This window comes from Serinicoccus sp. CUA-874 (assembly GCF_001942225.1).
GTDB classification, from domain to species: Bacteria; Actinomycetota; Actinomycetes; order Actinomycetales; family Dermatophilaceae; genus Ornithinicoccus; species Ornithinicoccus marinus.
This window is the reverse complement of sequence record NZ_MKJZ01000009.1, coordinates 1-41,531: the sequence shown is the minus strand read 5'-3', so window position 1 is coordinate 41,531 and position 41,531 is coordinate 1. Positions and strand designations below refer to the sequence as shown.

Annotated in this window: 37 protein-coding genes and 3 pseudogenes; 17 read left to right on the top strand and 23 right to left on the bottom strand. The window is 69.2% G+C overall.

Translation table 11 applies throughout. The annotated features are described in order from the left end of the window. Window positions 1-100: 100 nt before the first annotated feature. Window positions 101-355 (top strand): annotated as a pseudogene (locus tag BJF80_RS03445) (carbohydrate ABC transporter permease); the annotation flags it as partial. 7 nt (window positions 356-362) lie between these two features. On the opposite strand, the gene BJF80_RS03440 reads toward BJF80_RS03445, so the two are convergent. Then, window positions 363-809 (bottom strand): hypothetical protein, encoded by a 447-nt coding sequence (locus BJF80_RS03440; RefSeq protein ID WP_075811355.1) that lies wholly within the window; start codon window positions 807-809, stop codon window positions 363-365. Window positions 810-1,282: 473 nt separating this feature from the next. Beyond that, window positions 1,283-1,894 (bottom strand): DUF6318 family protein, encoded by a 612-nt coding sequence (locus BJF80_RS03435; protein ID WP_075811353.1) that lies wholly within the window; start codon window positions 1,892-1,894, stop codon window positions 1,283-1,285. 409 nt (window positions 1,895-2,303) lie between these two features. On the opposite strand from BJF80_RS03435, the gene nrdR reads away from it, so the two are divergent. From nrdR to BJF80_RS18120, 6 genes are all read left to right on the top strand, one after another. Then, window positions 2,304-2,786 carry a transcriptional regulator NrdR gene (gene nrdR, locus BJF80_RS03430; protein ID WP_075811351.1) on the top strand — a complete coding sequence of 161 codons (483 nt, stop codon included), beginning with the start codon at window positions 2,304-2,306 and terminating at the stop codon, window positions 2,784-2,786. An 83-nt stretch (window positions 2,787-2,869) separates the two neighbouring features. Continuing rightward, window positions 2,870-5,758 carry a vitamin B12-dependent ribonucleotide reductase gene (locus tag BJF80_RS03425; RefSeq protein ID WP_075811349.1) on the top strand — a complete coding sequence of 963 codons (2,889 nt, stop codon included), beginning with the start codon at window positions 2,870-2,872 and terminating at the stop codon, window positions 5,756-5,758. An 86-nt stretch (window positions 5,759-5,844) separates the two neighbouring features. Further along, on the top strand, window positions 5,845-7,767 hold the full coding sequence (locus BJF80_RS03420; protein ID WP_075811347.1) for an AAA family ATPase: 1,923 nt from the start codon (window positions 5,845-5,847) through the stop codon (window positions 7,765-7,767). Next, window positions 7,754-8,368, top strand: a complete 615-nt coding sequence (locus BJF80_RS18130; protein ID WP_158068459.1) for a hypothetical protein — start codon at window positions 7,754-7,756, stop codon at window positions 8,366-8,368. Before BJF80_RS03420 ends, BJF80_RS18130 begins: the two co-directional genes overlap by 14 nt. Window positions 8,369-8,499: 131 nt before the next feature. Further along, on the top strand, window positions 8,500-9,426 hold the full coding sequence (locus BJF80_RS18125; protein ID WP_143456622.1) for a hypothetical protein: 927 nt from the start codon (window positions 8,500-8,502) through the stop codon (window positions 9,424-9,426). After that, entirely contained in the window at window positions 9,420-10,766 is a 1,347-nt protein-coding gene (locus tag BJF80_RS18120; protein ID WP_143553952.1) for a class I SAM-dependent methyltransferase, read from the top strand. The genes BJF80_RS18125 and BJF80_RS18120 overlap by 7 nt, the downstream gene beginning before the upstream one ends. A 205-nt stretch (window positions 10,767-10,971) precedes the next feature. Here the strand turns inward: BJF80_RS18120 and BJF80_RS03415 are convergent, their stop codons facing one another. After that, entirely contained in the window at window positions 10,972-12,180 is a 1,209-nt protein-coding gene (locus BJF80_RS03415) for an ROK family transcriptional regulator (RefSeq protein WP_083673428.1), read from the bottom strand. A gap of 29 nt (window positions 12,181-12,209) precedes the next feature. Here BJF80_RS03415 and BJF80_RS21425 point away from each other — a divergent pair. Both BJF80_RS21425 and BJF80_RS18115 read left to right on the top strand, forming a co-directional pair. Beyond that, window positions 12,210-13,255 (top strand): annotated as a pseudogene (locus BJF80_RS21425) (sugar ABC transporter ATP-binding protein). Between the two features lie 936 nt (window positions 13,256-14,191). Continuing rightward, window positions 14,192-14,398 (top strand): hypothetical protein, encoded by a 207-nt coding sequence (locus BJF80_RS18115; protein ID WP_143553951.1) that lies wholly within the window; start codon window positions 14,192-14,194, stop codon window positions 14,396-14,398. 438 nt (window positions 14,399-14,836) lie between these two features. Here BJF80_RS18115 and BJF80_RS03400 read toward each other — a convergent pair whose 3' ends face one another. Next, entirely contained in the window at window positions 14,837-15,226 is a 390-nt protein-coding gene (locus BJF80_RS03400; RefSeq protein ID WP_075811343.1) for a type II toxin-antitoxin system VapC family toxin, read from the bottom strand. Next, a complete protein-coding gene (locus tag BJF80_RS03395) occupies window positions 15,223-15,462 on the bottom strand; it encodes a type II toxin-antitoxin system Phd/YefM family antitoxin (RefSeq protein ID WP_022926177.1) in 240 nt (79 codons plus the stop codon). The genes BJF80_RS03400 and BJF80_RS03395 overlap by 4 nt, the downstream gene beginning before the upstream one ends. A gap of 418 nt (window positions 15,463-15,880) precedes the next feature. Between BJF80_RS03395 and BJF80_RS18110 the strand changes: the two genes are divergently transcribed. Together BJF80_RS18110 and BJF80_RS03385 are read left to right on the top strand one after the other, a co-directional pair. Then, a complete protein-coding gene (locus tag BJF80_RS18110; protein ID WP_143456668.1) occupies window positions 15,881-16,393 on the top strand; it encodes a hypothetical protein in 513 nt (170 codons plus the stop codon). Continuing rightward, window positions 16,390-16,923, top strand: coding sequence for a hypothetical protein (locus tag BJF80_RS03385; RefSeq protein ID WP_075811339.1), 534 nt, complete (start codon window positions 16,390-16,392; stop codon window positions 16,921-16,923). Before BJF80_RS18110 ends, BJF80_RS03385 begins: the two co-directional genes overlap by 4 nt. Window positions 16,924-16,953: 30 nt before the next feature. On the opposite strand, the gene BJF80_RS03380 is transcribed toward BJF80_RS03385, so the two are convergent. Beyond that, window positions 16,954-17,214 carry a hypothetical protein gene (locus BJF80_RS03380; protein ID WP_075811337.1) on the bottom strand — a complete coding sequence of 87 codons (261 nt, stop codon included), beginning with the start codon at window positions 17,212-17,214 and terminating at the stop codon, window positions 16,954-16,956. Window positions 17,215-17,259: 45 nt separating this feature from the next. Between BJF80_RS03380 and BJF80_RS03375 the strand changes: the two genes are divergently transcribed. Continuing rightward, complete coding sequence (locus tag BJF80_RS03375; RefSeq protein WP_075811335.1) at window positions 17,260-18,036, top strand: alcohol dehydrogenase catalytic domain-containing protein; 777 nt, start codon at window positions 17,260-17,262, stop codon at window positions 18,034-18,036. Window positions 18,037-18,180: 144 nt separating this feature from the next. Here BJF80_RS03375 and BJF80_RS03370 read toward each other — a convergent pair whose 3' ends face one another. Next, entirely contained in the window at window positions 18,181-19,680 is a 1,500-nt protein-coding gene (locus tag BJF80_RS03370; protein ID WP_075811333.1) for a DUF5129 domain-containing protein, read from the bottom strand. A gap of 652 nt (window positions 19,681-20,332) precedes the next feature. Here BJF80_RS03370 and BJF80_RS18685 point away from each other — a divergent pair. The 3 genes from BJF80_RS18685 (at window position 20,333) to BJF80_RS03355 (ending at window position 22,003) form a co-directional block, all read left to right on the top strand. Beyond that, window positions 20,333-20,482, top strand: coding sequence for a hypothetical protein (locus BJF80_RS18685; protein WP_022926272.1), 150 nt, complete (start codon window positions 20,333-20,335; stop codon window positions 20,480-20,482). Between the two features lie 66 nt (window positions 20,483-20,548). Beyond that, on the top strand, window positions 20,549-21,022 hold the full coding sequence (locus BJF80_RS03360) for a cupin domain-containing protein (protein WP_022926271.1): 474 nt from the start codon (window positions 20,549-20,551) through the stop codon (window positions 21,020-21,022). 78 nt (window positions 21,023-21,100) lie between these two features. Continuing rightward, window positions 21,101-22,003, top strand: a complete 903-nt coding sequence (locus BJF80_RS03355; protein ID WP_075811329.1) for an SDR family oxidoreductase — start codon at window positions 21,101-21,103, stop codon at window positions 22,001-22,003. Window positions 22,004-22,084: 81 nt separating this feature from the next. Here the strand turns inward: BJF80_RS03355 and BJF80_RS03350 are convergent, their stop codons facing one another. Next, on the bottom strand, window positions 22,085-22,876 hold the full coding sequence (locus tag BJF80_RS03350; RefSeq protein WP_075811327.1) for a hypothetical protein: 792 nt from the start codon (window positions 22,874-22,876) through the stop codon (window positions 22,085-22,087). A 90-nt stretch (window positions 22,877-22,966) separates the two neighbouring features. On the opposite strand from BJF80_RS03350, the gene BJF80_RS03345 reads away from it, so the two are divergent. Beyond that, window positions 22,967-23,974, top strand: coding sequence for a serine/threonine-protein kinase (locus BJF80_RS03345; RefSeq protein WP_414899276.1), 1,008 nt, complete (start codon window positions 22,967-22,969; stop codon window positions 23,972-23,974). Between the two features lie 60 nt (window positions 23,975-24,034). On the opposite strand, the gene BJF80_RS03340 is transcribed toward BJF80_RS03345, so the two are convergent. Then, on the bottom strand, window positions 24,035-25,609 hold the full coding sequence (locus BJF80_RS03340; RefSeq protein WP_158068458.1) for a vWA domain-containing protein: 1,575 nt from the start codon (window positions 25,607-25,609) through the stop codon (window positions 24,035-24,037). Window positions 25,610-26,117: 508 nt separating this feature from the next. Here BJF80_RS03340 and BJF80_RS03330 point away from each other — a divergent pair. Further along, window positions 26,118-26,660 (top strand): helix-turn-helix domain-containing protein, encoded by a 543-nt coding sequence (locus BJF80_RS03330; protein ID WP_075811319.1) that lies wholly within the window; start codon window positions 26,118-26,120, stop codon window positions 26,658-26,660. Here the strand turns inward: BJF80_RS03330 and BJF80_RS03325 are convergent. From BJF80_RS03325 to BJF80_RS03270, 14 genes and pseudogenes are all read right to left on the bottom strand, one after another. Beyond that, the gene (locus BJF80_RS03325; protein WP_075811317.1) at window positions 26,588-27,478 is read right to left on the bottom strand and encodes a hypothetical protein; all 891 of its coding nucleotides are present in this window, start codon (window positions 27,476-27,478) and stop codon (window positions 26,588-26,590) included. The genes BJF80_RS03330 and BJF80_RS03325 overlap by 73 nt on opposite strands. A 61-nt stretch (window positions 27,479-27,539) precedes the next feature. Continuing rightward, window positions 27,540-27,668: a hypothetical protein gene (locus tag BJF80_RS20645; protein WP_269087366.1), complete on the bottom strand. Its 129-nt coding sequence runs from the start codon at window positions 27,666-27,668 to the stop codon at window positions 27,540-27,542. Beyond that, window positions 27,650-28,486 carry an FHA domain-containing protein gene (locus BJF80_RS03320; RefSeq protein WP_237767404.1) on the bottom strand — a complete coding sequence of 279 codons (837 nt, stop codon included), beginning with the start codon at window positions 28,484-28,486 and terminating at the stop codon, window positions 27,650-27,652. The genes BJF80_RS20645 and BJF80_RS03320 overlap by 19 nt, the downstream gene beginning before the upstream one ends. After that, the gene (locus tag BJF80_RS03315) at window positions 28,486-29,778 is read right to left on the bottom strand and encodes a vWA domain-containing protein (protein ID WP_028131256.1); all 1,293 of its coding nucleotides are present in this window, start codon (window positions 29,776-29,778) and stop codon (window positions 28,486-28,488) included. Before BJF80_RS03315 ends, BJF80_RS03320 begins: the two co-directional genes overlap by 1 nt. Further along, window positions 29,771-31,045, bottom strand: a complete 1,275-nt coding sequence (locus tag BJF80_RS03310) for a PP2C family protein-serine/threonine phosphatase (protein WP_075811315.1) — start codon at window positions 31,043-31,045, stop codon at window positions 29,771-29,773. Before BJF80_RS03310 ends, BJF80_RS03315 begins: the two co-directional genes overlap by 8 nt. Continuing rightward, entirely contained in the window at window positions 31,042-32,271 is a 1,230-nt protein-coding gene (locus BJF80_RS19630; RefSeq protein WP_237767403.1) for a tetratricopeptide repeat protein, read from the bottom strand. Before BJF80_RS19630 ends, BJF80_RS03310 begins: the two co-directional genes overlap by 4 nt. A gap of 68 nt (window positions 32,272-32,339) precedes the next feature. Continuing rightward, window positions 32,340-33,119: pseudogene (locus BJF80_RS19625) on the bottom strand (serine/threonine protein kinase); the annotation flags it as partial. A 191-nt stretch (window positions 33,120-33,310) separates the two neighbouring features. After that, window positions 33,311-34,132, bottom strand: a complete 822-nt coding sequence (locus BJF80_RS03300) for a hypothetical protein (RefSeq protein ID WP_237767402.1) — start codon at window positions 34,130-34,132, stop codon at window positions 33,311-33,313. Between the two features lie 304 nt (window positions 34,133-34,436). Beyond that, window positions 34,437-35,912: a hypothetical protein gene (locus BJF80_RS03295; protein ID WP_075811313.1), complete on the bottom strand. Its 1,476-nt coding sequence runs from the start codon at window positions 35,910-35,912 to the stop codon at window positions 34,437-34,439. Further along, the gene (locus tag BJF80_RS03290; RefSeq protein ID WP_143553950.1) at window positions 35,909-36,484 is read right to left on the bottom strand and encodes a hypothetical protein; all 576 of its coding nucleotides are present in this window, start codon (window positions 36,482-36,484) and stop codon (window positions 35,909-35,911) included. The genes BJF80_RS03295 and BJF80_RS03290 overlap by 4 nt, the downstream gene beginning before the upstream one ends. Beyond that, window positions 36,468-37,751, bottom strand: a complete 1,284-nt coding sequence (locus tag BJF80_RS17485) for a hypothetical protein (RefSeq protein ID WP_083673426.1) — start codon at window positions 37,749-37,751, stop codon at window positions 36,468-36,470. Before BJF80_RS17485 ends, BJF80_RS03290 begins: the two co-directional genes overlap by 17 nt. Continuing rightward, complete coding sequence (locus tag BJF80_RS03280) at window positions 37,748-39,454, bottom strand: AAA family ATPase (RefSeq protein WP_083673429.1); 1,707 nt, start codon at window positions 39,452-39,454, stop codon at window positions 37,748-37,750. The genes BJF80_RS17485 and BJF80_RS03280 overlap by 4 nt, the downstream gene beginning before the upstream one ends. A 5-nt stretch (window positions 39,455-39,459) precedes the next feature. After that, window positions 39,460-40,047, bottom strand: a complete 588-nt coding sequence (locus tag BJF80_RS03275) for a hypothetical protein (protein ID WP_143553949.1) — start codon at window positions 40,045-40,047, stop codon at window positions 39,460-39,462. A 1-nt stretch (window position 40,048) separates the two neighbouring features. Beyond that, a complete protein-coding gene (locus BJF80_RS03270; RefSeq protein WP_075811309.1) occupies window positions 40,049-41,287 on the bottom strand; it encodes a toxic anion resistance protein in 1,239 nt (412 codons plus the stop codon). Window positions 41,288-41,531: the final 244 nt, after the last annotated feature.

Below are 41,531 nucleotides of genomic sequence, written 5' to 3'. Positions count from 1 at the left end.
GCGCCGCCACCACCGGCACCCGCCGACCGCTACACTGAACCCCGCCCAAGGTGGGGAAAATCAGTGAGCATCACTGAGGAACTTCGACGAGCCTCGTCACCCGAGCTTCGTGGTCGTGCTGCTGTGGCAGTTCACCTCGGCGTGGAACGACTTCCTCTTCGCGGTCTTCTTCTCCACGGCGAACAACGGGCCGGTGACGATGGCACTCAACAACCTGGCCAACGGCGCCATGCTGTCGAACTACGGGGTGTCGATGGCCGGTGCACTCATCGCCAGCCTGCCCACGCTGCTCGTGTATATCCTGCTCGGCCGCTACTTCGTCGGCGGGTTGATGGCCGGTTCCGTCAAGGGCTGAGCGTCTTTCAGTTCGAGTAGAGGCGGTTCTTCGAGGTGAGGACCTCGAGCGGGTTCGTCGGGCCATCGATGACGACCGTGCTCGGGATCTCGCTCCAGTCACCGCCGTCGACGCTGACCTCGCCGCCGTACTCGACCGAGATGTAGGGCGCGACCTGGGCCGCGTCGGTGTACTCGTGGGTGATGTCGCCGTCGGGATAGGGACCGCCCGTGCTCTCGGTCGGTCCGATGCTGCCGCCGTCGCCGGTGAGATAGGTGATGCCGACCAAGGTCGGCCGGATCCGCACCTCGTGCCCGATGAGCGTTGTGGTGTCGATCTCCTGAGGCTCGAAGCCGGCCTCGGGCCAGGCGAGCTGGAAGTACACCGGCAGGTTGACCAGCGTCCGACCGTCGGGAGGTTGGATGACGGCTCCTGGAAGAGCGAAGTCGGTCTGGTGGAACTGCTCGATGATCATGGCCTCTGTGAGTTCTTGGACTAGTTCTCCCGAGCGAGGCGGAACCGAGTTGCTGAAGCAGGTGGAATCTCCAGGAGCCCAGTCGTCGAGCACGTCGCCATCGGCTGCCACAGTGCGGCGATAGATGATCGCCAGTGCGAACGCTGGATCCGCCACTCCGTCACACGCATCTATCGCTGACTGACAGATCTCAAGGCGGGGTTGGCTAACGCTGTTGGGCGGTCGACAGTCGATCACCGCTCTGTATTCGTACCAGGACGTTGGGTCAGCGGGGTTGGAACCGGGCGGATACTGAGTTGAGACGGCTCTCACCTCTTCGTGCGTAAGCCCTACTTCCGAGCCGTCACCCTCGTTACCGCATTCGTCTAAGCCCCCACAGGGCGGATCGGCAGGATCTCCCGGCTCCTCTGCAGCGCCTGGATGCAGCAGGGCGAGCCCCAGTAGGGGCGTGACCAAGGCGGTTATGCCTCTCATTAGTCGACAGTTATGGTGCTAACGCGCCAGGCGTCTTCCCATTGCAGGCGCACGATCAGCGAAAGCTCCTGCTCTTCCAGAGCGCGGTCGACCGCTTGCCCGTCCCTGAGGAAGGGCTGGGCGTTCTGTGTGACTGGTATTGCCACGCGGGCGCTGTCGTCAGTGAAGATGGAGGTCACCTCACCGACCTCGGCCATGGGCTCCGCGAGAACTTCCTCCTGGTTCGCTCCATACTCAACGAGCTCCTCGAAGTTGTCGCAAGTCTCACAACCATCGAGGGCTAGGGGCTCGAGCAACCCCACTTCTGGGTTGCTCATGGCGTAGTTGAGGACCTCGACATAGTGGAGTGCGAAGGCGACGGCCCCCGCCTCCGTCTGCTCGGTAGCCTCCTCCGGCATCTCGGGTGCCCCGTCGGCGTCCGGCTCCTCGGTGGTCGCCTCCTCGGGCGTCTCGGCCGGCTCCGAGGTGGCCTCGGTGTCCTCCGACGGCTCCTCGGTCGGCGTGGTGAGCGCGTCCTGCGAGGTCGGGGGAGCGGAGGGCTCGGTCGAGCTGTCGCAGCCGGCCAGCAGCACCAGCCCAGCCAAGGCGGCGACGACGGTGGTGCGGGTCACGGCATACCCCTCCTCGATCTCCCGGCCGCGGGTCCACCCGCAGCCGTTCCGTCCACCCCCAGTGTGCCCCAGCGTGGGGCTGCTGAGCGCTCGTCCACAGTATTGACTCCGCCCCGATCTGACCACCCCCACGATGTGGACGACACGCCCCACGAAGCCTCGATCCGCGTCGTTCCGGGCCTCGCGCAGCGCCGACACGCAACACGCCACGCACCCCTTGCATCTAGTAGCGGGGTCGCCTACGATCACCATATCTAGTAGTTACAGGGGTGTGGTTCGTCCACATCTTGTTCACAACCGGACCGGCTGTCCCCACAGCCCGTCCACAGATCGTCCCCAGATCCACCCACAGAGCGCCTGCCTCGGCAGGTGCTCGCGCCGCGCTGCCGCGACCGAGAAGGAGAGTGACATGCACTGCCCGTTCTGCCGTCACACCGACTCCAAGGTCGTCGACAGCCGCGTCCAGGAGGAGGGGACGGTCATCCGTCGCCGCCGCCAGTGCCCCGAGTGCGGGCGCCGCTTCGGCACGGTGGAGTCCGCCACGCTCTCGGTCATCAAGCGCTCCGGCGCGACCGAGCCGTTCAGCCGCGACAAGGTGATCACCGGCGCCCGCAAGGCCTGCCAGGGTCGCCCGGTCACGGACGCCCAGCTCCAGCTGCTCGCGCAGCAGGTCGAGGAGTCGATCCGCTCGCTCGGGCAGGCCGAGGTCGACGCGCACGAGGTCGGCCTAGCCATCCTCGAGCCGCTCAAGGCCCTGGACGAGGTGGCCTACCTCCGGTTTGCATCGGTCTACCAGGCCTTCGACAACCTCGACGACTTCGAGTCGGCGATCGTGCTGCTGCGCACCGAGCGCGACGCCGCCTCCGACACCGAACCCACCCCGACCACCTGAGCACGACAGGTATGTCGGTGCCCTCTGGTGCACTGGCATACACGGACGACACGCACGCACATCCCCACCAAGGAGAGCTAGTCATGACCGAGACCACCGGGTCGAAGACGCGCACGCGCCGCAACGGCAAGGGCCTGACGATCGAGCGCATCTTCACCACGCCTGGCGTGCACCCCTACGACCAGGTCACCTGGGAGAGCCGGGACGTCGTCCAGACCAACTGGAAGACCGGCGACACGATCTTCGAGCAGCGCGGCGTGGAGTTCCCGGACTTCTGGTCGGCCAACGCCTCGACCATCGTCACGACGAAGTACTTCCGCGGCGCCGTCGGCACCGACGCGCGCGAGACCGGCCTCAAGCAGCTCGTCGACCGCGTCGTCCTCACCTACGTCAAGGCGGGTAAGGAGCACGGCTACTTCGCGACCGAGGAGGACGCGGAGATCTTCGAGCACGAGCTGACGTATGCCCTCGTGCACCAGATCTTCTCGTTCAACTCTCCCGTGTGGTTCAACGTCGGTACCCAGAGCCCGCAGCAGGTCAGCGCGTGCTTCATCCTCTCGGTGGACGACTCGATGGACTCGATCCTCAACTGGTACAAGGAGGAGGGCTTCATCTTCAAGGGCGGCTCGGGCGCCGGCCTCAACCTCTCCCGCATCCGCTCCTCCAAGGAGCTGCTGTCCTCCGGCGGCACCGCCTCGGGCCCGGTCTCCTTCATGCGCGGTGCCGACGCCTCCGCGGGCACCATCAAGTCCGGTGGCGCCACCCGCCGCGCGGCCAAGATGGTCGTCCTTGACGTCGACCACCCCGACATCGAGGAGTTCATCGACACCAAGGCGCGCGAGGAGGACAAGATCCGGGCGCTGCGCGACGCCGGCTTCGACATGGACCTCGGCGGCGACGACATCGTGTCGGTGCAGTACCAGAACGCCAACAACTCGGTGCGCGTCTCCGACGAGTTCATGAAGGCCGTCGAGGATGAGACCGACTTCGGCCTCACCTCGCGCAAGGACGGCTCGGTCGTCACCACCGTCGACGCGAAGCACCTCTTCACCAAGATGGCGCAGGCCGCGTGGGAGTGTGCCGACCCGGGCATCCAGTACGACGGCACGATCAACGACTGGCACACCAACCCCGAGACCGGTCGCATCACCGCGTCCAACCCCTGCTCGGAATACATGTCGCTCGACAACTCCAGCTGCAACCTTGCCTCGCTCAACCTGCTGAAGTTCCTGCGCGATGACGACACCTTCGACGTGGAGACCTACCAGAAGGTCGCCGAGCTGGTCATCACCGCGATGGACATCTCCATCTGCTTCGCGGACTTCCCGACCGACCCGATCGGTGAGACCACCCGCAACTACCGCCAGCTCGGCATCGGCTATGCCAACCTCGGCGCGCTGCTCATGGCGACCGGCCACGGCTACGACTCCGAAGGCGGCCGCGCGCTCGCCGCGTCGCTCACCTCGCTGCTCACCGGCGCCGCCTACAAGCGTTCCGCCGAGCTCGCCGGCGTGGTCGGCCCCTACAACGGGTATGCCCGCAACGCCGACGCGCACAAGCGCGTCATGCGCAAGCACCAGGCGGCGAACGACGAGATCCGCACGCTGCACGCCATGGACGCCTCGGTCCACAAGGCCGCGACCAAGGCCTGGGACGCCGTCGTCAAGACGGGGGAGAAGCACGGCTACCGCAACGCGCAGGCCTCCGTGCTCGCCCCCACCGGCACCATCGGCTTCATGATGGACTGCGACACCACCGGCATCGAGCCCGACTTCTCGCTGGTGAAGTTCAAGAAGCTCGTCGGCGGCGGGTCGATGCAGATCGTCAACCAGACCATCCCGCGGGCGCTCAACCGCCTGGGGTATGCCGACGAGACCATCGAGGCGATCGTCGAGTTCATCGCCGAGAACGGCCACGTCATCGACGCCCCCGGCCTTAAGCCCGAGCACTACGAGGTCTTCGACTGCGCCATGGGCGCCCGGGCGATCCGTCCGATGGGCCACGTGCGGATGATGGCCGCGGTGCAGCCGTTCCTGTCCGGCGCCATCTCCAAGACGGTCAACCTGCCGGAGTCGGCCACCGTCGAGGACATCGCCGAGGTCTACCTCCAGGGCTGGAAGATGGGTCTCAAGGCGCTCGCGGTCTACCGCGACAACTGCAAGGTCGGCCAGCCGCTGTCCGACGGCAAGGCGGACAAGGAGAAGAAGGCCGACGAGGTCGAGGCACCCGTCGAGAAGGTCGTCGAGTACCGCCCGGTCCGCAAGCGGCTCCCCAAGCGCCGGTCCAGCCAGACCACGAGCTTCGCCGTGGGCGGCGCCGAGGGCTACCTGACCGCCGGCACCTACGAGAGCGGTGACCTGGGCGAGCTGTTCCTCAAGTTCGGCAAGCAGGGCTCGACCCTGGCCGGCGTCATGGACGCTTTCTCCATCGCCGTGTCGATCGGTCTGCAGTACGGCGTGCCGCTGGAGACCTTCGTCGAGAAGTTCACCAACCTGCGCTTCGAGCCGGCCGGTATGACGGACGACCCGGACGTGCGCATGGCGCAGTCGATCATGGACTACGTCTTCCGCCGCCTGGCGCTGGACTACCTGGACTTCGAGACCCGGTCGTTCATGGGCATCCACACCGCGGAGGAGCGGGCCCGCCAGCTGGAGACCGGGTCGTATGCCCCGCTCGAGCCGTCGAATGACGACGAGGACTACGAGGACGAGCTGGAGAACTACAGCCAGAGTGCGGCCACCACTCCGGCCAAGAGGGCGGAGAAGAAGGAGGAGATCGCCGACCAGTCCGGTGCCGGTGCCGCTGACGCCCGCAAGGTCGACGCGGAGATCCACTCCTCGGCGGAGCTGCTCGAGCAGTTCCAGGGCAAGGTCGCCGACGCGCCGATCTGCATGACCTGTGGGACGAAGATGCGCCCGGCTGGCTCGTGCTACGTCTGCGAGGGTTGCGGCAGCACAAGCGGCTGCAGCTGAGCGGCAATTTAGTGCTTAGACCCTAAAGTCCCGCTTGCCGTCGATCAAGCCGCAAGCTTCTGATCCGACAGAAGGATCCTTCTTACATGATTCGCTTTCCAATACTTGAAGCCATCCAAATCAAGGGATTTGATATGTTTCCGGGACCGCGGGATCGCGGACTGGAGGTCCGCTTCGGACACGACATCGAGTTGGTAGTGGGCGCAAATGGAATTGGCAAGACGACCCTACTCAACCTGATCTACAGGATGCTCACTGGCCCATTCAAGCTTGCTGGACGTGAGACTCCGCGACTAGGAGGAGGGCAAATCCGGTCTGTTCCACTAACTGCCAGGGAACTCCGCTATTTCCCGCAGCGCACGAATAATGGCGCTGTCGACAGTGTGGCCTACATAGAGTTCTCTATTGGCAACCAGCGATTTCGCGTGGCGCGCAGGCTGGATAGCCTAAAGCTACTGAGCGCTCGAATTTCGAGCCAAGAAACGGGAGAAGCCGAACTAGGATCAGAAGACGAACTCATTAACGCCATTTGCCAATCCGGAAACTACTCCGGAAGGGACGACTGGCTCTTTCTGCTTCGGTATGCCGTCTTCTGGTTCGACGACAGGCCGACGTTCCTTTGGGATGAAGATGCCCAGCGCTACATGCTGAACTTGATCGCGGTGAGTTCGAGTCGACGCAAAGAAATTTCCGCTTTGCAGAACGAAGTGCTTTCGATGGACAGCGAATATCGAAATAGGCGTGTTGGGCTCAATGCAAAGAAGCGCGAGCTCGCAGAAATTGCGGAACGAATGTCGGTGGAGACGCCCCGTCAACAGGACGAAGAACTCCAGCAGCTGCTCTCGCAGCAAGACGCGGCGACTGCGGCGCTCGACCAGTCGCGCATCACTCGCAAGAGGGCACGTTTGCAATTGCATGAGGCCGAAGCGGCGTTGACAAGCGCCGCAGAATTATATCTAGACAGTCGTGCGGAAGCGGCGCGTAGTGCAATAAAAACGACACAGACTAATAGTTTGACCACGCGCTTTCTTTCTCGCGAAGGACTTCGGCTGGGACTGTGTCCCTGCTGCGGGCAGGAACTGCCGGCTAAAGGTAATAGTGATCTGGCATTGGTCGTCAAAGAACCGGACGACCAACCGCAAGAGCACTTGGATGAAGCGGCAAAGCGCTACGAGGACGCAAGACAACTCGTCGACGCCCAACGGGCGTACTTCGCCGAGGCTGAAGAGCGCCATCTCGAGGCCGCCAAGACCCTGGCCGAGATTCGGGAGGCGTTGAACGAGGCAGAAGCAGAAGAGACTGACCTACCCCCGGACGAAGACGCGGTCAGGGCCCTTCGTCTTGTTTACAGCCGTGAGCGAGCTGCGCACGACGAGTTGGGCAGGCGTCTGGCGGCGTCCAGGGAGCAATTGGAGCAAGCCTTCGCCGAGATCGATCGACAGACTGAGAAAATCATGGACGAGGTTCAAGATCGCTTCAAGTCCTTGATTGATCTATTTATGGTTGAGGACGTAAAGCTTGTTTGGGATACCTTTGCCCGACGCATCGGCCAGGAAGGTTCCCAGATTCAGCTTGGAATCTTCAGGATAGTCATGAGCTCGAGCGAAGGGTTTCAGTCGCGCAGATCAGACACGGACGAGGTATCGGAGTCTCAAAGGGAATACCTTGACGTCGCATTCAGAATGGCCTTGCAGGAAGCCTTGGCCAGCACTGGGAAGTCATGCTTTGTTCTGGACGATCCAGAAATGTCGCTCGACGCAGTCTTTGCCAAGCGCGCAGCAGACCTGCTATTTCACTACACACACAGTGGCAATCAGTTGATTGTGGCTTCGAATCTCACTGGCGCGCCTCTGGTGCGGACCCTCGCGGACCTTCACGGCATGGACTCCCAAGCTTCAGACAAAGTAACGAATCTACTCAGCGGGGCAAGAAAGACACCGGCCCTGAAGCAGCTTGGTGCGGAGTATGACGCTGTACTTCGAGAGACTTTCGCCGATGCCAGCCAATGACTCCTTGATTCGCGCTGACCGGATTCTGCTGTTGGTCCTAGGAGCACGTCGGGCTGGCAAGCAGCCGCTGAGCCTTGAGGAAATTCAGGCAGGGTATTACCTTTGGGATGTCCTTGTGTATTTGCAGCGCGGGTACTCTCTGGACCCTTCGCACCTCATTTCAAGTACAGGAACGCTCGATGACACAGACGTTGCCAAGAGTGTCTTCCGTCTTGTCCATTCAGGACTTTTGGACGTCACGGGTGACGATGTGGAAGTCTTCGCGGCTAATGAACACTCTTTCCACTACGAAAAGGCAATGCGCCCGTCAGCAGAGTGGCGCAACGATCTGGACTGGGCAACGGCTTTCGTCGACGTTCTGGGGAGCGGCAACCGCCGTCTGAGTGATCACGTCCACTTTGAGCCACAGTGGAGGTTCTGGTCGAAGAAGCCCGGATCTCTTATGGAGGCCGACGTCGAGGGCGGCTTGGAAGGATCCTCCGACTGGCTCAACAATCTGCGGGACCGAGGCGGAACAATGCTAGCTGACGACGAGAGAGCCTTACGGTTGGCGTTTGCCAAATTGCTAACAGGCGTAGCGAGATTCGAGGCTGACCAGTGACAATACCGGATTCGCTGTTCGAGTCGGCTCTCGACTTCGCTTCGGGAGCCTCAGTCAACGGGGATGCGCAATTAACAGCCGAAGCTAGGTTCGGCAGACGAGTATTTGAACTGTTTCGTCGAAGAGTCGTCGTGGAAGAGGTCAGTCCTGGAGAGAAAGTAGTCATAATACTACATTCAGGCCCAGAAGAGCCGCATGAGTTCGACGAGAAAATGATTGAGTACACTTCCCTTGCCGACGGCACGGAGCCGCTAGCTGGGAGCCTTTGGCTGTCGTCCGAGACGCTCCTCACGGCCGGAGCCCTCCCCGTGCCGCTTGGCCGGCGAACCCTGTCGGGGGTCAAGACCCTCGCAAGTGAGCTTGGGCTTTATGATAAGCCTGCGGCCATTCTTGATTTTCAGCGCCGTACGATGTATGTGGCGTCTGAGGGTCTGCGTAAGCTCAGTAAAGCAGAAGAGATTCGCTATGATGGCCAAGATGCTGTTCCAAGTCTAGAATCGGTACGGCAGCAAATAAGTCGGGTTGTAGAGCGGCAATTGTTGGCACCCTCCGGTATGCCTGATCATGAGTCTTTGTGGCGCACGTTAAACTCCAAAAAGACGCTAATCAGCAATGCCGAGGCGAAGATTCAAGGGCTCTTGAAAACAGGCCTGAACTCGTGGGACAAGAGGGTTTGGGCCGAGATAGAAACACGCGGAATATCTGGTCGATTTGATTTGGGCGTTCAGTGGCGGCCGAAAGTTGGAGTTTCCATAAAATTGTGTGTACTTGAGTTGAAAGTTGTGCGTGAGGCTACTAACGAGGCGGAGAAGGCAGTGGACCAAGTATCGGCGTACTGCGCAGAACATGAGTATCATCGTGGAGTTGTCTCGTTGTTCGACACTCGCAAGGACATATCTGGTACGCCAGGAGCCGACGACCCCGCGGTCATCGCGGCGAAGCGTGAACGAGTCTCCCTTTGGACTTGGCATCTCTTCTCCACGGCCGCCGAGTTTCAGGCGAATCGCAATTTCGTGGATGGCGGGGGTAGCATCAACTCGGGCTTTGTAGCATGCTGACGAAGATTATCGATCATTACAAGTCTCTTGAGTCCTCGTACAGTTTGACTCGGAACGTTGGTTCGGCGAGTTTGGTCACGGCTAAAGACAATAGTTCCGGAGTCGACTCGTGGTTCTATTTCAAAGAGTCATTCTCAAGAAATTTGTTTGACTATGTTGTGGAGACTACGCAACTGAGCATAAACGGTCCCCTTAGGTTTGTAGATCCTTTTGCTGGATCTGGTACTTCACTGGTGAGTGCTTTGCGTGCTGCTGGTGAAGGCGGTAGTTTGCACCAGCCTGACGGGACGGGCAATTTCGTTATGGGTCTCGAAGTGAATCCCGTTATGGTTGAAGTGTGCCGCGCCAAAACTGTCTGCATACTACATCCTGAACATGTGTTGGGTGAGTTGGACGAAATGCGGAACGTGGTCGTGAGGCAGTTTGAGGCGGGGCCGGGTGACGAAGTACGAGTGCCCGGGGCAACTCTGAATGAGGAGAGGTACTACAGCGCGGACGCGGCGCGTGATTTGGTTTTTCTTGGTGCTTTGATCGGGGCCCTGCCGGACTCTGGGGGACGCTCCGTTTTAAGAGTGGCTCTTGCTTCGGCAGTAGGTGCTACAGGCAAGTTGCGAAAGGATGGTAGGGCTCTAAGGTATGTGAAGTCGAAGCGCGTGGCAGAGCCGCTATCTAGTTTCCTTTCGTTCACTGAGTCCATGATCCATGACATCAAGGTTCTGGCAGCCGGTGAGCGCTGCGGCGGCGAGGCGATGGTGGTGCACGGAGACGCTCGTGCAGCGGAGTTGCGTGATGGGTATCAGCTGTCAATATTCTCGCCTCCTTACCCCAACAATATTGACTATACAGAGGTGTACAAGGTTGAAGCCTATGCGCTTGGCTTCCTCTCTGATGAGGCTGAGTTGCGACAGCAGCGTGTGAGGACTCTCAGGAGCCATCCGAGTAGCCGCGCAGCGCTATCGATGGACGGTCTTGACGAGCCGGTCCTGCGGGATTCGGAAAAGGAACTTCTCGAAGTGGTGGTTGAGTCTATTCCCTCCGGGAGGTATTGGCAGCAGAGGACGGGCATGATAGTTGGGTATTTCCGGGACATGAGGTTGGTGTTCCGGAGAATGTTTGACGCGATGGCACCTGGGGGTGTGGCTTGTTTTGTTGTTGGAAACTCGACGCATGGGGTGTTGGGTGAGGGCGGGTTTGTTGTGGCGGCGGACGTTTTATTGGCTCATTGCGCGGCGGAAGAAGGCTGGGAAGTCGAGGGAATTCACGTGCTGCGGGACCTTATCCGCAGAGGGAAGTCTGAATTCGCAAGGGAGAGTCTTGTTATTCTTCGAAAGAAATCCTAGCGTCTACTTGGATAGGTGGTTTGCCTATGGGTGTGACGTGCTGGGCGTGCGAGGCACGGAAAGGACCATTGGCGCTAGGACGGTGCTTCGAGTTGGTGTGACGTGTTTGGGTCGGTGACCACTGTATCGCTGTATTTTCCCTTGGGGATCCGTCGCTGTGGAGTAGGCGGTTGAGCGCTCAGGTCTCTTGTCGTGAAAACGGTCTTTAAGTGGGACGGATAGGGGCCCCAGGGTCTTTCGCTGCGACTGGTGCTTCGGACTGAGCGACACTCACTGCGGCCTCTATCGCCTCGGGGGAAAGCACGTGCTCAGCCGCCATCGTGGCTGCCCCCAGCACGCCCGCCTGAGCGCCAGCCTTCGACGCTGCGATCCGCAGGTGCTCGGTGGCCAGCGGGGGCGACCGCTGGTAGACCACTTCCCGGATCCCCGCCAAGAGGTGCTCGCCGGCATCCGCCAGTCTCCCACCGATCACGACAGCCGAGGGGTTCATCAGGTTCACCAGCGTGGCGAGCACCTCGCCGATGTCGCGGCCGGCCCGGCGCACCTCCTGCACCGCCGCGGCGTTCCCTGCGCGCACCAGCTCGACCACTCCCACGTTCGAGTCGATGGCCACACCGCCCGAAGCCAGAGACGCGGCGAGCGCCGGCCCGGCGGCGATGGCCTCGAGGCACCCCTCGTTGCCGCACCGGCACATGACGCCCTCGCCGCTGCTGACCCGCACGTGCCCGAGGTCGCCGGCCGTGCCCTGTGCACCCCGCTGCAGCCGTGAGCCCGAGATGATCCCGGCACCGATGCCCGTGGCCACCTTGACGAAGATGAGGTCGTCCACGTCCGGCAGGTAGGCGCCGCGCTCGCCCAGCGCCATGATGTTGACGTCGTTGTCGACGAGCACGGGCACGGCATACGTCCGCTGCAGGTGAGCGGGCACGTCATACCGGTCCCACCCGGGCATGATCGGCGGGTTGATCGGCCGGCCGGTCGAGTGCTCGACCGGCCCCGGCAACCCCAGCCCGATGGCCGCCAGGTCACGGACAGGTCGCCGCGCCTCGGCCAGCAGCTCACCGACCACCGACGTCACCCACCCCAGCACCGCCTCCGGACCCTCGGCCACGTCGAGCTCGGCCCGAAGCTCACCGAGCACCGTCCCGCCGAGGTCCGTCAGCGCCGCCACGGCGTGCGTCGCGCCGACGTCCACCCCCGCCACGACCCGCGCCGCCGGGTTCATCGCGATGAGCGCCGGGGGCCGCCCTCCCGTCGACCGGGCCCCGCCCACCGGCTCCACCAGACCCATCCGCAGCAGTACGTCGACGCGCGTCGCCACGGTCGACCGGGCCATCCCGGTCTCCTCCGCGAGCTGGGCGCGGGTCCGGGGTCGCCCGTCCCGCAGCAGCTCGAAGACGTCGCTGGTCCGCACGACTGGAAGTAGACCATGGCCCCTTCTGCATGAGCAAGAGACAACTTTTGCCGAACTCTCGACAAAAGCGGCGAAGACGTGCCATAGTCGCTCCCGTGACGTCCAACGACGCCGTCGCGCCGACGGACAGCACCCCGCCGCGCCAGCCCGTGCTGCGCGCCACCGGGGTGACCAAGCGCTTCTTCGGCAACGCCGTCCTCGAGGACGTGACCCTCGAGCTGCACCCCGGCCACGTCCACGGCCTGGTGGGGGAGAACGGCGCCGGCAAGTCCACCCTCATGAAGGTCCTCGCCGGGGTCCACCAGCCCGACGAGGGCACCGTCGAGATCGGTGGCGAGGCCCAGCACTTCACCCACCCCATCCAGGCCCAGCAGGCCGGCCTGTCCACCGTCTTCCAGGAGTTCAACCTCCTGCCCGACCCACCGTGGCGGAGAACATCTACCTCGGCCGCGAGCCGCGCAAAGGTCCGCTCGTCGACACCGCGGCCATGACCCGGCATACCGCCGAGCTGCTCGACGGGCTCGGCGTCACCGGCCTGGGCCCCACCCGCACCGTCCGCTCGCTCTCGGTCGCCGAGCAGCAGATCGTCGAGATCGCCAAGGCGGTGAGCTACGACGCGCGCATCATCTCCATGGACGAGCCGACCGCGGCGCTCGCCGACCACGAGGTCGAGCTCCTCTACGCCATCATCGCCCGCCTCCTCGAGCGCGACGTCGCGATCCTCTACGTCTCCCACCGCCTCAAGGAGATCTTCGACCTCTGCCACACCATCACCGTCCTCAAGGACGGCCGCCAGGTCACCACCCAGCCCGCCGCCGAGCTCGACGAGGCCGGCCTCGTGCGCCTCATGATCGGCCGCGAGATGTCCGCCTTCTTCCCCGACCGCGCCGAGGGCACCGAGCTCGGCGACCCCGTCCTCACTTTCTCCGGCGCGGGCAACGGGTATGTCGACGGCATCGATCTCACGCTGCGCGCCGGGGAGATCGTCGGCCTGGCCGGCCTCCAGGGCTCGGGCCGCACCGAGCTCGTCGAGTCGATCTTCGGTGTCACTCCGCTCACCCGCGGCACGCTGTAGATCGAGGGTGCCAGCACCACCGTCACGAGCCCGCGCCAGGCGATCCGCCGCGGCCTCGCGCTCATCACCGACGCCGCAAGGCCAAGGGCCTCGCGCTCGGCCAGTCGATCGTCGACAACGCCCTCGGCGTCGTCCGCTCCGTCTTCCCCTCCCGCACCTCCAACGCCCGCGCCGGTATGCCCGGCGTCTTCTCCTCGCTCGAGGTCTCCGCCCGCGCGGTGGATCAGGAGGTGCAGTTCCTCTCCGGGGCAACCAGCAGAAGGTCGTCCTCGGCTACGCCGTCCTGGACAGTTATGTGCCGGGCGAGCAGATCGTCCCGCGCGACTTGAACCAACTGAACGATGTGGACCCGTCAACGACGCGGTCCTACATTCGCGAACTGGCACAGAAGTACCCTGAGGAGGCCATGATCCGGAACACACCCGGCAATGTGCTAGCGGCCAGGCGGGTCACCGCTACGTGGTGATCTTGTTCTCCAGGTGCCGCCACAGCGAGGAGGGAGTATCCCGGCGGACCTGATCGAGTATGCCAAGGTCCGAGAAATTCGGATAGTCGACATCAACGGCTTCGATTACACTGTTTAGTGCACCAAGGTGGAGGGAATGGGTCGTTCATGTATTTTCGTTTTGGGCGTCGATGGAACGTTCGCATGATGCAGCCAGTTGAGGAGATCACTGAGCAGACAGCAAGGGAGCGGTTCGATCACGAGCACGTCTCCGTGACGCGTCTACAGGATGAGAGCAGCGTGCCCGACTATACCGTTGTTACGGCTCCCGCGGGAAGGCATGTTCGGGTCTACCTCTACAACGTTGATGGCTCGACGACAGAGCAGTTCGATTGGGCCGAAGTTGACGGTGAGACGCGACTTTTTCTCACGGGCTACGGGACCTGGGTTTATCCAGAGGGTCGGGTTGGGCCCCAAGGATCTCCGAAAGTGTGGGCAACAAAGGATGGGTTTTCCGGCAGGACGGTACTGCGGATTGCCGGGAAGCGATCAAGGGGCTGCCGGAGGTGAAAATCACGCGGTACAGCGATCTCGACATGTCGGGTCACTGGCGCGAGCGCCCGGTCTGGGGCGATTGGAACCGGTTCGGCGAGCACCCTGAGCCGGACATCCCGTCGGGACCGGCCGAGCCGGCCTAAAGTCGATCGACTCGTCTACCACGCCGAGATCATCAACCTCCGAGGCGACTTCTACCGACTCAAGGCTCGAACCTCGGCTGAGTCCCACCGCCACCACCGAGGACTCGCGACCATGACCAACCAAGCAGAGTCACATCTTTCGGCCGCTGTAGACAGCGACAGCGATCGCGTGAGGCAGGAGGCAGGGTGGCGCGTTTTCCGTGTCTGGAGCACGTCGGGTCGATGGAAACCGCGGATATCGTCGAGAACGCGATGGAGCATCAGCGCAGGCGTGACGGTGCCCGACTCCCCCGCTGCCGCCAGGACCCCGAGATGATCCCCGCACCGCTGCCGGTGGCGACCTTGACGAGGATAAGGTCGTCCATGTCGGGCAGGTAGGCGCCCCGTCCACCGAGGGCCGTGATGTCGACGCCGGTGTCGACGATGACGAGGTCCGGCTCATTGGTGGGCGTCGATCACCCAGGGCAGACCCAGTCCGAGGAGCGTGCCATCTGACGTGAGCAGGCTCAGCTGCTCCACGTGTGCCTGCGCCAGGAGCATTTGATCGAACGGGTCGTGGCGGGCCAGCTCGGCAAACTCGGTCAGGGCACCGGCATGCCGGGATGTCAGGGGGATCTCGGTGAGACCGCTGGCGGTGAGTGCCGTCGGCAGATCACCGGGGAGCGAGAGCTTGCCGAGCATCGTCTTGATGGTGATCTCGAGGACAGAGACCGCCGAGAACCTCACGACGCCTGCCCCGGTGATGCTCTTCCGTGCTTCCGGTCCCAGGCGTGAGTCACCCGTCAGGGTCCAGAGCAACGCGTTGGTGTCGAGAAGGAGGCCGCTCACTCGTCCGCACCGGCGAACAGGGCGTCGATCTGCGGATCAGGCGCGTCCAGCGCATCAGTGTCGACGTCAGCGCCGGCCCAGCCTGGGACGCCGATGACGACCGGCGGAGAGGAGTGGACGACCAGGTCGACGACGGGCCGACCGGAGCGCGCGATGGTCACCTTTTCACCGGCGAGCGTGGCCTCGATGAGGCGGGACAGCTGCGACTTCGCCTCATGCACGTTGACCTGGATCATGTAGTCAACGATATCTCCGCTTGGCTAAGTCTGGCTAGGTTGACGACGGCGGTGACGGTGACGCCCTGGTGACATGCCTCGCCAAGCCACCTACGCACCCTCCGGCCAGTGCACCAGAGGACATCGTTTCTCGAAAACTGACGCAACCAAACGACATCGATCTCAGCACAGCGAAGAGCTACGGGCGGGAACTTGCGACAAAGTACCCTCCCAATGCAAGAATCTCGTGAACGCCACGTGACGTCGAGGAAGGTCTAGCTGGTCAGAGGTTGGACGGTCAGCTCGTACTCCAGGTACCGCCCCAGCGTGGCGGCGTGATACCAACCGAACTTGTGACCTACGCGAAGACTCGCGATATTCGCATTGTTGACATGAATGGGTTCGATTGCAAGACATAAGTTTGAGACATGGGAGAGGCATGACCTTCAGGTACGGAAGCAAGTGGAACAACCGGCTCCAGTGCCCCATCGACGAGATTGGCGAGGCCGCTGCTCGCGAGCGGGGCTTCGCGGGCTGGACATCTGTGACACGAATGTCCGACACGGGCAGAAACCCAACGTATACGATACTCGTTGGTCCCGATGCCAGCCATGTTCGGGTTCACCGCTACGACGCCGCTGGATCGGTCATCGAATCCTACGATTGGGGCGAGGTTCCAGGGCGACCAGAATTGTTTCTTGACAATCACAAGGTCTGGGTTTACGGAGACGATGTCTCGGAACCGCAGGGCTTCAAGGACTCGGTGGCGCACAAGGCCTGGGTTTTCTTCCAGGACGGCACAGCGACCTGCCGCGAGACGATCAAGGGCATGCCCGAGGTGAAGATCACGCGGTATCGCGATCTGCATATGTCGGGCCACTGGCGTGAGCGACCCGCATGGGGCGACTGGGACCGTTACGGCGAACACCCCGAGCCCGTGCTGACGACGTGAGCTACCGCTACGGCCGCGATTGGAACATACGGCTGCTGCAGCCCATCGCGGAGATCGATCAGCAGGAGGCAGAGCGTTGTTTCGAGACGTCGCCTCAGCTCTCCGTCAGCCGCCTTCGCGCTGACCGTGCGGTCCCGGACTACACGCTGGTCATGGGTGCTGGCGGTGACCATGTACGCGTCCGTGTCTACGACGACAACGGTTCCATCGTGGAGTCCTTCGACTGGGGCCAGGTCAGCGAGAGTGACAAGCTGTTCTTGATGAACTACAAGGTGTGGGTCTACGCGGAGGATTCCTCGGGGCCTCGGACCTTCTCCCAGAGTGCCGCCCACAAGGCATGGGTGTTCCGGCAGGACGGCACAGCGACTTGCCGCGAGACGATCAAAGGCATGCCGGAGGTGAAGATCACCCATTATCGCGACCTCGACATGTCGGGTCATTGGCGGGAGCGGCCCGTATGGGGGGACTGGGACCGCTTCGGCGAGCACCCTGAGCCTGACCCGCCGACAGGACTGCCGGGTCCGGGCTGAGGCCTGCCCACGCGGTCCCGCTGCGCGCGGTCACTCCTGGCTGACCACGCCCGTGAAGGCGCTCACCCATGGCCCGGTCCCGCCCGTCCACTCTCGCCGCGCGCGCTGCAGCAGGAGCATGGCCTCGTCCCACCCGATCAACGGTTTGATCAGGGTGTAGGCGCGCTCGGTCGTGACAGGGGAGCGGACCCAGCCCGGCGGCCACGGGTCGACCTCGATCTGCACCGGGCGGCGCCGACCGAGGAAACCGATTCGTGGCAGGTGCCTCACCCGCAGGTGGATCATCGTCACGCGGCCACGCTAGCGCCGCACCTCCAGTCGCCGGTCACGCAGGGAATGCCCTGGCCCGACGACGTGCGCATCGACATCCGCTGGGCCGGCATCTGCCACAGCGACATCTACATGAAGCGTGGCGAGTGGGGCGAGGCGCTCTACCCGTTGACCCCTTGCCACGAGATCCTCGGCACCGTCCTCGAGGTCGGCTCCGACGTGAGCGACCACCAGGTCGGCGATGTCGTCGGTGTCGGCTGCCTGGTCGACTCGTGCGGCGAGTGCGCCGCCTGCCAGGACGGCGAGGAGCAGTACTGCGCCAAGGGTGCCGTCCAGACCTCCGGTGCGGAGGACTACCACGGCGAGATCACCAAGGGTGGCTACAGCGGTGAGGTCGTCGTCCGTGACGACTTCGTCGTGAGGATCCCAGGGACGTATGCCGAGTCCGACCACGCGGGTGTGACGCCGCTGCTGTGCGCCGGCATCACGACATACCACCCGCTCAAGGAGGCCGGTGTCGGGCCGGGCATCGGCTCCGGCATCCCGCTCGATGACTACCTCGGGCTGCTCGACCGCGGCGGCGTGCTCGCCAACGCCGGTGCGCCCGAGGACTCCCTCCAGGTCAGCGCCTTCTCGCTCATCGGCAACCGGCGAGCCATCCGCGGCAGCATGATCGGCGGCCTGCCGCAGACCCAGGAGATGCTCGACTTCTGCGGCGAGCACGGCATCACCGCCACGGTCGAGGTCATCGACGCCGGTCAGGTCGACGACTACTACGACAAGGTCGTCGACGGCCAGGTGCGCTACCGCGCCGCCATCGACACCGAGACGCTGGCGGGCTGAGCCCGGCGGAGTCTTCCTGACCATCCCTGCCTGCCACGGACCGATGTCGGGGTAGCCAGACCTCCATCGGCGTACTTCCCGATGAGGCTTGTGCTATCGACGTCGGTCGCGCGCAGGCAGCGAGGGATCGAGTGAGCAGCCGCCTCAGAAGCTCGAGGAGCTCCCGGCCCCGCTGAAGCTCCCGCCGGAGTAGCCGGAGGTGCCGCCGCCCCCGGAGCTCGCCGCGATCTGCTGCGTGCCCTCCGACACCCCGGTGCTCATCGCCGCGACCGGGAAGTAGGCCCACGCCGGGTAGGCGGTCCCGATGATCGATGGACTGGGGCGGGCCTCGTCGCGCTGCCGGGCCAGCGTGGTGCGCAGCGTCTCGCGCTGGGTCTCGTCCTTGCCCACCGCCTGCACCACGCTCTCGGAGAGCTGGTCGAGATGCTCGCTGAGTCCCTCACGGGTGTCCCGCAGGGCGTCCAGCGCGTCGTCCGGCGACACCTCACCGCGCTCGAGACCGTGCTGGACCTCGTCCAACCGGGTCAGTGCTGCTGTCGCGAAACCCCTCAGCGTCTCTCCCTCGGGGAGGTCGCGCGCCTCCTCCGGCAGCTCCTCTTCCAGCAGCGGCGTGACCCGCTCCAGGTCTTCCCGGACGGGGTCGACCTGCCGCGCCCAGGCCTCTCGCCAGTCGGCGTCCTGGGTGAGGAAGATCGCCGTGTCGGCGATGGCGTCGTCGAGGTGGTCGAGCTCGACCGCCTTCTCCTGGTATGCCGTCAGCTCTGACGCGACGCCCTTGCGGTTGTAGGTCGACGGCGCCAGCTGGGCGGCCCGTTGCTCCAACTCGGTCAGCTCGCGGACGCCACGCCGGTAGTCGTCGAAGCGACGCAGCACCTCGAATCCGTATCGCGAGTCATCGGGGATCCTCTTGGCGTGACGCTCGGTGTCGGCGGCGTCGCGCTTGACGTCCGCGACGCGCCGGTCGGCGTCCTCCTTCATCCGTCGGCTCCCGGCGGATCGCGCGACGCCGACGCCGACCCAGGTCGCGCCGGCGATGAGGGCGACGACAGAGCCCAAGATGCCCAGGACCACGCCGCCGGCGCTGCGCATGAACGGCGCGTTGATCCGGTCCGCTCCCTCCTTCAGGCCGGCCACCGCGCCGTCGGTCCACCGCGCTGATCGGAAGTCGTCCTTCGTGGCCTCCTGGATGTCCAGCTGCTCCTCGTCGCCGACGGCGCGGTCGTCGCCGAAGTAGGTGCCCACCAGGCGGGCCTCGGGGTCGACCGCCAGCACGAACAGCCCGTCGGCCCAACGCTGCCCGTCCTCGCTCAGCCACTCCGGGCGGCTCTCGCGTGCGTGGTCGAGCACCGCGCGGTTGAGCGACTGGTCATCGGCGTCGCTGCCACCGCGATAGGTGAAGACGGCAAGCTCGGTGGGGTCGTGGAACTCCAGCTCCTCGACCGCCGCGTCCAGCCGGTCGACCTCCATGATCTGTGCCGTGTCGTCCACGGTCAGGCCGGTGGCTGCGTCGTCTGGTGCCTGGGCGAGGAACAGCCCCAGGCTGGTCCCGGCGACTGCGAGCACGCCGACCGTGGCCAGACCGGCCCGACCGGCGTTCGGCAGTCCGCGGTGCCTGGTGCGCTCGGTGGGGTTCGTGATCGTCATGGTCCCACTCTGCCCCGTCGGCGTGCGCTACACATCGGCCATCCGGCGGACACCCCTCCGCCGCAGGGGCGATCTCCCCGAGATGAGCCCTGCTGCCGACAACCGACCACGGGATAGCTGGACTCCATCGGCGAACTTCCCGATGGAGGTCCTGCTGTCCCGACGTTGGTCTCAGGGAGGGGTCGAGGAGGAGGGGCTCAGCGGCCGGAGTCCGCGGAACTGCCGGGGCGCCAGCCGAAGGCGAGCGCGAGGCGATGCCGGTGGCGACATAGAGCCAGTCGTCCAGCGCCAGTGCGAGAGCCACGCCGCAGGTCAGCCCGAGGACGAGCAGCTGCGAGCCGCGGGTGTCGGTCGAGGTGCTCGTGGTCGTCTTCGTGGTGTTCATGGCTCCACCCTGTGCGACCACGGCCGCGTCCGTCGTCGCACCGCGGGCTGAACCTGCGTCATACCCGGGTATGAGCTGCCTCCCGCGACCGGCAGGCGGTGGACCGCGGGGTGTCCGACCTGCTCAGAACCGCGAGGAGCTGCCCGCGCCGCTGAAGCTGCCGCCACTGCTGCTGCTGTAGCCCGACGTGGACCCGCCGCTGGAGCCTGCTCGGCTCTGCTGGAGCGCGCTCGCGCCCGCGGTCAGGCCGCTGCGGGGAATGAGCCGGTGCCCGCCGAGCTCAGCCGCGCCGAGCTCGTGGTGGGGCATGCCCGGGGCGGGGCCCTGTCGTTCGTGCTCGTCGTCGACGTGGACGAGTTCGCGACCTGCCGCGCGAGCACGCTGCGCTACGAGGCGACCGCCACGCGGTCGGGGTGACCTGCGCGGTGTCGGTGGCGGGTCGTAGGTTGGTGACCGGCATACCCCCCGACGACAGGAACCCGCATGGTCACCGACAACGGCCCCCGGCCCAACGCCTTCGACATCGAGACCGAGACGCGCGCCAACGACACCTATCGCACGGTCGCCTGGACCGGGAAGTACCTCCAGGTCACCCTGATGTCGATCCCGCCGGGGGAGTCCATCGGGCTGGAGGCGCACCCGGAGACCGACCAGTTCCTGCGCCTCGACTCCGGGCAGGGACGCTGCGTCATGGGTCCCGCGGAGGACGACCTCAGCTTCACCCAGGACGTCAGCGACGGGTGGGCGATCCAGGTGCCCGCCGGCACCTGGCACGACGTCATCAACACCGGCGAGGAGCCGATGCGGCTCTATGCCGTGTATGCCCCGACCCACCACGCCCAGGGCATCGTCCAGGACACGGCCGAGCAGGCCGAGGCCGACGAGGACTCCGGCAAGGACTCCCCGCCGGAGTGGAGCGTGCAGCCGGGGGAGGGCGAGGACGACCTCAAGGGGTGAGCGAGGCCGGTCCGCGCCCGTGCGCCGGTCGTGCCGCCCCGTCGTGCGGACCGCCGGCCACGGGGGCAGGATCTCCCTATGCCCAGCACCAGCGATCAGCTGACCTTCGACGACCCGACCACCCGTCATCCCCGGATCTCGCCGCCCGAGCAGGACCAGCCCATGCCTGGGCTGGACGCCGAGCTCGATCCGCCGGCTGACCGGGGCGAGACGTCCTACCGTGGCACCGGCAGGCTGACCGGCCGTCGTGCCCTCGTCACCGGTGGTGACTCCGGCATCGGCGGCGCCGTCGCCATTGCCTACGCCCGTGAGGGCGCCGATGTGGCGATCAACTACCTGCCGGACGAGCAGGAGGACGCCGACCGCATCCGCGAGCTCGTCGAGGCGGAGGGTCGGGTCTGCGAGCAGCTGCCCGGTGACGTCACCAACCGCGAGACGGCCGAGCGCATCGTCGACCAGGCCGCCGACAAGCTCGGTGGACTCGACGTGCTCGTCGTCAACGCGGGCAAGCAGGTCAGCACCCCGTCGATCGAGGAGATCAGCGACGAGCAGTTCGACCTCACGGTCAAGACCAACATCTACGCGATGTTCTGGATGTGTCGGGCGGCGGTGGGGCACCTGGGGCCGGGGTCGACGATCATCCTGTCCAGCTCGATCCAGGCCTACAGCCCCAGCGAGCACCTGCTGGACTACGCCATGACCAAGGGTGCGATGAACACCTTCGGCAAGGGCCTGGCCAAGCAGCTGGCGCCGAAGGGGGTCCGCGTCAACATCGTCGCTCCCGGCCCCATCTGGACGCCGCTGCAGGTAGTGCAGGGTCAGCCCAAGGACGCCATCCCGGAGTTCGGCCTGGGGCAACCTCTCGGCCGTGCCGGCCAGCCGGTCGAGCTCGCCCCCGCCTACGTCTTCCTGGCGTCACCGGAGAGCAGCTACGTGGTCGGCGAGACGCTCAACGTCAACGGCGGCGCCGACAGTCCGTGACACGCGGTGTGAGCCGGACGGGCCGCAACTCCGCGATGGCGTCGCAGGATCGCGAGGACGTCCGGCGGTGGTGACCGACGCTCAGTCGCGCCGGTAAGGGTCGCGCGCGTCGCCACCCTCGTCCGGTGCGGCGCCCGGGGCCGGGGGAGGCGGGGGAGCGCCCTGCCCCTGCGACTGGCCGTAGCCCTGCGACTGGCCGTAGCCCTGGGTGGGCGGCTGCCCCGCACCGCTGCCCGGCTGCTGGCCGTACCCCTGGTGCCCGTAGCCCTGTTGCGGGTAGGGCTGCTGCCCGGGGCCGTAGCCGTAGCCGCCCTGCGGGTTCTGCGCGGCCCGCTTGTCCCGGCCGCGGCCGACGAGCCACATGATGAGCCCGACGACAGTGAGCAGCAGCAGCGGGATGAGGGCCACCGCAGCCAGGGCGCCGAACGCGATGGCGACGAAGGTGCTGGCCGCGAGGTTCGGGGACAGGGCGGTCTGTCCGCCCTCGCAGGTGAAGGTGTGCTCACCGGTGCTGGTGGCCGTGTAGATCCCCACGGTCGTTGCCTGCACCTGCGGCTCCTGCCCGGTGCTCAGGTCGTCGGCCGCCTGCAGCGTCTCCTCGCTGCCGTCCGGCAGGGTGACGGTGCACGCGACGTCACCACCGGAGCCCTCGCTGAAGACGTAGCGCAGGTCCCCCTCCTCCATGGACACCGTGGCCTGACCGCCCTCCATCGTCAGGTCGTCCTCCATGTCGCCGAAGGCGCGGACGCCGGCCACGGCTCCCCAGGCGACGATCGCGCCGGCGATGATGGACAGGACCAGGCCGATGATGAGCATCCACTTGCCGGCTGTGGTCAGGCCGCTGCGCCGGGCGGGCGGGTTCGCATACGTCATGCCAGCACCATAGCGAGATCGCCCGCGGTGGGACTCTAGGCTGGTCGACGTGGGAGAGGTGCTCGGTGGTCGCTACGAGCTCGTCGACCCCTGGGCGAAGGGGGCGCGGGCGTCGTGTGGCGCGCCTGGGGCCAGCGCGAGGAACGCTACGTCGCCGCCAAGGTCCTCCGGCAGAGCGACGCCCCGACGCTGCTCCGCTTCGTCCGCGAGCAGGCGGTCCGGGTCGAGCACCCGCACGTCCTGACCCCGCTCGGCTGGGCCGGGGACGACGACCGCGTCCTCATCGCGATGCCGCTGGTCCGCGGCGGGTCGGTCGCGACCCTCGTGGGCGACCACGGCCCGCTCCCGACGGTCTGGGTCGCGACGCTGCTCGACCAGCTCCTGGACGCGCTCGCGCGGATCCACGGCGAGGGTCTGGTGCACCGCGACGTCAAGCCGGCCAACCTGCTCCTGGACGCGACCGGCTCGGGCCTCCCGCGGCTCCGGCTCGCCGACTTCGGCATCGTCACCGGTGTCGACGACCCCCGCCTCACCCACGTGCACCACGCGGTCGGGACGATCGGGTATGCCGCGCCCGAGACGTTGCGGGTCGGCTGGGACCCCGACCCCCGGGCCGATCTCTACGCCGCGGGTCTGAGCGCCGCGGAGATGCTGCTGGCGCAGCGGCCGGGCGCCGACGCGGCGGGCTCGCTCGCTGACCTGCTGGTGCGCCAGGGTGTCGACAGCGGCCTCGTCACGGTTGTGCTGGACCTCGCCGCGGCCGAGCCGGGGGAGCGGTATGCCGACGCCGCCGCCGCGCGGGAGGCGCTGCGCGCGACCGGCTTGGTCGCCTCGCCACAGACCTGGGACGCCGGTGAGGTCGAGGTCTTCGACCAGGTCCCCGAGCTGCCCGCCGGATGGGGCGCGGCCGGGCCGGAGGAGGGGCAGACCGGGCCGACCTCGCGTTCTGGACCTACGGATCTGGGGCCCGTTGCCCAGGAAGCGACGTCCCGTACAGAAGGTGGCGGCGCGGGGGCGGGCTCACGGCTCGGGATGGCGCTGCTCGGGCTCGGGCTGCTGCTGGTCCTGGCCGCGGGCCTGCTCGCGCTGCTGGGCTGAACCGGCGCCCCGGACCACACCGGCGGTGGGCCCGGGGCCCGGTGCCCTCCCTGGGCCGCGTCAGGTGCTGAAGCGCCGGCCGCGCACGAGCAGGTAGCCGCCCACGAAGGCCACCACCAGCCCGAGACCGGCCAGCACCCAGATGAGGGTCAGCAGCCTGTCGTCGCCATCCTCCGCCGGGGCCGCGGCGCTCGCGTCCTCGGTCGGCTCGGCCTCGGCGCTGCTCTCGTCGTCGCTCTGGTCGGCGCCCGCCTCCGACGAGGACCGTGCCTCCTGCGTGGCGGCCGCGGGCGGCTCCCCGGCCTCCAGGTAGGTGGGCTCACCGTCGACCTCGCCCAGGACCTCCGTGACCAGCGAGAAGGGCACCGGGACCGAGCTCTGGTCGTCGGAGACCAGGGACACCACGACGAAGTGCTCGCCGGCCCGGTCGGCGCCGTCGGCCGGGCTCGCGTTCTCCCGGTTGCGCCACTGGACGACGTAGGACGTCTCTGCGACCCGGCCGCCCTCTCGCGCCGAGAGGTTCGTCCGCCCGCTGAGGTCCGGCACGTCGGCGGTGTGGGCCACGGCGTCGCCCCGGTCCGGCCCCACGATGCCGACGTCGAGGACCGTGCCCGCGGTGCCGATGGTCTGGGCCACCCCCTCCTCGGGCGCAGGCACGTCGACGAGCGCTTGCAGGTGCTGGCCCCAACCCACCGGCACCGCGAAGACCAGGACCTCCCCGGGGACGATGTCGGAGGTGTAGGTCGCGCCCGGCTCGAGAGTGGGGGGGTCGTTGAACGAGGTGCCCCCGACGACCGAGGCGGTGGGCTCGCCCGGCGCCACGTCCTGCCACTCCGGCCGGGCGTCGGCGTCCGGGAGCGCTGCCGGGTCCTGGGGCGCGGGCTCCTCGTGGACGACGATCTCGATGGTCTGGCCGGCCAGCCGGGCGCCGGACTGCTGCTCCACCCGGAGCACCAGCTCGTCCACGTCGCCGCACTCGCGATAGCTGGCCGGCACGCCGTTGACGCTGCCGCTGCCGAAGGTGTCGCCGCTGCCCGCGGTCCAGACGGCGAAGGCCGAGAGGTCGCAGCTCCTCCCGTCGGGGGTCTCCAGGACCAGGTTGAGCGCCGACATGCCGGTGTCGTCATCGGGACGCAGCGTCCCGCTGACGTGCAGGGTGCTCTGCGAGAGGGTGCGGCGCACCCGGTAGCTCAGCGGCTCCTCCCCGACCTCGTCGACGTAGCGACCGACGTCCAGCACCGGGGCCTGCGCGGGGTCGACCGTCCCGGTGACCGGCTCGCCGCTGAGCTGGAACGGGCGGAAGGCCCGGGTCGAGATGCGAGTGAGCGCCGTCGTGAGGGTGTCGGTGTCGTCGGCGTCGTAGTAGGTGCCGCCCGCGACGTCGGCGACGCACTCCAGCTGGTCCCTCGTCTCCTGGTCCACGCCCAGGCCCACGGTGTGCACGACGAGGTCGAAGCCGTCGGCGGTGAGCTCCTCGGCGACCTCGCACGGGTCGGGGTCGCACGTGGCGATTCCGTCCGAGACGAGCAGGATCGTCCGGTTGCCCTCCTCGCCGAGGTCGTCCGCGGCCTGCTGCAGCGCATACGCGATCGGGGTCTCGCCCAGGGGCTGGTATGCCTCCACGGCGTCGCGCATCGCGTCAGTGTTGCCGCTGCCGATGGGGACCACGAGCTCGCTGTCGGTGCACTTGTCCTCGCGCGGCTCGTCCAGCGGGACGCTGCCGCCGAAGAGCCGGACGCGACCTGCTGGTCGGGGTTGAGCCCGTCGACGAGGGTGCCCACTGCGGCCTTGGCCGCGTCGATCTTGGGCTCGCCCTCGGCGTCCGGGTCCTCCATCGAGCCCGAGGAGTCCAGCAGCAGGAGCAGCTGGGCGTCGTCGGGGGAGTCGGTGGTCGACGCGGTGGCGACGCCGGGGGCGAGCAGCACCGCCGTCGCGGCGGCGGTCAGGCTGTGGCGGATCCTGGTCACGATGGTCCCCTCGGAAGATGCGAACGTATGCATTAGCGAAAGTAAACGTTCGCAGTTGCAAAGTCAACTGGCGGCCGGCTAGGGGCGCGGCGGCGCCGTCCCAGCCTAAGGTGGTCAGGCGCAGGGACCCGGCACGAGGCCGGGGCCCACGGCACAGCGGCGGACAGGAGGACGAGGTGAGCGAGGTCGAGCGCACGGTGGCGTCTCAGGTGGAGCTCTACGGCGAGCCGCTCGCCGACGTCTTCGCGCGGCTGACGCGCGGCCTCGGTCTGTCGCAAGCCCAGCTGGCCCGGACGCTGGGGATGTCCGCCCCGATGCTCAGTCAGCTCGGGTCGGGCAAGCGGGCCAAGATCGGCAACCCGGCGGTGCAACGGCGGCTGGCCGAGGTGCTCGAGCTGCTCGAGGAGGTGCGCGCGGGGGAGGTGCCGGCCGACGGCATAACGGAGCGGCTGGAGCAGGTGCGCGAGTCGACCGGCTCCTGGTCGACGACCCTGACGACGGGCACGACGCGTCACGACCTGCCCGGACCTGCGGACGACGCCGCGGTCCGCGCGGTGCTGCGCGCCGCGGCGACCCCCGAGGACCTCGAGGCCGCGGCGCACCTGCTCGACCGGGACCATCCGGCGCTCGCGGCGGTGCTGCGGACCTACGGCCTGGAGGACCCCGACTCGTCGACCCCGCCGGCAGCCCCCTCGTCGTCGTCGACGAAGACGAGCTGACCGGAGGCGACCAGCTCGGCGATCTCCTCCTCGGACAGCGCCGCGAGCTCCTCGTCGGTGAGGTCGACGTAGTCCTCTCCGGGGGCACCGGCGTCGTCCCTGACCTCCCCGCTCGGCACCGCTGCGTCGCCGTCGGCGGGCCGACTTTCACCGGCCTCGTCCTCCCACCACTCGTCCGCGCCCTCCTCGGGCGGGGCGTCCTCGACGACCTCCTCGGCGCCGTCCTCGGGCGGACGGACCAGGAGCAGCAGCACCCCGCCGATGAGCAGCATCGAGAGCCCGACGAAGGTGCCCAGGCTGCCCAGGGCGAGGCCGCCCAGCCGCAGCAGCGCGTTGGCCGGGCTCACCTCGGGGGCGACGACGACACCGCGTCCCTCGCAGTCGATGAGGTGCTCGCCCGCCTGCTCGGCCCGGAAGTGGCCGACGACCTGGAAGCGCGCCAGCGCGGTGTCGATGCCGACCCGCGAGCCCTCCTCGTCGAGGGTGGTGAAGGGCAGCTCGCCGCCGGGCCCGGTGATGGTGCAGGTGATCTGCTCGACCGGGGTGGGCACGATCTCGCCGGGGGCGATGAGGCCACCGGTGACGTAGAGCGTGCGCTCGGTGCCCTCGACCAGCGAGACCGTCGCGGTGCCGTCGAGCAGCTCGGTCGAGTTGGACTGCAGATGGTCCAGCAGCGAGCGCGTGGCCCAGCCGCCGATCAGCGTGACGACCAGGGCCACCACGGCCAGCAGCCCGCCGAAGCGGACCAGGTGGCGACCGGAGCGGCGCAGCCGTGCCCGGCTCGAGCGGGTCACCGGGGCGGCGTCGTCTGCGGGCATGGGTGAACTCTAGGCCGCGGGCCGGACCTGACGTGGGGTACGGCACGCCGTCACGGCCGGTTCATCCTGTCCCCTGCCGCTCGGACTCGGTCGCCTGGCGCAGCACGAGGCGGGTCCAGGCCCCGACGTAGATCCGGTCGTCGCGGTCGATCTCCACCCGCTGCCCGGGCGTCAGCGGCGTCGTCGGCAACGGCTCGCCGACCGTGCGACGTAGGTCCCGTTGCTGCTGCCGAGGTCCTCGATCCACCACCGGCGCCCGTCGCTGGTCAGCTGGGCGTGCCGGCGGGAGACCGCGCTGTCGGCGCCGGCGTCGACCTCCGGCCGCGACCCGAGGCTGCCCGACGGCCGCCCGATGAGCACCACCGACCGCTGCACGGCGACCACGTCCGGGACACCCGCGCTCGGGCACGCCTCCGCGGTCTGCTGCACGGCATACCAGTCCGGGTCGACCCACACCTCGACCACCCACGTGTCGGCGAGGTCGCGCGAGGGTGGGGTATGCCGGGGGCGGGCGTGCGCGGCCACCTCGACGCTGACCTCGGGCTCCGGCTCGGGCTCGGGGTGCGGCTCGGCGTCGGCCACGTCTTCACCGGGCGTCGGCTCTGGTTGCTCGGGCGCCTCGTCCTCGTCCTGTGCATCGGGCGACGTCCCCGCCGCCTCAGCCTCCTCCGGAGCCTGCTCCTCCGGGGAGGGCTCCTCGCCCAGCGGAGCGGCGCCGGTGGTGAAGTCGTAGCCGCAGGACTCGCAGAAGAGGGCGTCGGCGACGTTCAGCGCCCCGCAGTGCGGGCAGGTCTGGCTGGGCGCCGCCACCGGCGGCCCCAGGTCGAGCGCCGAGCCGGGCTGACCGGGAGAGGCGGCCTCCACCTCACCGGACCCCTCGGTCGCACCCGGCACGACCGAACCCACGGCCGGCTGCGCCGCCCGCAGCGGCACAGCGGTGATCGGTGAGCCGCAGGTGTCGCAGTAGTCGGTGGCCTCGCTCTCGTGACCCTCGGGGCAGAGCACCATCAGCCGGGCCGCACCCGGGTGGTCTTGGTCGACGCGGTGTCCAACTCCATCTCGTCGAGCCGGTCCACGTCGCGGCGCAGGCGCACCCGCCCGGTGGCGGCGTCGTCGATGTCGACCACCCGGGACAGCCGGGAGGTCGCGCCGTCGTCGCCGGTCGCCTGCGCGAGCTGGACCGCCCGGCCCAGCCGTGAGGTGGCGGTCACGTCGTCGCCCATCGCCTTGGCCCGCAGACCCTCCTGGATGGCCGAGGCCAGCTCGGTCTGCCCGGTGTAGTGCGCCACCTCGGGGCTGATCTGCGCGGTGAGGACGTCGTCGGCGGACCAGGCGGCCTTGACCAGTCCCTGGGTCTGCACCTCCTCGCCCACGACGAGCTGCACCCGCGAAGCCAGCTGCTCCTGGCCGATGCCCTTGGGAGCCAGCCGGACGGCGACGTGGTAGTCCCGTGTCTCGTCGCCCCAGGCGCCGGTGTCGTAGCCGCCGGTGAGCGGGTTCACCTCGACCCGTCTCCCGGAGAGGTCCTCCAGCGTGGGGCTGACCTGCTTGACGAAGAGCACCTCGGCGCCCTGCGGGGCCCAGACACGCAGCTGGGCCTCGCTGACCCCCTTGCTCATCGACGTGCTCATGAGCGCGGCGAAGTCCTCGCTCAGCCCGTCCCAGGTCCGGATGAGGTCGACACCCCCCAGCAGTGCCTCGGCGATCCGTCGCACCTCGGCGACCTGCCACGCCGCGCCCAACCCGCGGCAGTCCGCCTGGAAGCGGCCACGCACCTGCTCCAGCGCCCAGGTGAGCTCCTGCGGGGTCTCGTGCTGGTTGGCGCCGTCGGTGAGCAGGATCGCGTGCCGCTTGGACAGCGAGGGCACCGTGCCGAAGAGCTGCCCGGCGGCGAGCAGCCACCGGCCCATCGCCGTCCCGCCGCCCGGCACCAGCCGCTGCAGCGAGCGCTTCGCCTCGAGCCGGGTCTGGGCCGACATGCGCGCCATCGCGGCGGTGTTGCCGGTCGGGTAGCACAGCGCGGCCTCGTGGTTGCCGGCCACGATGGCGAACCACACGCCGTCGACGATCTGGTCCAGGGCCGCCGACGCGGCATACGCGGCCGCCTGCACCCCCTGCACGTCCATCGACCCGGAGACGTCGACGATGATGACCTCGCCCGCCTCCCCGCCGGAGCCGCCCGTCGTCGTCGGCACCACCGCCCCCGCGTCGGTGCAGGTCACCGACACGATCGCGTGGACGTCGGTCCCGCCGTCGGGAAGGAACTCGTTCTGGTGCACGGTCGAGGAGAACTCAGCCATGTGCACCATCCTGCCTCGTGCCCGCGCAGCGGGCGAGGGCGACCGTGATGTTGTCGGCGCCACCCTGCTCGTTGGCCCACGCGACCAGCGCCTCGGCGAGCACCAGCGGCCCCGCCCCGGCCTCGCCGGCGCGGGAGCTCACCACCGCGGCGAGGTCGGCGGGCTCGGACGCGTAGTTCCACAGACCGTCGCTGCACACCAGGACCCAGCCGGGGGAGCTCACGTCCTGCCCGGTCACCGCCGGCTCCACGTCCGGGGCGTCCGGGCCGAGCCACCGGGTGATGGTATGCCCGAGCGGGCCCGCCTCGGCCTCGGCGCGGCTGATGCCGGCCCGGATCTGCTCCTCGGCCATGGAGTCGTCGGTGCTCAGCCGGCGCGGCTCGCCCTCGTCCGGCAGCCAGTAGGCCCGGCTGTCGCCGATCGAACCGACGGAGGCACGACCTCCCTCGATCACGGCCGCGACGTAGGTGCAGGACGGGGCGGTCGCCTCCGTCGCGAACTGCGTGGCGACCTCCTCGACGGCGGCGGCAGCGGCGCGAGCCGCCTCGCCGTGCCGCTCGTGCGGGGTGGTCCCGCCGGTCAGCACCGCGAGGGCCGCCTCGGCGGCCGCCTCGCTCGCCTCGGCGGAGCGTGGCGCGCTCGACACGCCGTCGCAGACCACGAGCACCGCGCGGCCGGGGAGGGCGTCGTCGGCCCAGAGCGCCATCGCGTCCTCGTTGTCGCGGTGGCGTCGCCCCTTGTCGCAGACCCCGGCGACGGCGGCGGACGGGCTGGCGCTGGTGTGGTGCCGGGGGTCGGGGCGGCGCTCGCCGCACTGGGTGCACCACCCGTCCTCGTCGTAGGGGCCACCGCACGAGGCGCACGTCCCGTGATCCACCGTGGGGGTCGGCTCGGCCGCGCGCGCCGGGGCGAGGTCGCCACCGAGCACGAGCATCGGCTCGGGGAGCGGGGGAGGCCCCTCGCTGAAGGGCTCCGGCTCCTGCTCGGCCTCGTCCTCGGTGGGGGCGTCCGCCGGCTCGCGCCCCGGCTCACCCTCCCGCTCCTCGGTCGGGGCGTCCGCCCGGTCCAACCCCGAGTCCGCCTCGCTCCGCCCGGCCCGCCCTGCGTTGGGGCGCTCCCCGTCGGCGTGCGCCGCAACACCGGTGCGCGCGCCCGGGGCCGGGATCGGAGCCGTCGGGTCGTCCGGCAGGGCGCCGGGGTCGCGCTCGCCTGGGGCGCGCTCGCCGGGCTCCGCGGAGTCCACCGGTTCGGGGGTCTGCTGCGTCATGTCCAGCTCCAGGGACGGACCGCGTTGGCACGGTCGATGAGCCCGGCCCGCTCCTGCGGGTCGGGGGTGTAGTCGGCGAGCACGCGGTACTCCTTCTCCAGCGCCCGCTGCAGGGCGTCGCGGGTCAGCGTGACCTCGCCGACCTGCCAGTCGGGCTTCGGACCGTGCTGGGTGACCTGCTCCAGCGCCTGCTCGAAGAGCACGGCGTTGAACTGTGCCCGCTGCCGCGGGTCCAGCGTCAGCCGGCGCACCGAGTGCATCGACTCGCGCAGGTCCGCCAGGCTGCCGCGGCGCCGGAGCAGCTCGGCCCGCAGCCACCGGGCCCGCGGGTGGGCCCGGCTGCTCGCCGGGACCGAGTCCAGGGCGGTGATCGCCCCCTCCACGTCGTCCCGCTGCAGCCGCACGCGGTGCAGCCCGAAGGCCGCCGGCGCGACGTATGCGGCGTCCGTGCGCCAGGCACGCAGGTAGTCCTGCTCGGCCGCCGAGCCGTAGCCGGCGAGCTCGGTGGCCAGCGCCAACGCCATACGGGGCGCGATCTCGCCGGGCAGGGCGTCGCGCACCGCGGCGAAGTGCCCGGCGGCCTCCTGGGCCCGGGCGGCGGTGACGGTCTCATCGCCGTCGGCCTGCGACAGCGACCACAGGCCCCGGGTCCACGAGCCGCGCCAGTCCCACGGGTCCTCGTCCAGCAGCCCGCGGACGGCGTCGTCCACCCAGCGTTCCTGCCCCACCCGTATGCCAGCCCGCGCCCGCGCGAGGAAGACCTCGGCGCTCTCCTCGGGTGCCGACAGCAGCGCCTCGTAGGTGGCGGCCGGGTCGTTTCCGGTGTGGCTGGCGATCCAGTCGAGCATGGGGTCCTGCTCGTCCCGCTTGAGCTCGGGCAGCTCCCACCACGACAGCGTCTCTCCGGTCGTGACCGGCGGCTCGAAGGCCGGGCTGTGCGACGACAGCGTGGCCGGGCGCTCGGGCCCGCTCGCGGCCACGACCTGCCGCAGCACCCCGACGAGCTGGCTGCGCAGCTCCTCCACGGAGGTGAAGCGGTCGTTGGGGTCCGGGGCGCAGCAGCGGGCGACGATGCGGTAGAAGGCGTCGTGCTCGGTGAACGCCGGGACCCGGGACAGCGGCGGGAGGGTGTGCACGTAGTCGCTCTGGTAGCCGCGGAACTCGAAGGTGAGCACGCACAGCGTGCGGCCGATCGTGTAGATGTCCGAGGCGACCGACGGCCCCACCTCGGCCACCTCGGGCGCTGGTAGCCCACGGTGCCGTAGATCGGTGACTCCAGGTCGTCCTGCCGACGCACCCCGCCGAGGTCGATGAGCTTGATGCCGTCGCGCTCGTGGATGAGGTTGTCCGGCTTGAAGTCGCAGTAGAGCAGGCCCAGGTCGTGCAGGTGCGTGAAGGCGGGCAGCACCTCGATGACGTAGGCGAGGGCCTGGTCGACCGGGAAGGGCGTGTAGCGGCCCGCCTCGCGCATCCGGTCCTGCAGCAGCTGCTTGAGGCTGCGCCCGCCGACGTGCTCCATCACCGTGTAGGCGTCGCCGTCGTGCTGGACGGTGTTGTAGATCTCGACGATCAGCGGGTGCTTGACCTGGGCCAGGAACTGCTGCTCGGCCACCGCGGCGTCGAGGGCGTCGTCGTCGCCGGTGTTGAGCAGTCCCTTGAGCACGACGAAGCGGTCCGAGACGTTCTTGTCGCGACCAAGGTAGATCCAGCCCATCCCGCCGTGGGCGAGCGCGCCGACGTTCTCGTACTGCCCCGCCACGAGCTCGCCCGGCTCCAGCTTGGGGGTGAAGGAGTAGGGCGCCCGGCACTGCGGGCAGAACCCCTGCTGGCGCCCCTCGCCCTCGCCCGCGGCGCGGCCCACGTCGGCGCCGCACGCGGGGCATACCCGCCGGTCCTCGGGCACCTGGGGGTCGGTCATGAGCTTCTCGACCGGGTCGCCCTCCGGCACGTCCGGGACGGTGGTCAGGCCCAGGCCGAGCCGCGAGCGGCGGCTGTCCGCCCCGGCACGGCGGCGGCGCACCCGGGCCGCGTGGACGGCCTGACGGCTCTGCCCGGGGGCGGGGGTCGCGACCATGTGGCCGGACGCCGCGGCGGGGTCGGCGCCCGAACCGGGTGCGCCGTTCAGCTCCGGGTCGGCGCTCGCGGGCACCGGACGGGCGGGGGTCGCCTCGATCGGGGCCTGCCGGGGCTCGGGGGAGCCGCAGACGTTGCACCACCCGTCCTCGTAGGACCCGGTGCACCCGGGCTCCCGGCACGGTGACCCGCTCACGGGCGCACCCCCATCGTCTTCGCGTAGCTCTCCTGCGCCTGCACCAACGCCTCCAGTCGCGTCAGGTCGGTGGGTCGGTCCTCCAGCACGGCCGCCGTCTGGTCCGCGACGGTGCTCATGGCGTCCTCCGAACCGGCCGCCGCGAGCGCTGCGCGTACCCGGCGCGCCCGCTCGGTGAGGTCCTCGAGACGGTCCAGCGCGGCGGCATACTCCGCGTGCGCCATGCTCAGCGCCCGCTCGACCCGCCCCAGTCGTTCCCGGTATGCGCTCAGCTCGGCGGGCTCGGTCGGCACGTCGCCCAGCGCGGTGACGTCGGGGACTCCCAGCCGGGGCGACGGCGTCACCGAGGCGACGGCGCGGTGCGCGAGGGAGCGCACCGCCTGCCCCCGCGCGGTGAGCTCGGCCACCTCGCGGGTGGCCTGGGCGTGGTCGGCCTTGGCGTGCGCCCGGGCCGAGGCGGCGACGATCAGGTCGCGCTCGATCGTCGCCGCGCGGGACTCCAGCGGGGCGAGGAGCCCACCGACGTCGGCCCCCCGGGCGGCGCGGTCGGTGACGTCGGTGAGGCGTCGGTCCAGCTCGGCGTGTGCGCTCGCGGCCGAGGAGCGCCGGGAGCCGGGGATGAGGGCCACCTGGTCCGCGATCCGCTCGACCTGCTGACGCAGCGAGCGCAGCCGTCCGGCGAGGTCCGGGTCGGCGCCGTCCAGCCGCAGCCGGGAGCGCAGCGAGGAGGCGAGGGAGTCCGAGAGCCGGCAGCCTCCGGCAGGGACACGGCGAGGGACTGGGCGCCGCGCGTGCCGGGCTGCTCCAGCGAGCCCCACACCAGGGTGGTGATGCGGCGACGCTCCTGCTCACCGACCCGGCCGCTGTCCCAGGTGGCCAGGATGAGGGCGAGCCGGTCGGCGACCGCCTGCCACAGGGTCATCGACAGGGTCACGTCCGGGGTCAGGGCGGCGCGCTCGCCCGGGTCGGTCACCTCGAGGGCGGCCTCGTCCAGCGCCGCGAGCTCGGTGCGACGGCGGTCCTTCCACCGCAGCATGGTGTCGAGGTAGGCGAGCAGCTCGGTGTCCGGGACGTCCGCCCCGAGCGACCCCGGCGCCGCGGGGGCGTGCGCGTGCCCGCCGGTCACCGGTCCTCGCCCTCCTGGCGTCGGCGCCAGGCCTCGATCCCGAGGCCGGCGAGGGGGAGCAGGATGACGAGGGCCAGCCCGGGCAGCACCAGGCCGGGCGCCCATCCCTGCTCGGCGGTGTCGACGACGGACTGCCGCAGCGTCTCGACCTCGGCCTCGACGTCGACCGACGCCTCACCGGCGGCGTCGATGACGCCCAGCGCGGCGGAGCGCAGCTCCTCGGTGGTGCTGTCCTGCGCCAGGGCGTCGCCCAGCTCGGCCCGCGCCTGCGCCCACTCGTCGTGCGCCACCCCGAGCTCCTCCAGGCCGTAGGTCTGCTCCCAGAAGCCGTCGTCCCCCTGCTCGTACGGTGCGAGCGCACGCAGCCCCAGCATCACCTCGAGATCGCGCCGGACCTCGTCGCGCACGTCGTCGGCGCGGTCGACCGCCTCCTCGTGCGCCTCGGCACGGGCGGTCACGCCGTCGAAGAAGGGGTCCTGTGCCAGGGCCAGTCCGCTGGCGAGCAGGCCGGCGAGAGTGAATCCTGCGGCGAGGCGGGCGCCGGAGCGCCAGAGCACCACCGTGACGCCCAGGAGCACCAGCGCGCCACCCCACATGAGAGTCGTGGCCCAGGGCGAGCCGGGCGTGATGGTCTCGCGCGCGTCGTCCACCTCGGTGCTGGACACGGCATACCGGAAGGTGTTCCGTGTCTCCTCCCACGTGGTGGCGGCCCGCACCGGGGCGGTGTCCGTCGAGGACAGCGCGGCGTTGAGGGGCTCGAGGTCGTCGCGGTAGAAGGTCGGGACGTCGCCGCGGTCGAAGGCGATCCGGGCCAGGCCGGCGCTGCCGAGGTCACCGTCCGCGTCGGGTGCCGCCGGCTCCCCGGTGGCCTGCCGGACGATCTCGCTGTCGAGCGCGTCGGTGGCCTCCCGCAGGAGGGCACGACTCTCGTCCAGGCCCTCGAACGTGGCGACGTCCCGCTCGTCCGCCCGCGAGGCGGACAGGGCAGCACCCACGACCAGCGCGATCATCGCGGCGACCAGCAGGGTGATGACCGTCTGCAGGTGCGGTATGCGCCGGCTGCTCACCTCCCGCGCGCCCGCGAGGAGACGGTTGGAGCTGCGGGTGGTCCTGGTGGTCGACACGCGGGGGACCCGGTCCTCCTGGCCCAGCCGCGCCGCCTGCCGACGCAGCCGACGCTCGGTGCGGACCAGGCGGCGTTCGGCGTCGTCGATCTCGCGCTGGCGCCGGGCCAGCTCGCGCTCGGCCTCCCGGCGCTGCGAGGCCAGGCGTTGCCGGGCGAGGTCCCGCTCCTGCTCCGCCTGCTCGGCCAGCTCACGACGCTGCCGCTCCAGCGCGGCCTCCTGGACGCGGAGCTCCTCGATGGTGGTGTCCTCGACGTCCGGCAGGTCCTCGCCGAGCACGAGCATCGGCCGGTCGGGCTCGGCGGCCCCGTCACGTCCGTCGCTGTCGTCCCGCGGTGTGCCGCTCATGAGTCCTTCCTCCGACCCGGCAGGGCGAAGGCGATCCCTGCGAGCGCCGCCGCTGCCAGACCGGTGGCCGCGACGGGTGCCGAGGCCCCTGTCGTGCTCTCGAGCGAGGCCAGCATACGGGCGCGCTGGTCGGCCACCCGTGCCGTCGCCTCGTCGAAGGTCGCCCGGCCCTCGTCCGCAGCCACCGCGACGTCCAGCCACGCGACCCGGGCCTCGTCGGTGGTGCCGATGGCCTGCACGGTGTCCGGGTCGGGGTCCGGGCCGCTCACCCGGACCCCGAGGACGAGCAGGACGAAGCCGAGCGCCCAGACCCACGCGCCGCCCGTCGAGCCACGGATCCCCGCGTGCTGGGACTGCTCCGCCAGGTCGAGCTCGCGCTGGACCGAGGAGCGCCCGTGCCGCTGGGTCAACCGCCGCTCGGCACGGTCCAGCCGCCCCTGACGGCTGCGGAGCTGGCTCTCGACGGACGCCCGGTATGCCGCGAGCTCGGCCTCGGTCTCGTCGCGCTGCCGCCGCAGCTCCTCGACGGTCGTGTCCTCGACGTCGGGGCGGTCCTCACCGACGATGAGCATCGCAGGCTCCGGCTCGCCGGCGTTGGCGTTCTCGGAGCGCGCACCCCCGCGCGCAGCACTCACCGGTAGTCCTGCAGGCGTCGCGTGATCCCGGTCCACGCGAGGGCTGCGGCGACCACGCCGAGCAGGAGCGCTGCCCCGGCGGTGATGAGCGCCGGCGCACCGACCTGGGTGTCGACGGCCGCGAGCTGGTCGTCGAGCCGCTGTTCGAGAGTCGCGGCCAGTCCCTCGAAGTCCTCCTGGGAGGCCGAGATCGACGCGCCGTCGGCGTCCCCCTCGGCGATCTGCTCCCAGTCGGTGACCAGGTCGCTGCCCGCGTCCGCCGCCGCCAGAGCCTCCCCGGCGGCGGCCGCGGCACCCTGCCACCCGTCGCCGGCGCGACGGACTCGGCGAGCTGGGCGGCGCGAGCCTCGTGGACCGAGGCCAGCGCGGTGGCGGTGGTGGCCGGCGAGGCCAGCTGGGCCTCGTAGTCGACCGGCAGGCTCCCCGGGTTGACGGAGAGGTAGGTCAGTCCCGCGGTGATCGCGGTCGCCGCCAGCACCGGGACGTTGACGATCCGTCGGGTGCGCAGGGCCAGGACCACGAGCACACCGAGCAGCGCGAGGGTGGCGAGCGTGCCCAGGACGCCGGTCAGCTCCGAGCGGGGCCCGGAGAGCGCGTCCACCCGCTGGTCCGCGACCCGTTGCAGCGCCTGGCCCGCGTCGGCCGCTCCCTGCCGGGCCGTGCCGTAGCGGTCCCGGCCCTCGCCGGCGCTGTAGCCGACGGAGGTGCCGGCCCGCTCGGCCGCGACGAGATAGGTGGCCCAGGCCTCGGGCGCGCCGCCGTCGTCACGGACGGTCCCGAGCTCGCGGCTGACCTCGGTGGTGACCCGTTCGAAGGCGGCGCGGCTCTCGTCGGTGTCGCCGTCCACGACGCGCTGCGCGAGCGCCTGGTCCGCCTCGGCGACGAGGACCGAGGCCCGCTGCGTCGCCGTCCACTCCTGCGCCAGTGCGGTGGGGGTGGCCGCGACACCGTCGGTGGACAGGGTGCCCGAGGCGGCCACCCCGGTGAGGAGGGCGACCGCGGCCGCGACGCCGCGCAGGACGCGCAGCAGCCGAGGGGTGGTGCTCGGTCGTGCGGCCGTCGCGGCGGTCCGCGTCGCCGAGGCCGGGGCTGCGCTCGGCGCCATGCCCGGGGAGGTGGGGGTGGCCGGCGCGGCGGAGGACCCCGTGGCCTGCGACGGTGCGGCTGCCGAGGCAGAGGGGGTGGCCTGTCCCGGTGTGCTCACGGGCGCTGCTCCCCGGGCGCGTCACCCTCCACCGGCTCGTGCCCCACCCCGTCGCCGGGCTCGCCGACGATCCCGTCGGCCGCCGGGTCCTCCGGCGCCCCGTCAGCACCGAGCGGCGCGTCCGGCGAGAGGTCGACCGCGTCACGGTCCTCGAAGTCTTCGCGCTGCAGGGTGCGCAGCGCGGTGACGTCGACGTCGGTGATGTCCCGCAACCGCCAGGCGTGCCGACCGATGGCCGCCTCGAGGAGGTTGCGGGCGAACCGGCCGTTGCCGAAGCTGGGCCCACGCGGTGTCGCCGCCAGGATCTCCGCGAAGCGCTCCACCGCCTCGGGGGACAGGTCGTAGTCCATCTGCCCGGCGAGGTGCTGCTGGATCGCGCCGAGCTCGTCGTCGGTGTAGTCCTCGAACTCGATGATGGTGCGGAACCGGCTCTCCAGGCCCGGGTTGGTGGCGATGAACTCCGCCATCGGGTCCGGGTAGCCGGCGACGATGACGACGAGGTCCTCCCGGTGGTCCTCCATCTCCTTGACCAGGGTGTCGATGGCCTCCTTGCCGTACTGGTCGCCACCCAGGCTGTAGGCCTCGTCGATGAAGATGACCCCGCCGTGAGCGCTGCCGACCACCTCGGCGGTCTTGGCGGCCGTCTGCCCCAGGTATCCCGCCACCAGCTCGCTGCGGTCCACCTCGACCAGCTGCCCCTTGCTCAGCAGACCCAGCGCGCGGTAGATCCCGCCGACGAGCCGGGCCACGGTCGTCTTGCCGGTGCCGGGGTTACCGACGAAGACGAGGTGCCGGGTCAGGGTGGCCACCTTGAGGCCGGCCTCCTGCCGACGGGCGTCCATCTTGAGCACGGCGACCTGGCGGTGGATCTCGGCCTTGACCCGCTCGAGACCGATGAGCTCGTCCAGCTCGGCGAGGAGCTCCTCCACCGAGCGCTCCGGCTCGGGCTCCTCCTGCGGCTCCGCCGTCGCCGCCGGGTCCTCGGCGGTCGCGGCGACCTCGGGCGCCGGACCCGCGCCGGTGGTCTGGTCCGGTGCGGCCTGACCGGGACCCGTCCCGGCCGGCGCACCCGTCGGGTACCCCTCCGGCCCGGGCGGCTGTGTCGGTGCCGGCTGGTAGGTCTGGCTGCCTGCGGAGAGGGAGGTGAGCATGTCGCGGACCCGGGCCCCCTGCTCCTGCGCCCGGCGGAGCAGGTCGGCGGAGAGTGCGGACGCCTCGCTCGGGGCACCCGGCAGACCAGCGGGTGCCCCCGTGGATGGCGACGGACCGGCCTGCGGCGGGGTGAGCCCGGCGGTGGGGGAGCCCGGCCCGTGCGCGGGAGCCACCCCTGCGGCGGCCAGCTGCGCGCGGGCCACGGACGTCGCCTTGCCGACGCTGAGCTGCCCCGCGCCGGGCAGGGTGCAGGCAGCGGTCGCGACGTCGGCCAGCGCCTGGGCGTATCCCGACGCCCGGGGGCTGCTCTCGGCGACCAGCGTCGACAGCAGCGGGGTGGGGATCGAGGCATACCGGCGACCCTTGGGCACCGCGCCGAAGAAGTCGCTGGTGGGGCGGTCGAAGGCCCGGGCCCAGAGGGTGTGCGCCTCGCCCGGTCCGGGATGCTCCAGGACGGCGGCGGCGAGGTGCTGGCCCTCGACCCGCACCGCCTGCTCGTCCAGGCCGGCCTCGCGGCCCACCCGCGCGAGCAGGTCCACGGCGTCGGCCAGCCGGCTCACCGGTCCACCCCTTCCGGCGGCGACAGCGGCTCCCCGTCGGTCGGCGGCGCTGCTGGCACGGGCGCGTGGTCCGCCTCCTCGACGCGCAGCGACCCGCCGGCACCGGCGGACCCGAACTTCTCGGCGATGAACCGGCCCTGGGCGACGAGCTCGCGCGCGTCCTGGCGGTAGACCGCGTCGAAGACCTTGTCCATCGTCAGGCCCAGCAGGTCGAGCTGGTCCACGAGCACCATGAGTGAGGTCTTCGCGCCGTCGACCGGCCGGGTGTCGGCATACCGCCGGGGTAGCCGCTGGTAGGCCCCGACCGCCTCGGGCAGGTAGTCCGTCGCCGTCGCGATGACGGTGTAGCCGAGGTCGCTGCCGCTGAGCGTCTCCAGCCGCGGCACGGTGTCCCGCACCGTGTCGATGACCCTGCTGCCGCGGGCGACGACGACGGAGGGGAGCGCCGCGGAGGCGAGCAGCTCCTCGGTCGAGGCCAGTGCCTGCTGCACGTCCTGCGCCGTCGGCGGCGCGGGCAGGCTCATCCGGTCGTCGGCCGGGGCGGACCGGCCGAGCATCCGGTCCAGCAGGTCGGAGAACCCCACGTCAGCCCCGGCGCGAGGGGCCCGAACCCTCGATGTCCAGCTGGCCCGCCGCGAGGCGCACGTCGGTGCGCTGGGCGCGGTCGAGGTAGTCGCGCGACTTCTCGACCTCGCCCTCGAGCACCCCGATCGTCTGCGACATGCCGTCCAGGGCCTGGACCCGGAACTCGTCGATCGCGTCCATCGTGGCGTAGATGTTGGTGAAGGCGGCCTGCAGCTGGTCCAGCCCCAGGGTGGAGGACGCGGCCTGCTCCTGGATGGCGACGGAGTTGTCGCGCAGCAGCTCACTGGTGCTCTGGATCATCTGGGAGGTGGTCTGGTTGAGCGCGGTGATCTGGTCGAGCACGAGCTTCTGGTTGTTGAGCGCCTGCGCGACGAGCACAGCGGTCCGCAGCGCCGAGACCGTCGTGGTGGACGCCCGGTCGACGCCCTTGATGAGCTCGATGTTGTTCTTCATGACGATGTCGATCGCGAGGTAGTTCTGGATCGACACGGCGAGCTGGGTGAGCAGGTCCTGGTGCTTCTGCCGGACGTAGAACAGGACGTCCTCGCGCAGCGCCTTGGCGCGCTCGGGGTCGCTGCCGTCCAGCTCGGCGATGGTCGCGGCGACCCTGGCATCGAGCTGCTCGGCGATGTAGACGTACTGGTTCAGCCGTCCCATCGACTCCCACAGCTGCTGCTTCTCCATGTTGAGCGCGGCGTTGTCCTTGGCGAGCTCGTCCTGGCCGCTCTTGAGCGCGTGCAGGATGGCGTCCAGGTGCTTCTCCGCGGACTCGTACTTCTGGAAGTACTTCGTCAGCCGGTCCGAGAACGGCAGCCGCTCGAACCACTTCTTCACCCCGGTGGCCTGGGCCGGGTCGAGGTCCTCCACCGTGTGCCGCAGCTCGGTGAGGGTCTGCGCGACCTTGGACTCCTTGGACACCCCGCCGGACTGGATCGCGCGGACCGGTGACTTCAGCAACCGGTTGGAGGTCTCGGCCGCCGCCCGGATGTCGGCGTCGCCCATGGTGCGGATGTCAGCCGCGCGCTGGGCGAACTCGGGCGACTTCGTCTCGGTCCCGGTCAGCCCGGCGAGATAGGTCTCGACCTTGGCGTCCAGGGCGGGCATCGCCTCGGGGTCGACCTGCGGCGCCATCTTCGGCGCGGCCGTCTGGGCGACGGGCTCGGTCGGGCCGGGCGCGGTCAGCACCAACGACTCACCCTCGGGCTCGGGCGCGGCGAGCGGCTGCGGCTGGTCGGTCATCGTCTCTCCTCGGGTGGCCGTGTCGTCGTGCTCCCGCCCCCCGTCAGGATGCGAGGCACACGCTGTGACGCGCCCATTGTGTCGTGCGTTCCACCTTGCACACGGGGGATACCTCCCGGCGTGCCATCTGTCACCCACCGGGCGCCGCGAATGGTTGGCCTGCATCCCACCGAGCGCGGCGAATGGTTGCCATGCACCCACCGAGCGCCGCGAATGGTTGGCCGGTTACCCCACCGAGCGCCGC

What these genes read in the sequence shown, in the direction of transcription:
- BJF80_RS03440 (WP_075811355.1), bottom strand. Translation starts at nt 809, where the DNA reads ATGATCATCGAGCAGTTCCACCAGACCGACTTCGCTCTTCCAGGAGCC.
- nrdR (WP_075811351.1), top strand. Translation starts at nt 2,304, where the DNA reads ATGCACTGCCCGTTCTGCCGTCACACCGACTCCAAGGTCGTCGACAGC.
- BJF80_RS03425 (WP_075811349.1), top strand. Translation starts at nt 2,870, where the DNA reads ATGACCGAGACCACCGGGTCGAAGACGCGCACGCGCCGCAACGGCAAG.
- BJF80_RS03420 (WP_075811347.1), top strand. Translation starts at nt 5,845, where the DNA reads ATGATTCGCTTTCCAATACTTGAAGCCATCCAAATCAAGGGATTTGAT.
- BJF80_RS18130 (WP_158068459.1), top strand. Translation starts at nt 7,754, where the DNA reads ATGCCAGCCAATGACTCCTTGATTCGCGCTGACCGGATTCTGCTGTTG.
- BJF80_RS18120 (WP_143553952.1), top strand. Translation starts at nt 9,420, where the DNA reads ATGCTGACGAAGATTATCGATCATTACAAGTCTCTTGAGTCCTCGTAC.
- BJF80_RS03395 (WP_022926177.1), bottom strand. Translation starts at nt 15,462, where the DNA reads ATGATCCAGGTCAACGTGCATGAGGCGAAGTCGCAGCTGTCCCGCCTC.
- BJF80_RS18110 (WP_143456668.1), top strand. Translation starts at nt 15,881, where the DNA reads ATGACCTTCAGGTACGGAAGCAAGTGGAACAACCGGCTCCAGTGCCCC.
- BJF80_RS03375 (WP_075811335.1), top strand. Translation starts at nt 17,260, where the DNA reads ATGCCCTGGCCCGACGACGTGCGCATCGACATCCGCTGGGCCGGCATC.
- BJF80_RS03370 (WP_075811333.1), bottom strand. Translation starts at nt 19,680, where the DNA reads ATGACGATCACGAACCCCACCGAGCGCACCAGGCACCGCGGACTGCCG.
- BJF80_RS03360 (WP_022926271.1), top strand. Translation starts at nt 20,549, where the DNA reads ATGGTCACCGACAACGGCCCCCGGCCCAACGCCTTCGACATCGAGACC.
- BJF80_RS03355 (WP_075811329.1), top strand. Translation starts at nt 21,101, where the DNA reads ATGCCCAGCACCAGCGATCAGCTGACCTTCGACGACCCGACCACCCGT.
- BJF80_RS03350 (WP_075811327.1), bottom strand. Translation starts at nt 22,876, where the DNA reads ATGACGTATGCGAACCCGCCCGCCCGGCGCAGCGGCCTGACCACAGCC.
- BJF80_RS03340 (WP_158068458.1), bottom strand. Translation starts at nt 25,609, where the DNA reads ATGCGCGACGCCGTGGAGGCATACCAGCCCCTGGGCGAGACCCCGATC.
- BJF80_RS03325 (WP_075811317.1), bottom strand. Translation starts at nt 27,478, where the DNA reads ATGCCCGCAGACGACGCCGCCCCGGTGACCCGCTCGAGCCGGGCACGG.
- BJF80_RS03320 (WP_237767404.1), bottom strand. Translation starts at nt 28,486, where the DNA reads ATGGTGCTCTGCCCCGAGGGTCACGAGAGCGAGGCCACCGACTACTGC.
- BJF80_RS03315 (WP_028131256.1), bottom strand. Translation starts at nt 29,778, where the DNA reads ATGGCTGAGTTCTCCTCGACCGTGCACCAGAACGAGTTCCTTCCCGAC.
- BJF80_RS03310 (WP_075811315.1), bottom strand. Translation starts at nt 31,045, where the DNA reads ATGACGCAGCAGACCCCCGAACCGGTGGACTCCGCGGAGCCCGGCGAG.
- BJF80_RS03295 (WP_075811313.1), bottom strand. Translation starts at nt 35,912, where the DNA reads ATGAGCGGCACACCGCGGGACGACAGCGACGGACGTGACGGGGCCGCC.
- BJF80_RS03290 (WP_143553950.1), bottom strand. Translation starts at nt 36,484, where the DNA reads ATGCTCATCGTCGGTGAGGACCGCCCCGACGTCGAGGACACGACCGTC.
- BJF80_RS03270 (WP_075811309.1), bottom strand. Translation starts at nt 41,287, where the DNA reads ATGACCGACCAGCCGCAGCCGCTCGCCGCGCCCGAGCCCGAGGGTGAG.